This is a genomic window from Paenibacillus sp. AN1007 (assembly GCF_040702995.1).
Taxonomy (GTDB): domain Bacteria; phylum Bacillota; class Bacilli; order Paenibacillales; family Paenibacillaceae; genus Paenibacillus.
Window position 1 is genome coordinate 6,371,716 of record NZ_CP159992.1, and the last position, 57,671, is coordinate 6,429,386.

The 57,671-nt window shown below is 50.2% G+C and carries 41 protein-coding genes (1 of these 41 running past the window's edge); 34 read left to right on the forward strand and 7 right to left on the reverse strand.

From position 1 onward, the window contains the following. Positions 1-110: 110 nt before the first annotated feature. The 12 genes from ABXS70_RS28595 to ABXS70_RS28650 all read left to right on the forward strand — a co-directional run bounded on the left by ABXS70_RS28595 (position 111) and on the right by ABXS70_RS28650 (position 14,868). Positions 111-1,265 (forward strand): cobalt-precorrin-5B (C(1))-methyltransferase, encoded by a 1,155-nt coding sequence (locus ABXS70_RS28595; protein WP_342553161.1) that lies wholly within the window; start codon positions 111-113, stop codon positions 1,263-1,265. Beyond that, positions 1,228-2,511: a precorrin-6y C5,15-methyltransferase (decarboxylating) subunit CbiE gene (cbiE, locus tag ABXS70_RS28600; RefSeq protein WP_342553160.1), complete on the forward strand. Its 1,284-nt coding sequence runs from the start codon at positions 1,228-1,230 to the stop codon at positions 2,509-2,511. Before ABXS70_RS28595 ends, cbiE begins: the two co-directional genes overlap by 38 nt. A 233-nt stretch (positions 2,512-2,744) precedes the next feature. After that, a complete protein-coding gene (gene cobI / locus ABXS70_RS28605; RefSeq protein WP_342556464.1) occupies positions 2,745-3,446 on the forward strand; it encodes a precorrin-2 C(20)-methyltransferase in 702 nt (233 codons plus the stop codon). Beyond that, positions 3,443-4,240, forward strand: a complete 798-nt coding sequence (gene cobM, locus ABXS70_RS28610) for a precorrin-4 C(11)-methyltransferase (protein ID WP_145404502.1) — start codon at positions 3,443-3,445, stop codon at positions 4,238-4,240. Before cobI ends, cobM begins: the two co-directional genes overlap by 4 nt. After that, positions 4,233-5,321 (forward strand): cobalamin biosynthesis protein, encoded by a 1,089-nt coding sequence (locus tag ABXS70_RS28615; RefSeq protein ID WP_342553159.1) that lies wholly within the window; start codon positions 4,233-4,235, stop codon positions 5,319-5,321. Before cobM ends, ABXS70_RS28615 begins: the two co-directional genes overlap by 8 nt. 178 nt (positions 5,322-5,499) lie before the next feature. Then, complete coding sequence (locus ABXS70_RS28620) at positions 5,500-7,101, forward strand: cobyrinate a,c-diamide synthase (RefSeq protein WP_366296808.1); 1,602 nt, start codon at positions 5,500-5,502, stop codon at positions 7,099-7,101. 715 nt (positions 7,102-7,816) lie between these two features. Beyond that, positions 7,817-8,455, forward strand: coding sequence for a ThuA domain-containing protein (locus ABXS70_RS28625; RefSeq protein ID WP_342556463.1), 639 nt, complete (start codon positions 7,817-7,819; stop codon positions 8,453-8,455). Between the two features lie 72 nt (positions 8,456-8,527). After that, positions 8,528-8,908 (forward strand): phasin family protein, encoded by a 381-nt coding sequence (locus tag ABXS70_RS28630; protein ID WP_342553157.1) that lies wholly within the window; start codon positions 8,528-8,530, stop codon positions 8,906-8,908. Then, on the forward strand, positions 8,909-10,579 hold the full coding sequence (locus ABXS70_RS28635; RefSeq protein ID WP_342553156.1) for an AarF/ABC1/UbiB kinase family protein: 1,671 nt from the start codon (positions 8,909-8,911) through the stop codon (positions 10,577-10,579). A gap of 559 nt (positions 10,580-11,138) precedes the next feature. Further along, positions 11,139-11,306 (forward strand): hypothetical protein, encoded by a 168-nt coding sequence (locus ABXS70_RS28640; RefSeq protein ID WP_342553155.1) that lies wholly within the window; start codon positions 11,139-11,141, stop codon positions 11,304-11,306. 79 nt (positions 11,307-11,385) lie between these two features. Next, on the forward strand, positions 11,386-12,843 hold the full coding sequence (locus ABXS70_RS28645) for a SulP family inorganic anion transporter (RefSeq protein WP_342553154.1): 1,458 nt from the start codon (positions 11,386-11,388) through the stop codon (positions 12,841-12,843). Positions 12,844-13,320: 477 nt separating this feature from the next. Next, entirely contained in the window at positions 13,321-14,868 is a 1,548-nt protein-coding gene (locus ABXS70_RS28650; protein WP_366292799.1) for a DEAD/DEAH box helicase, read from the forward strand. 456 nt (positions 14,869-15,324) lie between these two features. On the opposite strand, the gene ABXS70_RS28655 is transcribed toward ABXS70_RS28650, so the two are convergent. Beyond that, complete coding sequence (locus ABXS70_RS28655) at positions 15,325-16,257, reverse strand: hypothetical protein (RefSeq protein ID WP_342553152.1); 933 nt, start codon at positions 16,255-16,257, stop codon at positions 15,325-15,327. 408 nt (positions 16,258-16,665) lie between these two features. Here ABXS70_RS28655 and ABXS70_RS28660 point away from each other — a divergent pair, with 408 nt between their 5' ends. The 16 genes from ABXS70_RS28660 (at position 16,666) to ABXS70_RS28735 (ending at position 42,201) form a co-directional block, all read left to right on the forward strand. Next, positions 16,666-18,459: a vWA domain-containing protein gene (locus ABXS70_RS28660; RefSeq protein ID WP_366292802.1), complete on the forward strand. Its 1,794-nt coding sequence runs from the start codon at positions 16,666-16,668 to the stop codon at positions 18,457-18,459. Positions 18,460-18,747: 288 nt separating this feature from the next. Next, complete coding sequence (locus tag ABXS70_RS28665) at positions 18,748-22,137, forward strand: tubulin-like doman-containing protein (RefSeq protein ID WP_366292804.1); 3,390 nt, start codon at positions 18,748-18,750, stop codon at positions 22,135-22,137. A 13-nt stretch (positions 22,138-22,150) separates the two neighbouring features. Then, positions 22,151-24,673: a transcription initiation factor TFIID gene (locus tag ABXS70_RS28670; RefSeq protein ID WP_366292807.1), complete on the forward strand. Its 2,523-nt coding sequence runs from the start codon at positions 22,151-22,153 to the stop codon at positions 24,671-24,673. 96 nt (positions 24,674-24,769) lie between these two features. Continuing rightward, a complete protein-coding gene (locus tag ABXS70_RS28675) occupies positions 24,770-25,276 on the forward strand; it encodes a VWA domain-containing protein (RefSeq protein WP_366292809.1) in 507 nt (168 codons plus the stop codon). Positions 25,277-25,299: 23 nt separating this feature from the next. Then, a complete protein-coding gene (locus tag ABXS70_RS28680) occupies positions 25,300-26,052 on the forward strand; it encodes a vWA domain-containing protein (RefSeq protein ID WP_366292812.1) in 753 nt (250 codons plus the stop codon). Between the two features lie 21 nt (positions 26,053-26,073). After that, a complete protein-coding gene (locus ABXS70_RS28685; protein WP_342553147.1) occupies positions 26,074-26,766 on the forward strand; it encodes a beta-mannanase in 693 nt (230 codons plus the stop codon). Between the two features lie 60 nt (positions 26,767-26,826). Then, positions 26,827-28,086, forward strand: a complete 1,260-nt coding sequence (locus tag ABXS70_RS28690; RefSeq protein ID WP_342553146.1) for a hypothetical protein — start codon at positions 26,827-26,829, stop codon at positions 28,084-28,086. Further along, positions 28,083-31,316 carry a hypothetical protein gene (locus ABXS70_RS28695; RefSeq protein WP_342553145.1) on the forward strand — a complete coding sequence of 1,078 codons (3,234 nt, stop codon included), beginning with the start codon at positions 28,083-28,085 and terminating at the stop codon, positions 31,314-31,316. The genes ABXS70_RS28690 and ABXS70_RS28695 overlap by 4 nt, the downstream gene beginning before the upstream one ends. A 518-nt stretch (positions 31,317-31,834) precedes the next feature. Next, positions 31,835-32,716, forward strand: coding sequence for an ABC transporter ATP-binding protein (locus ABXS70_RS28700; RefSeq protein ID WP_342553144.1), 882 nt, complete (start codon positions 31,835-31,837; stop codon positions 32,714-32,716). A 101-nt stretch (positions 32,717-32,817) separates the two neighbouring features. After that, entirely contained in the window at positions 32,818-33,633 is an 816-nt protein-coding gene (locus ABXS70_RS28705) for a (2Fe-2S)-binding protein (RefSeq protein WP_366292817.1), read from the forward strand. 77 nt (positions 33,634-33,710) lie between these two features. After that, entirely contained in the window at positions 33,711-34,190 is a 480-nt protein-coding gene (locus ABXS70_RS28710) for a glutathione peroxidase (protein WP_342553142.1), read from the forward strand. A gap of 359 nt (positions 34,191-34,549) precedes the next feature. Continuing rightward, a complete protein-coding gene (locus ABXS70_RS28715; protein ID WP_366292821.1) occupies positions 34,550-35,911 on the forward strand; it encodes an FAD-dependent oxidoreductase in 1,362 nt (453 codons plus the stop codon). Positions 35,912-36,252: 341 nt separating this feature from the next. After that, complete coding sequence (locus ABXS70_RS28720; RefSeq protein ID WP_366292824.1) at positions 36,253-37,110, forward strand: formate/nitrite transporter family protein; 858 nt, start codon at positions 36,253-36,255, stop codon at positions 37,108-37,110. Positions 37,111-37,556: 446 nt separating this feature from the next. Next, positions 37,557-39,620: a molybdopterin oxidoreductase family protein gene (locus ABXS70_RS28725; protein WP_342553139.1), complete on the forward strand. Its 2,064-nt coding sequence runs from the start codon at positions 37,557-37,559 to the stop codon at positions 39,618-39,620. Between the two features lie 218 nt (positions 39,621-39,838). Continuing rightward, on the forward strand, positions 39,839-41,062 hold the full coding sequence (locus ABXS70_RS28730; protein ID WP_342556462.1) for an MFS transporter: 1,224 nt from the start codon (positions 39,839-39,841) through the stop codon (positions 41,060-41,062). A 221-nt stretch (positions 41,063-41,283) separates the two neighbouring features. Next, positions 41,284-42,201 (forward strand): SAM-dependent methyltransferase, encoded by a 918-nt coding sequence (locus ABXS70_RS28735; protein ID WP_366292827.1) that lies wholly within the window; start codon positions 41,284-41,286, stop codon positions 42,199-42,201. 133 nt (positions 42,202-42,334) lie between these two features. Here the strand turns inward: ABXS70_RS28735 and ABXS70_RS28740 are convergent, their stop codons facing one another. Further along, on the reverse strand, positions 42,335-43,330 hold the full coding sequence (locus ABXS70_RS28740) for an ABC transporter substrate-binding protein (protein WP_342553137.1): 996 nt from the start codon (positions 43,328-43,330) through the stop codon (positions 42,335-42,337). A gap of 103 nt (positions 43,331-43,433) precedes the next feature. Continuing rightward, entirely contained in the window at positions 43,434-45,086 is a 1,653-nt protein-coding gene (locus tag ABXS70_RS28745; protein ID WP_342553136.1) for an AraC family transcriptional regulator, read from the reverse strand. Between the two features lie 574 nt (positions 45,087-45,660). Between ABXS70_RS28745 and ABXS70_RS28750 the strand changes: the two genes are divergently transcribed. The 3 genes from ABXS70_RS28750 to ABXS70_RS28760 all read left to right on the forward strand — a co-directional run bounded on the left by ABXS70_RS28750 (position 45,661) and on the right by ABXS70_RS28760 (position 51,125). Then, positions 45,661-46,671 (forward strand): LacI family DNA-binding transcriptional regulator, encoded by a 1,011-nt coding sequence (locus ABXS70_RS28750; protein ID WP_366292830.1) that lies wholly within the window; start codon positions 45,661-45,663, stop codon positions 46,669-46,671. Positions 46,672-46,887: 216 nt separating this feature from the next. After that, a complete protein-coding gene (locus ABXS70_RS28755) occupies positions 46,888-50,283 on the forward strand; it encodes a cellobiose phosphorylase (RefSeq protein ID WP_366292833.1) in 3,396 nt (1,131 codons plus the stop codon). A 218-nt stretch (positions 50,284-50,501) separates the two neighbouring features. Beyond that, complete coding sequence (locus ABXS70_RS28760) at positions 50,502-51,125, forward strand: class I SAM-dependent methyltransferase (RefSeq protein ID WP_366292836.1); 624 nt, start codon at positions 50,502-50,504, stop codon at positions 51,123-51,125. Between the two features lie 35 nt (positions 51,126-51,160). On the opposite strand, the gene ABXS70_RS28765 is transcribed toward ABXS70_RS28760, so the two are convergent. Next, positions 51,161-52,234, reverse strand: coding sequence for a methyltransferase domain-containing protein (locus tag ABXS70_RS28765; RefSeq protein WP_342553132.1), 1,074 nt, complete (start codon positions 52,232-52,234; stop codon positions 51,161-51,163). A 333-nt stretch (positions 52,235-52,567) separates the two neighbouring features. On the opposite strand from ABXS70_RS28765, the gene ABXS70_RS28770 reads away from it, so the two are divergent. Both ABXS70_RS28770 and ABXS70_RS28775 read left to right on the forward strand, forming a co-directional pair. Then, on the forward strand, positions 52,568-53,065 hold the full coding sequence (locus tag ABXS70_RS28770) for a GNAT family N-acetyltransferase (RefSeq protein ID WP_342553131.1): 498 nt from the start codon (positions 52,568-52,570) through the stop codon (positions 53,063-53,065). A 64-nt stretch (positions 53,066-53,129) separates the two neighbouring features. Further along, positions 53,130-53,918 carry an SDR family oxidoreductase gene (locus tag ABXS70_RS28775; RefSeq protein WP_342553130.1) on the forward strand — a complete coding sequence of 263 codons (789 nt, stop codon included), beginning with the start codon at positions 53,130-53,132 and terminating at the stop codon, positions 53,916-53,918. A 262-nt stretch (positions 53,919-54,180) separates the two neighbouring features. On the opposite strand, the gene ABXS70_RS28780 is transcribed toward ABXS70_RS28775, so the two are convergent. From ABXS70_RS28780 to ABXS70_RS28790, 3 genes are all read right to left on the reverse strand, one after another. After that, a complete protein-coding gene (locus ABXS70_RS28780) occupies positions 54,181-55,149 on the reverse strand; it encodes a hypothetical protein (RefSeq protein ID WP_366292839.1) in 969 nt (322 codons plus the stop codon). Between the two features lie 317 nt (positions 55,150-55,466). Next, positions 55,467-56,015 (reverse strand): GNAT family protein, encoded by a 549-nt coding sequence (locus ABXS70_RS28785; RefSeq protein ID WP_342553128.1) that lies wholly within the window; start codon positions 56,013-56,015, stop codon positions 55,467-55,469. A gap of 34 nt (positions 56,016-56,049) precedes the next feature. Beyond that, a complete protein-coding gene (locus tag ABXS70_RS28790; RefSeq protein WP_342553127.1) occupies positions 56,050-56,307 on the reverse strand; it encodes a DUF2164 domain-containing protein in 258 nt (85 codons plus the stop codon). Between the two features lie 275 nt (positions 56,308-56,582). On the opposite strand from ABXS70_RS28790, the gene ABXS70_RS28795 reads away from it, so the two are divergent. Then, positions 56,583-57,671, forward strand: partial view of a glutamine--tRNA ligase/YqeY domain fusion protein gene (locus tag ABXS70_RS28795; RefSeq protein WP_342553126.1) — the 5' portion only. 678 nt of this gene lie beyond the right edge of the window; only the first 1,089 of its 1,767 coding nucleotides appear in the window; it begins with the start codon at positions 56,583-56,585; the stop codon falls past the right edge of the window.

The following is a 57,671-nucleotide window of genomic DNA, read 5'->3' on the forward strand; positions in this document are numbered from 1 at the left end:
CAATTCATACAAGACTAACCATCAATCCATAATCAACAATCAACATGAACCATCAGTAAATATAAGCGCACGAACAAACAAGCAAATCAAAGGACGGGAGGTTCAAAGCCATGGAAAAGAAGCGCATGAAAAGCGGAGAAGTACCAGACCCCGACAAACCGATGCGTTCCGGCTTTACGACGGGGGCGTGTGCGACAGCGGTTGCTAAAGGAGCAACGCAGCTCCTGTTAACGGGACATATCCCTGTGCAAGCCGTGGTTTCCTTGCCCGCCGGCTTTGACCACTCGTTCGAGCTGATCGAGCAGGGACTGATGGCGGACGGCACGGCAACCTGTGCCACGATCAAAGATGCCGGGGACGACCCGGACGCTACCCATTTGGCGAAGATCATCGCACATGTGTCCTGGAAGGACGAGCCGGGGGTGGAGCTGGATGGAGGCATCGGTGTGGGTCGCGTCACGAAGCCCGGTCTTCCCGTGCCTGTAGGCGAAGCGGCGATCAATCCCGTGCCGCGCCGTATGATTACCGAAGCGGTGACTCAGGTCCTGACTGAACATGGTACTGCCAGAGGGGTGCGGGTGGTGATCAGCGTACCGGACGGCGAAGAGATTGCGAAGAAAACGCTCAATGCACGGCTTGGCATTCTTGGAGGCATCTCCATTTTGGGCACACGAGGCGTGGTCGTTCCGTTCTCTACTTCGGCATACAAAGCCAGTGTGGTGCAGGCCATTTCCGTTGCGCAGGCTTCGGGGTGTCAGCACATTGTGCTGACAACAGGCGGCAGCAGTGAGAAGTATGCCATGAAAATGATGCCTGAACTGCCGGAGGAAGCCTTTATTCAAATGGGTGACTTTGTTGGCTTTGCGATCAAACACGGGAAACGGCTCGGCATGAAACGCATCAGTCTGGTCGGGATGCCGGGTAAATTTGCCAAAGTCGCGCAAGGGGTCATGATGGTGCATTCCAAAAGTGCGCCGGTGGATTTTGGATTTCTTGCGTCCGTGGCTCGCGAGACCGGGGCTGGCGATGAACTGGCGCAAGCGATCGAGGAAGCCAACACGGCGACTCAGGTGGCGGATATGATGACCGAAGCGGGATACTTGCCTTATTTTGAGAAGTTATGCCTGTACGCCTGTCAGCACTGTTTGGAACATGCGGGCGGCGGCGTAACGGTGGAAGTGGTGCTTGTCACTATGAAAGGAATGGAACTGGGGAGGGCGGAAATCAGTGAACTCGAACACAACAACTGGAGCAAAGAATCGTAACATCCGCATTATTGGCGTGGGCGAAGAGGGTGCAGCCGGACTTACGGCAGACAGCCTGAATCTCATTCAGGAGGCAGATGTGCTGGTAGGAGGCGAGCGCCTGCTGCAATTTTTCCCGGCGTTTGCGGGAGAGAAGCTGGTGATTAAGAGCAGTTTGAACGACCTCGTTATGAAAATAAAAGCGCTGCGGGACTCGCACAACATCGTTGTGCTTGCCTCGGGAGACCCGCTGTTTTACGGCATCGCCGGGTATTTCGCACGTAAACTCGGCCCGGATCAGCTGGACATCCGGCCTAATCTCAGTTCGCTGCAGCTGGCGTTCGCAAGGCTTGGCGAGAGCTGGCATGACGCCGTGCTCGAAAGCGTGCACGGCCGCCCGCTCAAAGGCCTCGCCCAGCGCATCGATGGCAAAGCCAAAATCGCGCTGCTCACGGACGAGCATAACAGCCCCGCTGCGATCGGGGCATACCTGCAGCAGTTCGGCATGACCGAGTATGATGCCTACGCTGCAGAAAACCTGGGCGCGGCAGATGAGCGTGCCCGCCATTACACCCTGGACGAGCTGGCAGCGGCTGAGTGCAGCCCGCTGAACGTCGTCATTTTGCTGCGCCGCAAGGATGCACCGGCGCCGCGCAAAGGCTTCGGGTTTGCCGATGAGGAATTCCATCAGCGCAAACCCGAAAAGGGCCTCATCACCAAGCGTGAAGTCCGCGCGTTCAGCTTATCCGAGCTGAACCTGGGCGAGGACAGCATCGTGTGGGATATCGGCGCAGGCTCAGGTTCGGTGGCGGTGGAGTGCACCCGGCTGGCGCCGCGGGGGCAGGTCTTCGCCATCGAAAAGAACGAAGGTGACCTCGTGAACATCGAGGCCAACCGCATCAAATTCCGGACGGATTTTACCGTCCTTCATGCCAAAGCACCAGCGGGGCTGGACGAACTGCCGGATCCCGATGCGGTGTTCATTGGCGGCAGCGGCGGTGAACTCGCGCAGCTGATCGCCCTATGTGCGTCCCGCCTGCGCCCTGAGGGACGCATCGTGGTGAATGCAGCGACCATCGAAACGCTGCATGACAGCATGAAGGCGATGCGCGATGCAGGCATGGACGCCTCCGTGACCTTGCTGCAGACGGCGCGGAGCAAGCCGATCCTGAACATGACCCGTTTTGACGGACTGAATCCAATCTATGTTATTACAGGACAATATACAGCTGCAGGAGAAGCGGAAACGGTAAACGGAGCAGAGTAGCTCGACAGGGAAAGAAAAAGGGGGAGAACCGCATTAGCACAACAACAGGAAATATCACAAGTGACGCATCAAGTTTCACAGGAACCGATTCGGAAAGTGCTGCAGCAAGTGCAGCAGCAGGCGAGACGGTGACTGCAGCCGGAGGGGACGCAGCTGTAAGCACAACTGTGAAAACGACTGCCGGAGAGGTGTCACCATCGGCTTTGCCAGAACCATCGCAAGCGGGCAAAACGATTGGCACACTGTATGGCGTTGGCGTCGGGCCGGGAGACCCGGAGCTGATTACGGTCAAAGCATACCGGATGATTCGCGAATGCCCGGTGGTCGCCTACCCGAAGAAACGCAAAGGCGGTAAATCCTATGCCCACGAGATCGTGGAATTATATGTGAATCCAGAGGAGAAAGAGATGCTGGGGCTGATCTTTCCGATGACCAAAGACCCGGTTGTGCTTGAACGGGAATGGGGCAAAACCGTGGAAGCATGCTGGGAAGCTTTAAAGGAAGGCAAAGATGTAGCGTTTGTGACAGAAGGTGATCCGAACTTATACAGTACATTTATCCACCTTGCACGCCTCATGCGTGAACTGCATCCTGAAGTTCCGATCAGCTCGATTCCGGGCATATCCTCCGTTCTTGGTGCGGCGGCTGCACTCGATATTCATCTGGCAGATGGCGACGAGCAGGTCGGCATTATTCCGGCGACGGCGGACAAAGAAGCGATGCGGCAGGCGATTGAGCATCACGATACGATTGTGTTTATTAAAGTAGCGAAGGTATTGGACCCGATGCTGGAGCTGCTGGACGAGATGGGACTTGGGGGCAAAGCTTCGGTGGTTACCAAAGTCACTTCCCCTTATGAATTGGTCTGGCGTGACGCCCGTGAACTGAAAGGGCAGGAGCTGGAATATTTAAGCCTGATGGTGGTGAGCAAATGAAGACATTAGAACCGAAAGTGTACATTGTTGGTGCAGGCCCGGGAGACCCCGAGCTGATTACGGTAAAGGGCTCGAATATTCTGAAAAATGCCGACCTCGTCCTGTACACGGATTCCCTCGTGAATGATGAACTGATTGCGACAGCCAAACCCGAAGCCGAGGTGCTGCAAAGCTCGGGCATGGATTTGGAACAGCAGGTCGAGCTGATGTGCACCGCAGTCCGGGCAGGACGAAGCGTAGCACGTGTACATACGGGTGATCCGGCGATGTATGGTGCCATTTTGGAACAAATGGTGCTGCTCAAGCAGCAGGGTGTGGATTACGAGATTATTCCGGGCGTTAGCTCTGTATTTGCTTCGGCAGCGGCGCTGGGAGCGGAACTGACTGTACCTGAACTGACACAGACCGTTATCCTGACACGTGCGGAAGGACGCACACCTGTGCCTGAACGGGAAAAGCTTCGCGATTTGGCATCCCATCACTGTACGGTTGCACTCTTCTTGAGTGCGACATTGGCGAAGAAAGTCGTCGTGGAATTCCTTGCCGCAGGCTGGAGCGAGGATACACCGGTGGCAGTAGTGCAGCGGGCAACATGGCCGGACCAGAAAATTGTGCGCACCACGCTGGCTAATCTGGCTGCTGATCTGCGTGCCGCAGGCATCACGATGCATGCCATGATTCTGGCAGGCTGGGCACTTGATCCTGATCTGGTGAACCGGGATGCTCACCGTTCGAAACTGTATGACAAATCCTTCACCCACGGCTATCGCAAGGGAGTGAAGTCCGGTGAGTAATCCGTTTGCTGCTGTAGCGATTACGAAGCATGGCGTGGAGATGGTGCGTAACCTGGAAGGACAGTTTCAGGGTACGGACGTTTATTATATGAGCAAATTCGCCCGTGGCGACGAGGAGCAGCTTGGATATACGCTGTTTGAAGGCTCGGTGAAGCTGATTCTGCCCGACCTGTTCAAACGTTATAACGGCATCATTCTGTTTATCTCTTTGGGCGCCGTTGTACGCATGATTGCTCCGCTGCTGGTGGACAAAAAAGTGGATCCTGCCGTTCTGGTCATCGATGACCGCGGCGAGAACGTCATTAGCGTGCTGTCCGGTCACCTTGGCGGTGCCAACGAACTCACGCGACAAGTGGCGGAAGTTCTTGGTGCGCGTGCTGTTATTACAACAGCTTCGGACGTGCAGGGTACAATTCCGGTGGATATGTTTGGCCGTGAGCTGGGCTGGATCGTGGACAGCTTTGATAAAGCAACTCCTGTAAGTGCGGCGGTGGTCAATGAAGAGCCGGTGGCACTGATTCAGGAGACAGGCGAACGCAATTGGTGGCGTTATAACAAACCTGTACCTGATCATATTCGGGTCTTCCGCAGTATGGAGGAGACGGAATCGTTTGCGTTTAACGCTGCACTGGTAGTCAGTGACCGTTTGCTTTCGGCGGCGGAAGAGGAACGTTTTCTAACCAACGGTGTGCTGTACCGTCCGAAGAGCCTCGTGCTCGGCATGGGATGTAATCGCGGTACGGCGATGGAAGAGTTGGAGCAGGAAGTGCTTGCCACATTGGAAGAGCTGTCCCTGTCTGTGAAGAGCGTGCGCAACGTGGCTACGATTGATCTAAAAAAAGATGAGGAAGGCCTGCTGGCCTTATGCGCTAAGCACGGCTGGGAACTCGTAACCTATACTCCGGCGGAACTGAATACGGTGCAGCTTGCCAATCCGTCCGAGACAGTATTTAAATACACCGGAGCCTATGGCGTAAGTGAACCGGCGGCGCTGCTTTCTTCGGGAGCCGATCATTGGCTGCTGGAAAAGAAAAAGAGCGGCAATCTGACGATCTCTGTCGCCCGGGCTGCGTTTGATTAAGCTCGATTTGTGTGATTGAAAAACATTTCGTGTGACTGCTATCACCTCATGAACATGACCGTCCCAGCCGTTGGAATCGATATGGGATGGTCTATTTGTTATATGTAAAGCAAAGGCGGGATGTATGATGAACTCAAAAAATGTAAAGAGCACCGTATCCAACAATGAAGCCTTACCAATGAAATCCAATAATGAAGCCATAACAGCGACGTCCAATAACCAAAGTGCACCTCGGCTGATTATCGCGGGCACAGGTAGTGGTGCAGGCAAAACAACTGTAACGCTAGGTTTAATGAAGGCATTTGCCCAGCGCGGATTGAGCGTTCAGGGGTTCAAATGCGGTCCGGATTATATTGATCCAACGTATCATACGGCAGTGACCGGTCGAGCTTCACGTAATCTGGACGCATGGATGACTTCACCTGCATATGTGAGGGAGACGTTTGAGAAAAGGGCAGCTGGACATGATATCTCCATTATTGAAGGTGTGATGGGTCTGTATGATGGCAAAGACCCGCTCAGCAGCACAGGTTCTACCGCAGAGATCGCAATGGTTACGCAAACACCTGTAATTCTGGTGGTCGATGTACGCAGTATGGCGCGCAGTGCGGCGGCGATCGTGCTGGGATTTCAGCAGCTGGAGCCGGAATTGAACATTGCTGCTGTGATTGTTAACCGGTGCGGAAGCGCGGGGCATTATACGATTGTGAAAAAAGCCATTGAGCAAATGTGCGGCATTCCGGTTGCTGGCTGGCTAAAGCGGGATGAAGACTTGTTTATCCCCGAGAGACATCTCGGACTCGTCCCCGCGATCGAACGCGGAGAACTGGAGCCTTTATTCCAGCGGGCAGCCGAGATGATGCTGGAAGGAACGAATCTGGATCTTCTGCTGGAACTGGCAGCAAGTGCTCCCCCGCTCCCGCTGCAGTGCAGCAGCACAGCTGGCACAACTCATGCAGCCTCCAACGATCCAGCCATTACTGCTGAGACTGCTCGTAATAGCGTTATTACCCAAGCAGTTATTGCAGCCAATGCTGCCGATATCGGCAGCACTGCCCACACAGCCAGTGTGAACGACACCGAGCATGTGTCCCACCCGACAGTTCCCCACATTCACGGCAAGCCAGATACGTATCAGCCTGTTATTGCTGTAGCTCGTGATGCGGCATTTAACTTCTATTATCCCGACAATCTGGAACTGCTCGAAGCGGCGGGAGCAAGGCTGCACTTCTTCAGCCCGCTCGCTGGCGAAGGTATTCCGATGGAGGCAGACAGCATATATCTCGGTGGTGGTTTTCCTGAGGAGTTTGCGGCGGTGATTGCCGAAAATGAACATTTCTTGAATGGGCTGCGCGAAGCAGCCCGTTCCCGGATGCCGCTGTTTGCGGAGTGCGGCGGCTACATGGTGCTTGGCGAAACGCTGACTGACCGTGAAGGGAAAACGTATACTATGGCAGGGATTATTCCTGCGCAGGTACAGATGCAGAAAAAACGAGCCGCACTGGGATATCGGGAGGCGAGTGCGGTTCAGGATTCCTTTTTGCTGAAACAGGGTGAAGTGCTTCGGGGGCATGAATTTCATTACTCCACGATGACGTATCGCGAAGAAGAACGGATTCAATATGCTTACGAAACGAATGGGCTTCGAGGGGTGAAGCAGGAAGGGTATGCGGCGGGCAGTATTGTGGCTGGATACACACATGTGCACCTTGGTTCATATCCTGCTGCCGCACAGAGATGGGTGGAGCACTGCAGACTTTATCGTCAACAGCGGGTTTAAATCAAGTGAAGCACCTATCTTAGGTGACAGTATGGAGCAGAACCAGCGATAGTTATGTTGTGCTGCTCCTTTACAATGAGAGCAGTGATGCGAACAAAGCTTGGAGAAACTTTGCTGCAAGTATGAAAAATGTAATAGGACTCCAGTCAGAATACTGAGTTGAGTCATCTTGTGAAAATGCGGTATAAATGTCTTGCATGTATTCGTATATCTTCATAGGTCTTCGTGTGCTTGTTCATGCCTCATATGTTTTTTTAGGCCCCTCGTATGGATATTTTGGCAATACGCAGTAGGCTCTAATCCAGCTTGGACCTCCTGAGACTTTGGTCGTGAAGTTGGGTATTCGACGGAGAGATTAAAGGTTTTTAGTGAAGCGTGTGGAATGTGTAGGGATGGAGCATCCTGCGCGAAAAGAGACTGGTGAATACAATACTGGATACAGATGACGTGGATATGCCAAACAATAATGAGGCTATACTAGGGAGTATTCGGATCCAATTCATATCCCGCTGAACAGGGTAGAACAGCTAAGGTGTTTTGATTTCAATATATATTCGTAGAATCCCTGTATAAGAAGCTGAGAAGAGGTATTACAGGTAGTCGATTTGACGATGCATGGTTAATTTATTAGATGATGATGTATGATTAATTTATTCGATAATGAAGCATGCAGACGAATGACGACAACAGGACGACATGAAAGGAGATGATGATGATGGATCATCGCAAAAAAGCATTATTAATTGGAGATTACACACATCCGGATTGGCACCCGCTTCAGGGCGTGGATGCGGAGATCAGCCGGATCTTTCAAGATACGATTACCGTTCAGTGCAGTGAAAATCGCAATATGCTGCTTCATGAGAATATTTCCGGATTTGATGTATGTATCTCATACGTGGACGATTGGAGAGGGAAAGTCTCCCCTCAGCAGACAGCAGGTCTGCTGTCTTATGTGAGCAACGGTGGTGGATTGGTCATCTTACATAACGGAATCTCGCTTCAGAATCGAAATGAGATCAAACAGATGATCGGGGCTAAATTTCTTCACCATCCGCCGTATGCATCGCTAGAGTTTACGGTGACGGAAGAAAATCATCCGGTAACGGAAGGCATTACAGGTTTTACAATGGAGGACGAGCCCTATGAATTTGAATTCGGATCGTTTACCGAGACTAAAATTCTGCTGGAATACCAGTCCAAAGAAGGACCGAAGCCGGCAGCATGGGCACATAAATATGGACTGGGCAGAATCGTATACTTGATGCCTGGGCATTCTGTACCATCCTTTGCGAATGAAACGTATCGTCGATTGGTGCTGCAGGCAGGTAAATGGGCAGCGCGATACGTGTAAGGATGCTCTCCTTTTTGCATGTCGAGGCTTAAGGGGTGTAATATATAGACAACAAAGAGGAGGATGAATAAGATGAGCGATTTGTTCAAGAAGGCGTTCTCGTTAGGGCTTGGTCTTACGGTAGTCAGCAAGGAAAAGATTGAGAAAACCGTGGATGATCTGGTGGAACGCGGAAAGCTTGCGCCCGGAGAATCCAAAGCGTTTGTTGAACGATTGCTGGAGCGTGGTGAGGAGGAGCAGGGCCAGCTGAAACGTATTATTCAGGAGCAGGTCAAGCGTGTGCTTCAGGAAGCCGGTGTGGCCTCCGAAAGTGACGTGACTGGTCTGGAGCAGCGTGTGGCTGTTTTGGAAAAAAAGCTGGCCGAGCTGAATCAGACACCGCAGCTTCAACTTGATGAATCCCCGGCTCCATCTGAAGATTCCCCTCCTCTCAAAGGAAACGAGATCGAATAGATGGCTTTGCGGATCAAACATGTCGGCAGATACCGGGAGATTGCCATGGCGCTGGTGCGTCATGGCTTCGGGTATATGGTCGAGGAGCTGGGATTATTCCAGATGCTCGCTCTTCCCAGACGGTGGATGTCGCGTGAAGCGCAGCCAACCAAGACGCTGAGTGAACGGATCAGACTGGTGCTGCAGGAGCTGGGGCCGGCTTTTGTGAAGCTGGGGCAACTTGCAAGCACAAGGGCAGATCTGTTACCTGAATCGGTTATTCGTGAGTTGGTGAAACTGCAGGATCAGGTTCCGCCGTTTTCGTCCGAGACAGCGCGGGGTATTTTGGAACAGGAATTGGATACACCGCTGGAGGAGATCTTTTCCCGGTTCGAGGATACCCCGGTGGCCGCGGCCAGTATTGGCCAAGTGCATCTGGGCAAACTTCAGAGCGGAGAGGCGGTGGCGGTCAAGATCCAGCGTCCGGGTATATCGCGGATTGTGCAGCGCGACCTGGATATCCTGCGGGAACTGACTGCTATGGCAGAGAAGCGCTGGGAATGGGTGAAGCAGTACCAGATTCCGCAGATGGTGGAAGAGTATGCTCAGGCCCTGATGGCAGAACTGGATTATACCGTAGAAGGCCGTAATACGGAGAAGATTGCACAGCAGTACCAGCAGGACAGCAAAGTGAAGATTCCGGTGATCTATTGGGATCAGACTTCATCACGTGTACTGACTATGGAATATATCGAAGGCATCAAGCTGAACGATCGGGATGAACTTGTAAAGCGCGGCCATGATTTGAACAATATCGCCGAGCGGCTCGTGGATGCCCTGCTGAATCAGATTTTTATGCATGGCTTTTTTCACGCCGACCCGCATCCGGGTAATCTGATGGTGCTCAAGGACGGACGACTGGCGTTCATTGACTTCGGCATGGTGGGCAGCCTGAGTGATGAGATGAGGCAGCAGCTTGCGTCACTTATTATCGGGTTGATGCGTAAGGATACGGACAGCATGATTCGCGCCATTGAGAAGCTGGGCATGATGCCGGATGACATGGATGCGCGTGCGCTTCATGTGGATTTGGACAAACTTCGAACGAAGTATTACGATATTCCTTTTTCCAAAATCAGTGTAGGGCAGGCGCTCAATGATCTGTTTGGCATTGCGCAGAAACATAGAGTTGTCATGCCCGCAGATATTTTGCTGATGGGCAAATCACTGCTGACGATGGAGGGGGTCATCGAACATCTCGATCCGACCTTGAGTATTGTCGATATGGCGGAGCCATTCGGAAGGAAGCTGTTGAAGGAGCGTTTTAGCGCGGGCCGCATCAAAAATCGGCTGTTTCGCAGTGCGGCAGACATGGCAGAAAGTGTTATCGGGCTGCCCGGGCAGCTGCGGCAGCTGTCCTCGATCATCAGCAAAGGCAAACTGCGGCTGGAGATCAGCGTACCCGAATTAGAGTCGCTTATGCGCAGACTGGACCAAATCAGCAATCGTTTGTCGTTCAGCATTGTGCTGCTCGCATTCTGTATCATCATGGTTGGACTTATTATCGGATCATCTATTAGTCATCAATCCACGATGCTGTGGGATATTCCGGTGATTGAGATTGGTTTTCTCGTGGCGATCCTCATGGTGGCGTTCCTGCTGTATTCCATATTCAAGTCTGGCAGGTTTTAAATCTGGCAGGTTCACAGAAGACGTGCAGTTGTACGATCTAACGTCATAGATTATAAATATTCAACGCGAGGATCTTTCCATGAAAGACTCCCTGCGTTTTTTTTGCGCTTAAATCCTTAAAGAGCCGGAAAAGGACTCTAACACTTTCTGCAGCTGGCAGCCTGCTTTATTTTGAAGTATCAGGATAAGGCGGAATGCTAATTTTATGTGCCGTAGAGATAAAGTGAGTTAAATATAGAAAGATGAAGATAATAGGAGATAAGCTTCTGTTTTTACGCTATTACCGTGTTCGTATATACGTATTTCTGTACTATAATAATAGGTCAGTAGATTAACGGACCCGGTTTTTCTGAGAGGGGAAAACCAATCAGACATCGATTCGTCAAGCTCGTCTCATCGAGAATTGAGACCAGATGATTGAGATGCTGTAAGCAGGAAAGACAACTGAATGCATAGCGGAACAGGTTGTACATACTGGAACGGCAATGACATGATGGTTTTGAAACGACGTTCGAGCCCTATTACTGAATTGAATCATCATGGACCCAGGATAAGTAGATTGGAAAAGCTTAAAGAAAAGCTTATGGCAGGATATGCCTCCGGGCATGTTCATATCGCAGGTGAATTGTCAGCACGCACAGCAGTATTTTCTACGGATACTTATCCGTTACTTTGTGTTATTTCTGGCCATCTGCTTCTCGCTAACTATGGATTTCAGGGGATTTGATCGGATAAGTACGTCTTCCGTTATTGCCTCAGTAGGATCGTTAATTGAGGGACACATCTAGGAGGCAAAGCAGGAATATATGAATACGTTAAAACAGCAGTGGTTTGGTAACATTCGAGGAGACGTGCTCGCAGGCATTACAGTAGCGCTGGCACTCATTCCGGAGGCTATTGCGTTCTCCATTATTGCCGGTGTTGATCCGATGGTCGGATTGTACGCGTCGATTACGATCGCCATCGTCATTTCGATTGCAGGCGGCAGACCGGGCATGATCTCGGCAGCAACAGGAGCTATGGCCGTATTAATGGTGGGGCTTGTCAAGGATTACGGCGTGGAGTATCTTTTTGCGGCGACCATTTTGACAGGCATTATTCAATTTATTTTAGGCATATTCAAAGTGGGGCGATTTATTACGTTTGTGCCTCATTCGGTATTAACCGGATTCGTGAATGCACTTGCGATTCTGATCTTTATGGCTCAGTTAACTCACTTTACGGGAGCAAACTGGATCATGTATGTGATGGTGGCGGGTACACTGGCAATCATCTATATTTTGCCGCGTTTTTTCAAAGGTGCTCCTGCTCCGCTTGTGGCGATTATCATCATGACCATTATTACAGCGGTCTTTCATCTGGATGTCAAAACGGTAGGTGAGATGGGTAATCTGACGAGTACGCTGCCGATGTTCCATCTGCCCAATATTGCGTGGACATGGGATACACTGATGATCCTGCTGCCGTATTCGTTTACGATGGCACTTGTCGGTTTGCTGGAATCCTTGTTGACCGCGACCATCGTTGATGAGATGACCGAGACCAAAAGCAGCAAAAACCGTGAGGTGCGTGGTCAGGGGATTGCAAACTTTGTGAACGGTCTTTTCGGAGGTATGGGTGGCTGTGCGATGATCGGACAGTCTGTCATTAATGTGAAGTCAGGCGGACGCGGCAGGCTGTCGACATTTACAGCAGGAGCGTTCCTTGCCATTTTGCTGCTGCTGCTGAGCGGGGTGGTAAAGCAGGTTCCGATGGGTGCGTTGGTCGGCGTGATGTTTATGGTGTGTATTGGTACGTTTGACTGGAGTTCTGTTAAAAATATCGCCCGCGTACCACGTGCAGAGGCGATTGTTATGGTCGTAACGGTAGCGATCGTGGTTTACACGCATGACCTGTCACTTGGTGTGATGGTGGGTGTCGTGCTCAGCATACTGCATTTCGGCTGGAAACAGACCAAGATTCGCGTAGAAACCAGCATAGAGCAGGGACAGAAAGTGTATCATGTACACGGACCGTTCTTCTTTGGTTCTTCTTCTCACTTCGTGGATAAATTCGATGCGGAAGCCGATCCGCAGGACATCACCATTGACTTTGGCGGCTCACATATCTGGGACAACACCGCGGTCGTGGCGATTGGCAAAGTAAAATTCAAATATGCGAAGTTCGGCAAAACCGTTCACCTGCGTGGGTTGAACGAAGAAAGCTCCCGTCTGTTGGAACGCAGCGGATATAAGGTTTCCGGTACGGGCGGGCATAGCGCGTAAATTAGTTAACGCTGGACATTTTCATATGGAGCGGTTTCTTTAAGGTGTATGCCGGGGGAGCCGCTTTTTTTTTGCATCTGTGAGCGCCAGCAATCATCAGAAGGCTGTTCATAGTTAGACGTATTTGAACCCTTAACGTTCTTAACGATTAGCATATTCATTTCCTAGATGTCTTATTATTACGATACATTTATGCTGTAAGTTGGCGTGACAGTTCAGTTTCGCTTTTGTTTTACTGGATGAACGTGTAAACTACAGGGTATGGAGAAGAAGAGCAAGGAATGATTGCTTTTTAAAAATTCATTTCATAATCAGAGTTGAATTCAGGAAAACTAGTGTGGACTTCCCTCGTATGCAGAACTCAAACACAGACATAGACTCATTCAAGTTCAGGCGGAGATGCTCATTTGCATTTTCCGGCAGCTGAGGTCTTCTATGAAATGAACTTATCTAAATGAATATACAGAGGTGTAACGATTGGCAAATTTCGAACAATTAGGTATTCGCCCGGAATGGTGCGAGGTGCTGAAACATCAGGGCATTGCCGTGCCGACTCCGGTACAGGAGCGTTCAATTCCGGTACTGCTGGGTGGACGTGATATCATTGCCGAGGCACAGACGGGCACAGGGAAAACGCTGGCTTTTTTGCTGCCGATTATTCAGAAAATTAACGTATCCGACCGCTCCCCGCAGGCACTGATCATCGCGCCCACGCGTGAGCTGGCGCTGCAGATTACGGAAGAAGCGAAGAAACTGACAGCAAATGATGATAAGCTGCATGTGCTTGCTGTCTACGGTGGACAGGATGTAGAGAAGCAGCTGCGCAAGCTGCAGAATGGAACACAGATCGTTGTAGGGACACCAGGCCGCCTGTTGGATCACCTGCGCCGCGGTACATTGAAGCTCGATAATGTGAAAAAACTGGTGCTGGACGAAGCGGACCAGATGCTGCACATGGGCTTCCTGGACGATGTAGAGACGATTCTGAAAGAACTGCCGCATAAACGTCAAACGATGCTGTTTTCCGCTACAATGCCTAAAGGCATTCGTATGCTGGCGAAGAACTATATGAAAGACCCGGAGGACGTAAAAGTTTCCTCCAAGTCCGTGATTCCGATTCATCAGATTCGCCAGCAGGTGCTGGAATGTACAGACCGCGGCAAGTTTGATGCACTTCGCGGCATGATTGATACGTATCGCCCGTATTTGGCGATTATTTTCTGCCGGACGAAGCGCCGGGCTTCGAAGCTGAACGAAGATCTGCGCGAAGCAGGGTATGAAAGTGACGAGCTTCACGGGGATTTGTCCCAATCCAAGCGGGAAAATGTTATGAAGGCATTCCGCGATGCGAAGCTGCAGATCCTTGTAGCTACAGACGTTGCAGCACGTGGACTGGATGTTGAAGGGGTTACTCACGTATTCAACTACGACATTCCGCATGATGCGGAAAGTTATATTCACCGTATCGGTCGTACAGGCCGAGCAGGTGGAACGGGTCTTGCTGTGACGTTTGCAACGCAGCACGATAGACCGGAACTTGCTCGGATCGAGGAAGGCACGAATCAGAAGCTTAACCGCATCCAATGGACAAGCGAAGGGCCAGTCGCTTCTACAGGAGCTGCTCGCCGCGTAATTAATAGCGAGGGCAATGATGAGCGCGGCGGTCGCACTGCCGGGACTGGCAGTGCCCGTCGCGGTGCAGGGCGTAACGACCGCCGGGAAGGTGGACGTGGCGGTCGTGGTTCACGCAGCGGCGAAGGCGGACGCAGCGGTGGGCGTAGTGGCGGCCGCAGCGGGGATGAGCGCAGCGCTGGCCGTGGATCGGCACGCAGCAGCAGCCGCGGCACAAGCCAAGGCGGCCGCGGGGGTGCAGGCCGCGGCGAAGAGCGCAGCAGCGGCGGCTGGGCTGGCCGCAGCGCAGACAAGCGCGCCGCTGGGCGCGGCGGTGCTGGTTCTGGCCGTTCGGACGCCGCAGGACGCGGTCCGAGCAGGGGCGACCGCCGCGATTCTCGCCGCGGACGGTAGTGCAATGGGCGCAGGCGGCGACGCAGCCGCATCTTGCGCCATGACACAACAACCATGCAGCTGCGAATGCCGCATGGGTCATACCGAGAGGATTCGGGTACGTCATTGTACCGAACCCTCGAACCAAGGGTCGCGACGGAACCACGTCGCGGCCCTTTTTACATCCAACTTCATATGGACTCATCTACACGATGAATTTCGCTCCAGCCTCACGGCGTGAATCCATACGACAAAACACCTCATCCTAGACCTAAGGACGGGGTGTTTTCTGAATAAAACTTATATGATTAAGGATGGCACGACATCACAAGCGGCTTGAGTAAGATGCAGGGGGGCACAGTGTAAGGTTCGTCTATATATAGGGAGCTGATTTGCATTATTTTACTTATCACTCTGTAAAGTGGGCAATCACGCTGAGATATCTCACATATCTCCGACTATCCCTGCTGCTCACGGTTATCTATGAACATCGGCGTACTGATCCCGATACTTCTCATTGTAGACCCGGCCGACAGACTCGGCGAGCCCTCCACGTGCTTTGGCTGGATAACGCTCGATCGTGTGATAGAGGCGCATGAACCGGTCTTTGGGCATGAAGCGGGCATAGCGGGTGATCAGACTGGGAAACAGTTGGATATATTTGCTTTTACGCACAGCAGCGGCGGCAACGGCAGTTAGGATCTGAATACCGTTATGCAGCTGTAAAATATGAACCTCATATGTTGCGATATAACGTATCGCGTCTTCGCGGATCAATTCCGGCTTCAGCCGGGCAACCTCACCGATATAATCGGCGAGCAGCCGCTCGAAGTTATCGAGCAGGAGTGGTTTCAGCTGCAGGTCCATGTCGCTCCGCAGGACAAAGGATTGCAGGAGCGCTACCTGCTGCAGTCGAATCCGGTCGTTATAGACCAGGGAGCCGATCTCACGCAGCATCTCATAGGCAGTCGCCTCGTCTTCTTTTCGCGCTTCAGCGACGAGGGCCCAGTTTCGATTGACGCCCTGGCGGATTGCTTCTTCGTCCAGCCGAAGCATACGTCTCATCTCGCGCCGCTGTTCGACCGGAAACGAACGCTGCTGCATGAAGGTCATACCGCCGAGCAGCAGCAGCGACACCGATGCTGCGATCATGGATTGATCCAGCGTTTCGCCGAAATATACAGCTGCTGCGCCGAGAAGCATAACGAAGAAAACATCACGCACCATCCGGCGTTTCACCCGGGAAGCAGCTTTCTCCTCTACAGAGACAAGTGTCCTGCGTCCGCAGGAGGTGCACTGATTTTCCCAGAGGCAGGTATACTGTCCACATCGCTTGCAAATGCGCAGCTTTTCGAAGGCATAGGTCGTTCGCTTAAACGGCCTTATGGATACCACTTTTTTGGTGCTCATGCTCCATCACGTCCGCCATTCAAAATATTGTACAAGGTGCGGTCTGTATCTTCTCGAGTAACCGGCTTTCGGCGATGCAGCTGAAATGAAATAACCTTGATGAAGACAAAAAGAAACAATATGGCGAGGCATACGTATGTAACCATAATCCGTCCCTTTCTAAGGCTTGGGAATCAAGCACTGTTATATTGCAGTTTGCTGGCAATAACTATATCATATTTCCATAGTTGGTATAATATTTGCGGCGGAAGCCCTAAAAACGTCGATTTTTGTCAAACATTACAAAATTGTAACTCAGAATAGGGGTGCTTTTCAGATTTTATTAGAAGACTGTTAAGATTTCCTTAAGGCTTGACGCCTATAATAAACTATTCGCATTTTAATCTCAAACGTGAAGGAGTACAGCCCATGCTGCGGATACACAAAAAACGCTGGCTCAGCGGAATCCTGGTTCTGCTGACCTTACTAACCCTGCTGCTGCCTTCGGCACTGCTTCCCCAAGCGGAGGCTGCTCAGGCACAGACAAGTGGAATTGACGCGGTGCTTGTAGCTGATGTCAGCAACTCGATGAATACAAGTGATCGTGACAAGATCAGTAACGAAGCCATGAAAATGTTTATAGATATGCTGCCGACGGTTGGCGATAAAGTAGGGATCGTTGCTTACACCGATCAGGTGGAACGCGAAAAGGCGATGCTGGAGATTCAGTCAGATGCAGACAAGAGCAATCTGAAAGACTTCATTGACCAGCTGGGCAGAGGCCCATACACTGATATTTCCGTGGGTGTCGCGGAGGCCATGAATATTTTGAGCCATGGTGCCGACCCATCCCACTCACCGATGATCGTGCTGCTTGCGGATGGCAACAATGATTTCAACAAAAGCAAAGGACGCACCCAGGCCGAGTCGGATGCTGATCTGGCGAAAGCCGTGAAGGATGCACAGGCCAAAGGCATTCCGGTCTACACGATTGGACTGAACGCCGACGGCAAACTGAATAAAAGTGCACTTGCAGACCTCGCCAAACAAACAGCAGGCAAGTCGTTTATTACCGACACACCGGATGATCTGCCGCAGATTCTAAGTGAAATCTTCGCCGATCATGCCAAGCTCAATGTGGTGAAACTGCCTTCTGTAACCGGAAACGGCAGTTATCAGGAAGTTACCGTGAACGTACCGAATGACAGCGTGCTGGAAGCTAATATTTCCATCATGTCCTCGAAGCCGGTCCAGCTGCAGTTAACCGACCCTTCGGGCAAAGACGTGAATCTGAATTCCAATGCAGCCAAGCTGTCCACATCCAAAAGTTACTCCCTCGTGAAGCTGCTGAAACCGCAGGAGGGCGACTGGAAGCTTCGGGTCAAAGGAGCTCCAAAGGACAGCATTGATATCAACCTGCTGTTTAACTATGATCTTCAACTCGTTGCGGACCCAATTAAGACCAAGTCCTATACGAAAGGCGATAAAATCGATCTGACGGCGAGGCTGGAAAATGGCGGTAAGCCGCTCCAGGACAAAGACCTCTACGCTGATATGAAAGCGACGCTGGTTGTGAATGACAAGGACACCGGCAAAACCGAGGAACAGCCGCTTAACAATACCGGCTCCGGTTTTGCGGGAACGTTCGAAGTGCCAGACAATCACAATTACGAACTGGTCATTCGTGCGGAGGAAGACAGCTTCTACCGTGAAAGTGAACCCATCGTTATCAACGCAGGGGGAACAGGCGGAAGTCAGGCACAGCCGACAACACCGGCGAATGCCAATGACAAGCCATTCCCTTGGATGCCTGTCATTCTGGGTGTGATCGCCCTGATCGTGGTAGCGGCGTGCGGCTGGTTCCTCATGGGCTGGCTGAAACGTAAAAACCGCGGCTTTGTCGGTCAGATGATCGTGGAGATTCGTGATGAGAATACCGGAGACAAGTCCTATCCGCAATACAAAAAGCTGGCATCCTTCCGGGGCAAGTTCCACCTGCATCAACTGCTGCAGCTTGACCCTGAATTGAAGGAAACCGAGAAATATATATTTACTCCTGGCAGTGGAGACCGATTGATCATCCGCAATACGGCAGGAGGTACGCTGGAGAAATCCGGTCGTGCGGTGGATGCAGGCTCAGGCGTTGAACTGAAGAATGGTGATCGACTGAGCATCCCGCTGCAGCAGGCGGACAAGACGATTTTGATTGAGTATTTGGTGTAAATTGATAGTTCGGTTTATTGATTTAAAATGGATGATTTGATTTAAATGTATGATTTTGGTTTTTCAAGGAATGCAAATTTAGGTGGGACATAATTGTTTACACGTGAACGGAGAGGACAGAGAAAACCTGAAGAAGCGAAGCGTTCGCCTTTATCACCGGATATCATCCTTGAAAACATTTCAAAGATATCCGGGGATAACAGCGATCGGAAGGTTCCTCTGTCATCGGAGTGGCAAGTGTAAATGAGGTTTCTAGTCTTTTTAATTGAAATACAGGGAGGATATTGAATGAAACCGATCGTGAGAGAACATATTCAGCAGCTGGATGTATCACTGGGCGGAGGCATCGTCAGCGAGAAAATCAGAGTCGATACGATTGATAACCCGATTCTGATTATCGGTCTGGGAGGCACGGGAATTGACGCACTTTTGCGTCTGAAATATCAGATTAACCGCCGTTTCAAGCTGCCGCAGGACCCGGTGTCCAAGAAAAAGATGGAGAAGCCGGACAACGTTGAATTTCTGGCGTTCGAGACGAACGAACAGGATCGCGCGAAGAAATACAGAGGCATCGGCCTTGATCCGATCAACGAATTTGTACTGCTTTCCAATGCAGAGATTGGCGGTCTCTTGCAGAATCGCAGCGTGCTGGAGCCGTATATCACGGACTGGCTGTCCCCTGAACTGAGCATCACGGATGGCATGAACGGAGCGGCAGGTGTGCGTCAGGCAGGGCGTCTGCTTCTGTTTACGAAGATCAATCAAGTCGTGCAGGCGATCGATAAAAAAATCAAAACGTTATCCGTGGGCACGAACAAAAAACTGATGGTATTCCTGCTCACCGGATTGTCCGGCGGTACAGGAAGCGGCTGCTTCCTCGATATTTCCTATATCGTGCGCGGCATCATCGAGCGGGATCACGGCTCTGCCGGGATTGACCGTGTCAACACGCTCGGTTACCTGTTCACGCCAGACGTGAATCTGTCCAACAAAAGCCTGAGCGAGCACACGCGCGAATATATTCGCAAGAACGGATATGCAGCGCTCAAAGAGCTGGATTATTGGATGAACGTGGACAGCCGCGGCGAGCGGTTTACACAGAAGTACGGCAACATATTGACCGTAAACTCGCCGCTGCCGCCATTTAACTTGTGTCATCTGATCTCGGCGACGAACACAGAGGGTAAATTGCTCGAGAATGCCTATGACTACTGCATGAACGTTACCGCGGAGAATATCACCAACTTTATCTCCAGTGAAGAGAAGCAGTCGGGTGAGGAATTTGCGATACATGACTATATCAGCAACATTCGCACCAACATCGCACAGATGAACAAAGTGTACCCGGCCAACTATGACTACAATATTATTGGCGCATCATCGGCTGTACTGCCGATTGAAGAGATGACGACATATCTGGCCTACCGGATGTTTGACAAAATGAGCACCATGTTCTCCAAAGCACCGAATCAGGAGGATACCGAGAAGTTTGCCCGCAAACTGGGCATCGATCTCGAAAGTGTAGTTAAAGCCTTCGAATCACGCGTACCTGAACCGCTGCCCGGTTACCAGAACAGCGAACGTCTGTCTTATGGCAACGTGGTGAAGTCCCAGGTCGTGAACATGGATACGGAGCTGGAGCAGAACTTCCTGGCGCGTGCTCGTGAGGAATATATCAAGGCGAAGAAGCAGCTTCCGGGCGAGATTGCGGGTCAGTTCACTGAGCAGATCCGGCGTATGTTTCTGCATCCTGAACAGGGGCCGTTCTATGTCTCTCGCTTGATTTATACGGAAAAAGGATTCTGTGTATTGAAAATGATTCAGTCGTACATTGAAACGCTGCGCGAAAATGCCTTCCGCATCCCTCGTGATATTGAGGCGGCTCAGGAGCAGTCCGAAGAGAAACTTGGCGATGCGAAGAGTGCCTTTGTCTCCAAAGACAAGAAAAAGAATGCTTATATTGAAGCAAAAATTCATGAATACTGGCTGCACGCCGATGTGGAACGCAACGACCAGATGATTGAGTTCTATGAAGACCTGTATGAACTGCTGAACCAAGAGAACAGCCGCATTTATAACGTATTTTCCGAGACGCTGAATGCGCTCAGTTCTATCTTTGCCAAGAACGGTGATCTGCTGACACGCGGCGAAGAGCAAACCGATCACAAAGGCAACAAGACCTATTATTGGAATGTGGTAAGTGTGCCGGATATCGTGAGTGTGGTAGACGGGCTGCTGGACAAACGAGATACGGATGATCTGATCCGCGACTTCTCGCGTGAGCTGCTGGAGAATTCGAGCCAGTGGGTGAAGGAAAACGAGATTGATATCGTCAGCTCCATCTCTGACTTCCTGAGTGAGAAGTTTGGTGATCTCATTACCCGTTCCATGGAGGATTTCCTGGTGATTAAATACGGGAAAGACGAGTCCGTGGAGAAATTCGTGGAACGTTTCATCGCAGGCAAGCTGGACGACGAGGCCGTTCCGGTATTTAATCTGAGCAACAGCACAGGCAGTTTGCACTTCCCTTCGTGGGGATTTGTATCCGTGCCGGCACAGGCTCCAGGAATTCTGAAAGGGATTCGGAACTACCAGAACAACGCCGTGGGCAAATCCCACTTTACCGTTAAGGAAAGCGAAGTACGGAACCGGATCTTCTGGCTGAATACGCGCAACGGAGTACCGCTCTTTGTGTATACGCCGCTTAAAGTCTATGAAGAGAGCTATGAACGCACGATTTTGGACAAAGAGGGTATTGGACGCCATCTGGTACAGACGGAGAAAAACAATTGGACGTACCTGCCGTCTCCTATTCCGGAAAAATCCTGGGGAGATGTGTACGAGAATGCACGTGTGAAACAGTATAACGCTAGGGTTCGCAGTGAATTTGAACAGGCGCTCGGCTATAAGATTGTTACAGCCAAATCGGCAGATGAAAATACAAGCAACCGCTATGCGATTGTCACAACGGAACCGTTTGATCTGTCTGCGAAGCTGGCCGCATATGACATGCGTCTCACTTCAAACGCTCCGAATCTCGGTGAAGTGAAACGTGCGGTTATTGAACTGAAGCGTCTGCAAGCCGAAGGTTTGCCGCGTGTCGATACGAAGGATATTTTCGGAAGCATTAATGAGGATATGGCGAAAGAGAACCTTGTACGCTCTCCGCAGCTCATCGCGCGAGTACGTGAGGAACTGGCCAAGATGAATGCGATCACTGCGAAAGTGGCTGAACTGGAAGGCATACTGGCTCAGTATCAGGATGAAGAACAGTGGTATGACCGCTTCATCGAAGCACTCTACACAGATACGATTGTTAAAAAGGGTGCGCTGTACGTCTACGACCGTGATCCGGAGGAAGACGCATGGGAGCCGTTCGCTAATCTGATGAAGAGCCGCAATTATGCCGAATATGAAGTCTTTGGCAATTTCCGGAGCCTGTCCGAGAAGGATCGCAGCACACTGCTGCGTAAAGCCTCCCGCCGCGATAACGATCTGACGGCATCAGAGGATATCGCCCCGCTTCTGACCAAGCTGGATGATCTCGCTGCGCTGTTTATGGAATCCCGTGATCGTCTGGAGTATGAGCGGGTAGAGCTGGCAAACGGGGAAGATATCTATCAGTTCTACAGAACAATGTCGTCGAAGCTGAACGACATTCGCAGAAGGCTGAAGTAAGGTGGCTGGCAGTATGGATTTCAGGTCAAATGAGAGACAAGCGGATCATCGGGATGCTGCCTATCTCACAGGCGCAGGGTCTCATGCATCGATGATCTTAAAACGAGAGCTGGAGCAGTATGCAGCTCGTTACGCTGCAGAGCAGGAACGTCAGGGCAGCCAGGGAGATGGACGCAGCAGCATCCATTATCCGGCCCTGTTCCTCTTTGTGGGTGATCTGGCGGCACCTGCAGTATCTGCTGTGCGTGACATTAACCAGTTGAAGTGGGATAACGAAGACGGAGTGGCCTACGTGCATATTGGGACAGACGAGGCAGGGCATGCTGAGAATGCAGCGAATGCTTCCCGTGATGCTGCTTCTGCTTCTCGGGAGCATGAAGACCATCAGGTGACGTACCACCGATTGCCGCTCTCGGCAAGGCAGACTCAGAGTCCACCTAAAACGCTGCGCAAAGATGTGCATCGGAGCTTCCATGAATCGGCTGAGGCGCTCTTTGGGCTGAATCGTACGATGCGGCGGGTCAGCAATCGAATTGCCGAGTATGGACGTCTGTATTCGTCATTTGACCGGATTTACGTGACGGTCATTACGCGAGCAGATGATCCGCTGAATGTGCTGCTGCCGGAAATCACGAAGCTCGCGGAGACGATTCTGGCACAGTCTTTCAAATCGGTACAGACCGATCTGCATGTGCTGGTCAGCGAGATGGAGCACGTGGATTCGTTCGGATATGCGAGCGCAGCAGGGCTGGCATTTCTGCGTGAGCTGGATTATATGCAGTCACTGGATTACAGGTTCAGCGGGAGATTGCTGGTGACAGAGGACGGGATATCCATTCCTGTGACCCATCCTGCAGCACCTTTATTCGATCTCGTTTATGTGCTTTCCGACAAAAATGAACGCGGTACCGGTGTTCCGGGCGGCTGGATTGAAAATGCGGAGATTATCTGCCGTATCTGTCTGCTGAAGAACCGGAAGCAGGAGGAAAGGTATGAAGACCGGGCTTCCGTCGCCAGCACGGGTGCGAATACCTACAATAATACTTCGTTCAAAAATAATATTCGTACCACCTCGGATCAGCACGGCTATGCCAGTGCAGGTTTTGCCGAGATCAGACGGCCGAACAAACCGATTGCGCTGACGGTGTTATATCACCTCTACCGTTATCTGCTCGCTAGAATGAAGCAGGAACCGGACTGGAGCATCAAGGAGAAGCTGGCCTTCTTCGGACTGGATGCATCTTCTGTGGAACGTAAAGTAGCGGGTCTGCTGCCAAGCGAAGATCTCGTTAGCGGCATGAGCGGCATTATGACGCACAGCCGCAGTTTCTCGGATCTCAAGCCGCTCTCCCTGCGAGAAGCAGAACGGGCACTGTATGGAGAAGGAGCAGAAGCTTATTTCCGGGAGAATGTCGTTCGTCCAATGCAAGAACGTGTGCGTGAGCGCAGTTCCAGCGGGTCGCTTCGCCGTCAAGCCGAGCGGTCCCATAGCGAGCATCCCGAAGCGGGATACTTTCAATGGGCCGCTTGGAGCGGCAGTGAGCCAGGCAGTGTGCGCGAGGCGCTGCTGGCGCTGATCCGCGACAAAGGTGTACAGCTTGAATCGGCACGAGCACTGCTGGAACAGCGTCAGCAGGAACGGGTGGAGGATCAGCCGATCAAACGGGCGCTTTTCCGTGACAAGCAGAATGTACGCAATCTGATTGACTGCCTGCTGGAGCGTGTATACGTGCCGAAGGTAGACCTGCTGCGGTTGGAAAATGAACTGCATCTGCTCCGCATCTATGATACGGAGATGGAGGAGCTGCATCGCTACAGCTGTCAGGTTACGGCCTCACTTGAAGCGCTGGAGCGCACATTACGCGGAGCGGCTGAGGAAAGCATCGCGGCTGCCGACGAATACATCGGGCAGAACGTGATGGAGTACTATGGCAGAGTGACAGAAGAGCTGATCACTGATCTGGAGGCAAGACGAGGGCGGGATGTATGGTTTGAGGAACGATACATGGGCGACATGAATGAGCTCGCCACCACGGGTGATGATCGTTTGCTCGCACGGTTGATAGAGGTCTGCCGTGCGCTGCTGCTCTCCGCGGAACCACTGCGATTACCGTTTGAGGAAGAATTGTTACAGCGGGCCAATGTGACCATTACTTACGGAGATCGGGATGTATTAACCCGGGATGATCTGTTCCGCAGACTATATCGTACATTGGAAGACCAGGCGGTTGTGCGGATACGGGTCTTCGACTATACACAGGAGCATCGGTATGAGGAGAAATATTTTTTTGGCGACCATCACAGTGCTTTTATGGATTACGCGGCACATGCCGAGGAAACCTCGCGAATTTACAAGCTGGGTGTCGTCTATGAGGAACGCAGCAGCGGGGTGGAGAAGCTGAATTTGATGGGTGGTTTCCATCTGGAGGATCTCATGGTCTACCGGAACGCCAAGGTGTACTACGATTCATATACAGAGAATGGATATGAACTCCATCCTGCTGACCTGGCAGATCATCTGCCCCCGCTTCGATAAAAAGACCTTTTATATTCGTGAAAGTAATAGTTGTAAAAATTCAGGGCACTAAGTCAGCCTGCTTCAGGCAGGCTCTGAGAAAGGATGCATGCAGACATGCAGCGAAAAATCAATTTTCTCCTGGTCCTGTTCAGCCTGATTGGCGGAGCAGTGGGATTTGCGGCAGGGGAAATCATGCTGCATCAGTGGCTTGGGGAGATGCCGCGCCTGCTGCTGATGGGTTTATATTTTGGTGTATTGGCTCTTAGTGTAGGATTGTTCTGTCTGCTGGCAGAGATGATCTCGCCGCGTCTGAACGGTGCCTCGTGGAAACTCAGATATCTGAGCTTGTCCTGGAAGCTGCTTGTTCCGGCTACACTGGCTCTGCTGCTGGTGGCTGGACTCGGATTGCAGCTGCTGTACCAGATCAATCCCGGCGGGGCGAAGCAGGTCAAAGATATCATTCTGATGATTGATAACTCAGGCAGCATGAACGACACCGATCCGAATAATGGACGGTTTGAAGCAGCCAAGACGCTCATCAATCAGATGGAGAGTGACAAACAGGTGGCGGTAATTACGTTCCATGACCAGCCGCAGCGCTGCAGCCGTTCATCGCAGTAGACAGCGAAGCCGCCAAAAATGAAGTGAACAGCAAAATTGACAGTATCGTGACGACAGCAGGCGGCACTAATTTTGATACCGTGCTGCGAGAAGGGATGGAACAGATCAAAGGCAAACAGGACCCGAAACGGGGCACCGTTGTTATTCTGTTGTCTGACGGTTTCAGTGATGCAGACATCTCGGACATTTTGCCGCAGTATGTACAGGAACAGGTTGCGATCCATACCGTTGGTCTAAGCCTGGTCGATCCGTCGGGTACGGATTTGCTCAAGAGCATCGCTCAGCAAACAGGCGGGATGTACTATGATGTGCCGGACGCAGGCGGCCTGAATGTCGCGTTCCAGAAGATTTACGATACGATTGATGAACGTACACTCGTGACAGAACGTACAGGTGCGATGGAACACAGCATGTATCTCGCTATTTTCCGCGTCGCGGCCTTATTGTTGATTGGGGTGGCACTTGGTGTATCGCTTGGACTTGTGTTTGATAACCGTCATCTTGCGCTCAGTTTTGGTGTAGGCGGTGCAGTTTCGGGCTTATTAGCCGGACTGTTGCTGGAGTGGGGATTGAACGGTTCTAATGTGGGCGATGCTTTCGTCCGTTTGGGAGCAATGCTGATCCTTTCGGGTGTGCTTACGCTCTTCTCCTGGATTGTTCCGATCAAAGAAAACACCCCGCGCAAGAGCAAAGGCCGCCGGGATGCCGGTCGTGGAACTTCTTCTGCGGAAGGATTCGGTCAGCGAGCAAGAGATACACGAAGCAAAGGATTCTAACATCGGGGAGGTCAATGAAATATGCGATTTATCAATGCAGATGCAGACCCTTCGGCTCCCCGGATTCGAAAACTGACTCTAGCGGTGGACGAAGGCCGCTGCACGCTTCGCTGGCTCTGGCCGGACCAGCTTGAAGCGGTTTACGTAGAACGGTTGGAACTGAGTCGAATGAACACCGATCACATCGGAGAAGAACATAGGAATGCAGGTCATTCTGAGGAACGTGAAGAAGGAAGGGCACCGAGCAAGCTGAAGCTGTACACAAGAGAGGAATACAAAGCGAACAACGGGTATACCGATCGGATCACAGGTTTTGGCGCCATCCAGTACAACGTATATGCATGCCAGATGTCAGAAGAAGGGCCTGTGCTGATTCGTCAGCAGGATAAGGACAACCAAGGGATCGCAAGCGCGGGCAGGGCGGATATCCGCTTTGCCATTCGCTACAAGAGCGGTTTTTTTCAGAAACGCAAGACCGTGCTGATCACGGTGACCGCCGAAGTGCCCGTTCCTAAGGAAGCACTCTGTTATGTTCGTAAGCAGGGCAGCGTTCCGCTGAACAAAGATGATGGCACGGTGTATCCGTTTGTAAGTGATTTTATGCCGGGAAAAAATGAGATGCCGCCTGTTGAAGTCGCCAAGGACGACTATGTAAGGTTATTCTTCACAGACGGCCGCCAGTATGGAGCTGCTTATCGGCTGATATCCGATTGATCACACATGACGACTGAAGTTGAATTTTTATTTACACAGGTATGGAAAGGGGGAATGGCTATGAGTTTTTTTAGTCGGTTTTTGAAGAGACAGCAGCCGGAGGAACGACCGCTGTTTTACGATATTGTATGTCCGTACTGCTTCAGCAAGTTCTCACCGGAAGAGGTCGTATTCCGCGCAGCACATCATCGTGACGACGACGAGGACTACGCGCTGGGGGAAGATGCCAAGCTTAACCGATACCGGGAACGTTTTGGCCTGGATACGGTATTTGATATGGAGGCCGTTCTGTCTCCTTATGACGTACCCGAGGAGCACCGCATCTATTCGGATAACATCGTCATGGGGCTGAATGATCGTTATGGTGTAGTTACACGTCGTCGTCTGTGCCCGCAGTGTCATAATGAGCTTCCTGTAACGGCCGGGAAGGCACCAAGCAACATCATTTCGATCATCGGTGCATCCCAGGTCGGGAAATCCGTCTACATGACATCGCTGATCCATACGCTGCAGCATTATACGGCAGATCATTTTGATGCTGCCTGTATGCCGCTGAATGCAGAGATCAGCCGCCGTTTCCGTGCAGATTACGAAGAGCCGCTGTTTGAGCGGGGCGACCTGCTGGACTCCACGCAGAAGGAAAAGCTGCAGGAGCCGTTTATTTTTCAGTTTGTGTTCAAGGATGAGGATAAAGCGCCGCTGACCCTGGTGTTTTTTGACGTTGCAGGTGAAGGAATGGTCGAGCAGGATTATCTGGGTCTGCACGGACAGCATATCAAAAACTCGGCAGGCATTCTGTTTATGGTCGACCCGCTCCAGATTCGTTCAATCCGGGACAAAATTCGCATTAACCTGGGCAGCGAGCCGGGAGAATGGACGCCGAAATACGATGAGCCGCGCGACGTGGTGCTGACGTTGTTCGGTGACTTTATCGCCTATCAGGAGAAGGCTAAGACCAATATCCCGACTGCGGTTGTGCTCACCAAAAGTGACATGCTGCATTCCCTCAAGGATGAGGAAGGGGATTATATCAAATCCAACAGCAATGTGTTCCGCAACATGGTGCATCGCGAGTGGTTTGATTTGACCGAATTCGAAAATATCGACGGGGAGATTCGCCGTTTTATCGAGAAAGTGGATCGTCCGTTCAAAGGCACGATGGATGTGTACTTCAAGGACACCGCTTATTTCGCCGTATCTGCGCTGGGCAGCAATCCGGTAGACATGAAAATTCAAGGTGTGGTTAGTCCAATCCGTGTGGATGAGCCTTTCCTATGGCTGCTGTACAAGCTGAAGTACATTGAGGGGAGAGTGGGATGATGCGTTCTTCCAACACTCCGCCCATTGAACAGCAGATGTACACAAGAGAACGGCGCGGGGTATTCCGGACCACAGAGGGGTTCGATACGGTGGCTGCATCGCCGGGACTGGACCTTTCTTTTATCAAAAAAGTACTTCATCCTTACTGCGTCTATGACGCTCCTGCGGAGCTGACAGGACGGAGCGAGAAGGACGAGAGCAAGTTCCCGGCTTCCATGCACCTGCTGCATCTCGAGAGCGGCGAGACCATTCTTGGGCAAAATGTGTATCAGGCTGCAGATTTCACCGGGCTGCGCAGTGCCTTTTTTGCCCACAATTATGTGCTGTCTCCGGCAAGCCTGGAACAATATATGAAAGGTGGCGAATGGCTGGATGCCGTGTTTGCTACCTCCTATGATATCGAGCAGGGTACGGAGCTGCCTGTGCTTGCAGAACTTCCTACGGCAGCAGGAGCCGGAGGTGGAGTTCAAGCTGGACAGCAGGATGGCAGGTTTGGAGCAGCCGCGTCACCAGACCAGATTCTAAGTGCCCTGAAAATGGACGAGACGCTGTTCAAGCGCTTGCTCTATGCTGTGATGCAGGCTGTGGCGGCACGCCGCAAAGTATATATAGCGCTTGATGTGCCAGCGGAGGAAGTAACGGCAGGAGCTAAGGCGCTGCTGCGTCTGCTGTACAAGGCACTGCCCTACGCGTTCCGGCGGCAGCTCGGTTTTATGACGTTTGCCAAGGAGCCACAGGCCAAGAAAGGCATACATGTGCAGTTTGTGGAGCGGGGTACACTTCGTCCCAAGGACAGGAACACAGAGAAAGATTTCACCTTTGATCTCGTCTCTGGTCGTGTCACCCATGTGGATGCGTCGGTGGCCAAGCTGCCTTATGCGGAATTTGCCTGGTTTTTGCTGAGGGACCCGGTAAGGTCAGCAGCATTCTACGAGTTCGCCGACGACATGCTGGCCGGTATGGAACCGGGAAGGGAGCTATCCATTGAAGCTTATGGAGAGCTGTCGGTATTTTACAGCCTTGAACAAGGTGTAGAAGATTTATATTTGAATAACAAAAGCGAGGTTCTGAAGGGTTTACTGACGTATCTGAAGCCTGAAGGTGGGCTGCAGCAGCGTGCACGTCTGAATGATCTGTTTCTGACGCTGCTTAGTCGGGAGCTGGACAGTGTCCGCCGGGAAAATGTACCGGAGGAAGCGGTTGCTGCCCGCTTCGGAGAATACTTCCGTGCTGCTGCGCCCGTAGTAAAGGGCCGGATCGTAGACTATTTTATCTATGCTGTAAACAATGCGCGTGCGCAGAAACGCATGCGTGCTGTACAGGATCTGTATGTCATTTTGGACCGCGATGCCCGTCTGAATCAAGCTTTTTTTGATAAGGTACTGGGTAATGATGCTTTGACCAAGCTGCTGTTTGAGCCGTATCTGGACAACCAATTGAAACGGACAGAGACGGCAGCGGGGGTCATCGATCTTGTTCAGCGCTGGGTTACGGCTCATCCGTCAGCGATTCAATCTGCGTTTCTTGTGGAACGTTCCTGTACCGAGCTTAGGGAAAGGTTGTGTTCGGCACCTGATCCGGTTGAATCGGCAAACGAGGCGCTTCAGCGAGTCAGCATGCTGGACCGAATAACCGGGAGTGACGAGTTCGAAACGGGTATAACAGGACATATCGGGCAATCCAAAGCCGCTGTCAGTCGAACTCCCCAAAGCGGTAGTCATTCTCCCGACGAACAGGCCGCCTATCAGGAAGCTTTAACCAAACTTGCGGATAAGCTTGCTTATGTGATTAACCTCTTCATGATTCAGGATCTGGATCTGGAACGGGTGAACCGGGAACAGCTGCTGCGTATCGATATTCTGCAGCATGAGAATGACGTTCGGGATTGGGCATCACGCCAAGGTTCGGATGTAGCGGCTAGAACAAATGTGATGCTGGCGGCGAGAAAATGGCTTAGAAGTGATCCTGACGCCGAAGAAGAGGTGGAATCACTCTCTCTGGCTGAGCGTGATGAGCTTCAGCGCTGGACTCGCCGCTGGCTGGCGGCAGAACTGCGGAATTATCCGGGAACCGCAGCGTATGAGGCATTACCACTCGCATTCTACCGTGGGGGAAGCGGCAGTAATCGGCTTGATTATTCGGGTCTGATTGAATTTCTACGCAGTCATACCAATCAAATTGAAGCGATCTATACCTTTTTCGAATGGTCCGGTGTACATCGGATGTTTGTTCGCGGTTCCAGTGCGCATAAAGGATATGCAGATGCCATTATTATGTATTTCAAATCCCATGACCGGGAAGCATTCCGGTCCAAGTCAGTGTTCAAGCCGTACTATGCCAAAGCAGGAAAAGCTCTGAAGCCGGTCTATGATCGGGCCAAGGCTGAACTGGCCTCGCCATTTATGCGTATTCTGACCGGGCGGAAGAAAAAGCGATGGATGGGCCTGCTGCTGCTGTTCCTTATTCTTGGTATTGCAGGTGGCACATATGCCTGGATGAACAATACCTCTGAACCTCAAGCAGCACAGCCGCCGGCAGAACAGGAACCAGCTGCCCCGGCTGAACCTGAAGAGAAGCCGGCAGCGTATATCGCTTATATCGCTGGTGCAGATGAGCAGGAAGGAACAGAATCCCCGGCCCGATTAGTCCTCCGCTTCCGGAGCGAAACGGGTGGTATTCCTTTTGAACAGGGCAGCCTGCAGCTGCGTTTGGATGATGGAAGCATGAAAGAGTTTAACGTTACAGACAAGTGGAAGAGCTTGAATTCCGGAGAAAAGTCTGATGCAGCCAATGACCCTTCATCGAATTCTGAAGGCGCAGCAGGTAAGGAAAATGGCTCTCAGACATCAGGTAAGAGTCAAGGTGCTGCTGATTCAGATGCTGATTCAGCAGCATCCGGTCAATCGGATGATCAACAAGGGATTGATACGGCAAGTAATGCTGACCAAGAGGATCAATCCACAGCTGGCAGTTTGTCGGCAGGCAAAGCGGATAAATCATCGACACAAGACCAAGGTAAAACAAGTGAGAACTTATCGGGGGATGTCTCGCAAGAAGGGCAGGCTGACACTGTTCCCAAACCTTTAACTGCGGCCGAAGCAGATCGCTTATACCCTTACGGCATGCAGATCACACTGCCGGACAATATTGATCCCAAGAATGTTGTGAGCATTCAGAAGGGTGCGAAGGGGTCAGAGATCGCTGTTGAGTTGATGCAGGAGCCAATCTGAATCTCATGATATAAGCACATAACGAATCATAACCGGCAGAGAAGCATATGTAGGTCAGGTTTGATTCGACTTGATTAGAGGGATGACCCTGAGACCAAGAGTTCAGGGTCATCTTTTTATATTCATAACCAAGCTTCTGAGATGATTGTACCGAAGCGTTTAATCAGTTCACAAAATAGACACATAAGGATTGATTCAAAATAAGGTAATTAGGCGAGCAGTGAAAAATAGCACGGAATCATTGAGAAATGCTCTCATATAATAGGTGTCACAGCGAGTGGTAAAAAGCAGAATTTAGATAAAAAAAGCCTTATATTATCAAAAGATTTTGTTATTTTCGGTTGACAAGTGATAATGATTATCAGTATCTTTAGTGTAGCGAATAAATCTGTTTCAATTTTTATGTCAATGCCAAGCGTCGGAAAATTCAGGAATACTGAATTAGAATATAATTTCAATTTCGTTGTCGTTATGATAGCCGGAATACATAACCGGATTAATGAGAGAGGGATGATCGCATGTTTCGTCTGGAGACGTCCAAGCTGGATATCGCTTATGAGGAAAGACTGATAGTTGAGGATCTGAACATTCAGATCCCCCAAGGCAAAATTACCGCACTTGTTGGAGCCAACGGTTCGGGGAAATCAACGATCCTGAAGACGATGGCACGCATTATGTCTCCGAAGGCAGGCAGCGTGCTGCTCGACGGCAAGTCTATTCATAAACAATCCACGCGTGAAGTTGCCAAGCAGCTTGCGATCCTGCCTCAGAACCCTACAGCACCGGAAGGTCTGACGGTTACAGAACTGGTTTCCTATGGCCGTTTTCCTTATCAAAAAGGATTTGGTTCCATGCGTGCAGAAGACAAACGCATGATTGAATGGGCGATCGAAGTAACGGGCATGACTGAATTCCATGACCGTCCGATCGATCAGTTGTCCGGTGGACAACGTCAGCGTGCCTGGATTGCTATGGCACTTGCTCAGGAAACAGACATTCTGTTCCTGGACGAGCCGACAACCTTCCTTGACATGGCACACCAGCTTGAAGTGCTGCAGCTGCTGGAACACCTGAATGCCACAGCTAACCGCACCATTGTAATGGTAGTCCATGATCTTAATCATGCTTCCCGGTATGCTCAGCACATGATTGGTATTAAGAAAGGTAAAGCCGTTGCACAGGGTTCACCCGTAGAAGTGATGACTTCAGATGTACTGCGTGAAGTGTTCAATATTGAAGCAGATATCGTAATGGACCCGCGTTCCAATGTACCGCTCTGCCTCCCATATGCACTCGCTGGCGAACGTCCGAAACCTGCAGCTCCTGAAACCAAGGTGATGAACAGTGCCATGGTTCATGCAGGCCGAACCGAACATCGTGTACAGGCAATGGGCAGTTAATTTAAACGAACTGGATCACATCTGTGATTCTGTATTATAGAAATGAAGCCGCTGTGCGCTGTTAGCACGCGGCTCATTCGCATTCACGGGAGGTTTCATTCATGGGCGCAATCAACTATACGTGGCTCGAGCAATATGGCCGAATCTCGACAAGTCCCGCTTCTAACCCGGTTTATGATATACTTCTGGCTTCGTTACGGGATACAGCGCAGGCAGAGGATATGCTGAAAGTATATAACGAACATTTGCGGGCAGATAGCTTGCGAACCGCGGCGGTGTATTTCATGCATTCTGTTCGTGGACTGCTGCTGGGCATTCATTATATGAATTCAATGTGTGACACAATGCTGGATATTTCTCTGGACAATATTCGGCTGCAGCTGGTTGTACAAGACGGCTATCCGGCATTTCACTTTCAACTGCTGGATGGTACCGAGCATGTACATCCTGCGCCTCCTGGTAAGAACGAACATGAATCTGCAGCAGCCGGATTGGCAAGAAAGGCGATGCTTACGGCTTACTATGGAGAACAGCTCCGGCCTCTAATCGAGGGTGCAGCCGAGGCTGGAGGGGCAAATACAGGCCAGATGTGGGCTCAATTGGCATCCATTCTGACATGGTTTAAGACGATGGCAGTGCAGATGGACATTACTGAGGATGAACGTAAAGCGGTCATTCAAGGGTATGAACATGTGATTACGATGCCGCCGGAAATTCTGGGATTGCGTAAAAATCTGCTGCACTTCAAACCGGTAGAAATCGATAGTCCGTATCAACCTGGAGAAAAAATGCTGATGAAGTCAACCTGCTGTCTGCATTATAAGGTATACGGTGGTCAAGATTACTGTTACAGCTGTCCCAAGTTGAGCAAAGCCGAGCGGCAAAATCGCTATGAGATACTTGCGGCTTCTCGGTGAATTTGAAGTATACCCCGAAACACGGCTATAATTGATTACAACCCCAAAATTAATCGATGTCATAGGAGGAATCAGCAATGTCCGTATATTCGTACAAAGCGGTAACCACCGCAAATCAGGAAGTGCCGCTGGATATGTATCAAGGTAAAGTGCTCGTTATTGCAAACACAGCCAGTAAATGTGGACTGACACCTCAATATGGTGAACTGCAGAAGCTCTATGACCGTTATCGTGATCAAGGTTTGGTGGTGCTTGGTTTTCCATGCAACCAATTTGGTGGACAGGAGCCAGGTACAAGTGAAGAAGCGGAATCCTTTTGCCAGATCAACTATGGCGTAAACTTTCCAGTGTTTGCAAAAGTAGATGTGAACGGAGAAGACGCACATCCTCTGTTTCAATATTTGAAAGAACAGCAGCCAGGTACAGGTGAAACCAGTGATATTCAGTGGAACTTTACCAAGTTCCTTGTGAATCGCGAAGGTGAAGTCGTGGGCCGGATCGAACCAAAAGAATCACCAGAGTCGATGAGTGCTGCGATCGAGCAGCTGCTCGGTTAATTCGCCGCACGTGAGATCAATATATGACGAGAAGCCTGCCCCATTTACGGGACAGGCTTCTTTTGGTTTTCTTTTTAGTAGAACGTCTCGGCTCGGTGTGATCTGATGATCCAGGTTTTCGGTAATGGAATTGAACTATTTGGAGGGCATAAGCAAAATGTAATTCGGGGAAAATGAAGTTAGTGAGAACATAGGAAAGAAGTGATTGTAGACGGGGGCAGGGGGCCTTCTTTTTCTGAAAGAACAAATTATTTTGCTTAACCTATTGCAATGTGAAAAATATCACATTATAATAGGTGTATAAAGTGAAATAAATCACATACACTTCATCGATCTAATACTCCAAGGAGGAACTACTCATGAAAATCGCAGTCATCGGATGTACACACGCAGGAACGGCAGCTATCGTAAATACCGCTAAATTATACCCGGATGCCACCATTACCGTATATGAACGCAATGACAACATTTCATTCCTCTCCTGCGGGATTGCGCTCTATGTTGGGGGCGTGGTGAAAGATCCTGACGGCCTGTTCTATTCTTCGCCGAATCAGTTGGCGGACCTTGGTGTTGAAACCAAGATGCTCCATGAAGTGACAGCAGTTGATGCCAAAGGTCATACCTTACGGGCTAAAAACCTGCAAACTGGGGAAGAATTTGAAGATACGTTTGACAAGCTAATTGTGACTACAGGTTCATGGCCTGTCGTTCCGAAGCTGGAAGGCATCGAGATGGACAACATCCTGCTCTGCAAAAACTACAATCACTCCAACACCATTATTGAAAGAGCGAAGGATACCAAACGCGTAACGGTTGTCGGCGCTGGTTACATCGGCGTTGAACTGGTGGAAGCCTTCCAGATGAACGGCAAAGAAGTGACACTTATTGATAGCGTGGATCGTATTTTGAATAAATACCTTGACCCTGAATTTACAGATGCCATCGAAGATACATTGACTGGAAAAGGAATTAAATTGGCTCTTGGGCAGACGGTACAGAAGTTTACGGGCGAGAATGGTAAAGTCACCAAAGTCATCACATCCAAAGGGGAATTCGAGACTGATCTGGTCATTCTCTGCATCGGGTTCCGCCCGAATACGGAGCTGCTCAAAGGTCAGGTGGATATGCTTCCAAACGGCGCGATCATCGTGGACAAATATATGCAGACCAGCCAGGAAGATGTCTTTGCCGCGGGTGACAGCTGCGCGATTCACTACAATCCTACCGGCAAAGCGGCTTACATTCCACTGGCAACAAACGCCGTGCGGATGGGTACACTCGTAGCGCGAAACCTGGTTCGTCCAACGACACCTTATATGGGAACACAGGGCACATCGGGTATCAAAATTTACGAGCAAAATATTGCAGGAACCGGCATGACCGAAATGTCTGCCGCCGAAGAAGGACTTGTTGTAGAATCGGTTGTTCTGGAAGACAGCTATCGTCCGGAGTTTATGCCAACCGCCGAGAAACTGCTGCTGAAAGTTGTATACGAGCAGGCCACTCGCCGGATTGTTGGTGCACAGGTTATGTCCCAGGTCGATCTGACACAGTCGATCAATACGATCTCGGTCTTCATTCAGAATAACATGACAGTGGATGATCTGGCTTTTATCGACTTCTTCTTCCAGCCGCACTATAACAAACCGTGGAACTTCTTGAACACTGCAGGGCTGCAAGCTCTGCCTCCAGTAGAAGTTAAAGCACCAGCCCTGGTCTAGGTTAATGGCATAATCGACAGCTTAAGTTAAAAGCAGATTAAGCGCAAGAAACTAGACAGAATCCGGGTACATCATACAACAAAGAGAAGGAAGAACGGCGATCATATCGTCAGTCTTCCTTTTTTTCGTCTGTGCCAACTATGTCAGTTTGCTGTTTACTTATTTATTTGTTTATCTTGATCCTCCGGATTTTGGAGAGAGGCATTGGAAAATGGGATCATCTTCTTGGATCACTTTGTGATTATTTGCACAAAGTTTTCCGGGAGGTCGATATACAATGAATTCATGGATAGATTTGCTTGGCATACGAACGGATAGAAGATAAAAGGAGAGGATGACATATGGCGGCCAAAACACCTCTGGAGGTTGCACAATATACGGTACAGTCCGGTGTGAAAAAAGCACAAAACCCTATTTCCTCCGTGCTGATTCTCGGTTTTCTGGCAGGAGCTTTCATTGCGCTTGGTTTCCTGCTGGATATTCGCGTGATTGCGTCTGCACCAGCGGAGTGGGGAAGCATTGCGACATTCATCGGAGCGGCTGTGTTCCCGGTGGGACTGATTCTGGTTTTGATCGGTGGTGGGGAACTGCTGACAGGCAATATGATGGCTGTGCCGCTTGCTGCAATCACACGTAAAATTTCACCAGCCAGCATGTTGAAGAACCTGCTGCTTGTGACATTGGGCAACCTGCTGGGCGCGCTGTTTGTCGCTTTTTTCTTTGGTCATGTGCTGGGCTTGACGGCTGATGGTGCATATTTGGCCAAGGTGGTTGATATGGCGGGACACAAGCTTCATGACAGCTTTTTGCAAGCATTTATCTCCGGGATCGGCTGTAACTGGCTCGTGGCCCTTGCGGTCTGGCTGTCATATGCTGCCGATACGATGAGCGGTAAAATTCTGGGCATTTGGTTTCCAACGATGGCGTTTGTGGCCATCGGCTTTCAGCACGTTGTGGCGAACATGTTTCTCATTCCGGCAGCGATCTTTGAGGGTCATTATTCCTGGGGGCAGTATGTTATGAATTTTATTCCGGTCTGGTTGGGTAATCTGACAGGCGGCGCTTTGTTTGTAGCGGCTGCGTACTGGATGGTGTACTTACGGAAGGTTGAGCCGGCAGCGAAGCCGGAAGCCGTGGTTCCTGTTCCGGCACCTCCCGTGGAAGCAGAAGGCAGAGTAATGTGGGGCAAACAGGCGTAACGGATCATATAAGAGATTTATCAATAAGAGTTAAAGCTTAGTAGAAACGAAGATGATACATCCTGCCGTTTCACGATAGTTCGTCGTGGCGTTGGAGATGCAGTCATCTTTTTTTTTGCACAAAATTAAATTCGCCATGACAAGGTTCGGGGGAACGAAACCTGAGCATGGCGAATTTCGGGAGTGGTCCATGATATGGCATGAGGAGGAAGTGGGGAAACACCAACCTAATGCCTTGTTTTTAATTTACCCCTGGATTCAGAGAATGAATCAAAGGGGTAAAAATTTTTTTGAAAAGTTGGAATATATCATGGAATATAGATTGGTGCAGCAGCAGCCTGCCCGGCAATCATGAAGATTTAACCGATTCACTCTTGTTCTCTTTACGTTTCAGCCTCAGACGGGATATGATATAGGGATAGCTGTTGAATGAGGAGGGCCAGAAGATGATCGATCAGGAGAATGGTGTATTTCCAGCGGTATGCCCGCTCGATTGTCCAGACACATGCGGTCTGCTGTTACATAAAGAGAATGGTAAAATTGTTAAGGTAACCGGTAATCCGGACCATCCGATCACAAAGGGTGCGATCTGTAATAAAGTTCGAAATATGACGGAGCGGGTGTATCATCCCGAACGTCTTCAATATCCGATGAAACGAGTCGGAGCCAAAGGTGAAGGCAGGTTCGAGCGCATAAGCTGGGACGAAGCAATTCAGGAAATTACGGGAAAGTTTAAAGATTTGTCTGATACGTATGGACCTGAGAGTATTCTGCCGTACAGTTTCTATGGAAATATGGGTGTGCTTGGTGTGGATGGCATGGATCGGCGTTTCTTTAATGCGCTGGGGGCAAGTGTGCTGGAGCAGACGATCTGTAATGCTGCAGGCAACACCGGCTGGAAATATACGATGGGCGCCAATCACGGAACGCTGCCGGAGGATACGGAGCATGCTGATTTGATCGTGGTCTGGGGCGGTAACATCGTCAGTACCAATATGCATCAGGTGGTACTGGCGGAGAAGGCTCGTAAAAAGGGTGCCAAAATCGTTGTCATTGACGTTCACCGCAACCGGACAGCACAATGGGCAGATTGGTTCATTCCAATCTATCCGGGCACAGACAGTGCGCTGGCACTGGGTTTGATGCATGTGCTCTTTGAGCAGGGACTAACGAATGAAGAATTTATGCAAAAATATACCATAGGACATGAAGCGCTGCGCGAGCATGTACGCAGCTGTACACCGGAACGCACGGCACGTATTACAGGCGTGCCAGAAGAAACCATTGTGGAGCTGGCCCGGCTCTATGGGGCTGCTCATGCCGCTCATATTCACATTGGCAATGGCCTGCAGCACCATGACAACGGGGGCATGAACGTACGCAGCATCGCCTGCCTGCCTGCGATTACAGGGCAGTGGCTCAAGCGCGGCGGGGGTGCGGTACGTACGAACAGCTATGCAAGTACGAACAGTGATGCGCTGGAGCGGCCTGACCTAAGGCAGCATGCCGAGCCGCGGGTTGTGAACATGAACCGGATTGGCGAAGCGCTGCTGGAAGCGGAGCAGCCGATCCGGGCCATGCTGGTTTACTGCAGCAATCCACTGGTTGTGGCACCAGATACGGAACGAGTGGAGCGAGGTTTTGCACGAGAGGACCTGTTCACGGTGGTTCATGATCTGTTCATGACCGATACAGCGAAGTATGCCGATATTGTGCTGCCGGCGGCGTCTTCTTTTGAAGCGACCGATCTGTACATCTCCTATTGGCATCAGTATGTGCAGCTGCAGGAGCCGGTCATTGCACCGATTGGAGAGAGCAAAAGCAATGTGGAGCTGTTCTCGCTGCTCGGACAAGCGATGGGGTTTGATGCAGACATCTTCGGTGAACAGCCGGAGCAGATGATTGATAGCGCACTGCAGGGCACAGAAAATCCGTATATGAACGGAGTTACGCTGGACAGGCTGAAGCAGCATCGCTTTGTGAAGCTGGATATGTCAGCACACGCCTCTTTCCTCGACCATCTGCCTACACCATCAGGCAGAATTGAATTATATTCCGAGCAGATGCAGCAGAAGGGGCTTCCGCCGCTGCCAACCTATGCTGCACTGGTTGAAGGATACGACGGCGAGAATCCGGCAGGGCCGAACGATGCATATCCGCTGATGTTTGTATCCCCGCCGAATCACAATTTCTTGAACTCCAGCTTTGGCAATTCGGCCAAACATCAACGTCTGGAAAAGATGCCTATACTGCAGATTCATCCGGAGGACGCGGCTCGCCGCGAAGTACAGGATGGCGATGCGGTTGTAGTATGGAATGAGCGCGGACGCATCGAATTAACGGCCAAGGTGACAGATGCAATGCTTCCGGGTACGGTAATCAGTCAAGGACTATGGTGGGATGGCGATGGCAAAAAGCAGCGCTCCAACACGCTGACCTCCAACCGGCTGTCGGATATGGGCAATGGCGCAACCTTTTTCTCCGCCACTGTTGAAGTGAAGCGGCAGTGAGTGTGCTTGCGGTCAGATTGTTTTGATGTAATATAGATTGTGTACTGTAAAATATTTCAACTACAGGCTTCCACCGCGGCTGGTCAATGCCAACCGGGTGGGAGCCTTTTGTGCGGAAACAGGCTGGCGGATGCCCGGTTTGGGTGTGTCTGAAAACGCTGATGGAAGCAGATTTCAAGACACGCCTTAGTCAGATGTAAGGAGTTTTGGTGAAAATGATGAGATGGCTGCATAACTATCCAAAAGAAGTGAAGGTGTTTTTGCTTGCAAGTCTGGTGAATGCGACGGGCAGTGCCCTGATGTGGCCGCTGACAACGATGTATGTGTTTGATGAGCTTGGGCGCACGATGGCGAACGCGGGTTTTGTCATTTTGATTCAATCCCTGGGCGGTATTTTTGGACAGCTGCTTGGCGGCTCATTGTACCATCGTGTAGGGGTGAAAAAGCTGATTATCGGTTCGCTGGCACTGAATGCAGCTGGATTGTTTGCCCTGCCGTGGATCAGTGCGTACTGGGTTATCTTTATCTGCGCGATGGGCTGGATTGGCCTGTTCAGTTCGTTATCGCTGCCAGCGATACAGGCGTTTATCGGCTTTCGGTTTGCAGAACGTCGCGGAGAACTGTTTAACATTATTTATGTTGCAAACAATATCGGAGTAGCCATTGGTACGGCGCTTAGCGGATTTCTCGCTGATTTTTCATATCACTTGAGTTTTGTATTAAACGGGGTGACCTCAGCAGGCTTTGCTGTATTCTTCTGGTACTATCTGTCCCGGGCCGAACCGGAGCAGGGCGAAGTGCATCTGACGAAACGCAAAACCGTACCCGAAGGTCCGGGCATCTGGTCGCTGCTCAGCAACACCCGACTGTATCTGTTTATGAGCCTTGGTGTGCTGTTCCTCTTGTTTGGCAACTCCATCTGGAATACGGGCGTGTCACCCTATATCATCTCTGAAGGCCTGGAGAAAAGAATGTATGGTCTGCTTTGGACACTTAACGGTGTGCTGATCTTTGTCGGACAGCCGTTCACCAGTTGGGTGAAACGTACGATGGCCCGCACCTCCAGCGCGCAGATGATGGCAAGTGCCGTATTTTACGGTTTGGCTTATATTGTTATGATCACCATATACAGTTATCCGGGCATGGTGCTTGCGATGGTGTTGGCTACCTTTGGAGAGATGTTAATCTCACCTGCAGCGCCGGCTTATATATCGGAGCATGCCGGAAGAGCTGCCCCTTTCTATATAGGTATCTCGGGTGGAATTGGAGCAGTTGGACGTGTTATAGGGCCGTATGTCATGGGGGTTATGTTTGATAAACAAGGTCTCATCCCGGTGGCGTGGCTGGCAGCCGGAATGGCTGTGATTGCTCTGCTTGGATTTGTACTGCATGCTGCGCTGAACCGCAGCCGGGAGATGAAGGAGTATGGCATGGATGCATAGGAATGCGTTCTATACGAATGGACGAAATGGGTGAATTGAACGTAGTGAACCTAATCAACCTGGTCGACTCGAAAAATATAGATTCCAATGATCTCATCTCAAAATGAGATTGACAAAAAAAATTATTTATGCTATAATTTACATATATAAATCTTCCGTATATACTAAGGTTCTCCTGGCCAGGGGGAACCTTATTTTTGTTGATACGGGAGGTACATGTGATGAGCCAGAAGAAGGAATCCAGTATAACGTCTCTGATTTTAGCGTTTGCCCGAGCCTACCATGTAGAGCATGATGAACCAATCATCTTTAATGATTTTGCAGCCCGAAAGCTGATCACTCCAGAGGAGTTTGCAGCTATTGGCGAAAATATGATTCGGGGCATCGATTTCTTCCGCCCGGATGCGGACCAACAGTTCAGGGGTGACCCAGATCAAATATTAAAATGGATCACCCAAGTCCAGCTGTCACCGATCACACTGGCTCGCGCTGCCTATAGTGAACAGGTGATGCTCCAGGAAGCTGAGCTGGGCGCGAAGCAGCTGATTATTCTTGGAGCCGGTATGGACACATTTGCGATTAGACACCCGGAAATGGAGGATACGTTGGATGTATTTGAGGTGGATCTTCCGTCTGCACAGCAGTTAAAGAAAGAGCGTTTGAGGCAGGCAGAGCTGGTTATTCCACGCAATCTTCATTTTGTGCCCATGGACTTTACCCGCGATATGATTCAACCCGATGGTTGGGGCAGCCTATTCGGCAATGTGAAAACTTCGTTTACACTGCTTGGTGTTTCGTACTATTTGTCCAAAGAAGATCTCTTCCGTTTAATTCATCACGCTTTTGCAGCTCTTCCGGCTGGAAGTTCAATCGTGTTTGATTATGCAGATGAACATCTCTTCCAGGAGAAGGGCAGGTATAACCGGGTCGAAAATATGGTCAAAATGGCTGCGATGGGGGGCGAACCGATGCTGTCCTGCTTCACGTATGAGGATATGGAGCATCGGTTGGAGGAAGCAGGGCTTCTCATCTATGAGCACCTATCCCCTCAAGAGCTGCAGGAGCGGTATTTCAGTCAGCGGACAGATGATTTGGCTGCGTTCGAGACGATTCATTTTATACATGCAGTAAAAAAGTAAGATTCGACTATACATTAAAGGGGAAAAACTATATATGAGCCAACAAATGTAATATATGTTGCGGTTCTCTTCATGCTAAAAAACGCCTGGAAAGCTAGCTAGTCTCTCCAGGCGTTTGGCACTCATGATTGCTTTATTTGCGATTCTGGGCAGCACGCTCTACGATCATATCTGCCAATTCTTCAGCCTGACCCTGAATTGCAATCGGGTCAAAGTACCAATACCGATCCTCCTGCAATTCATACACCTGATTGTTTTTTACTGCGGGAAGGGACCTCCAGACGGAATCACCCTGAACATTTTTATTGTTCTCACCAACGGTCAGGAAAATATGATCACCTGCATAATCACCAACAATCTCACGTGAAATCTCTTTCCATTGGGTATCGCCCATCAGCTCTTTTCTGGTACGTTCTAGCGGGGCAAGTTCCAAAGCACGGTAAACTGCTTGTCCTCCTCGACCAAAGTTGTCTCCGTATCCATAATAACTCTTGTCCGATACTTCAAGGATCGAGAAGGTTTCCTCTGGACGGATGACCGCCTTCACCTTGGTGCGAGCGGCTTGTATCCGTTCGTCGTATGTCTTCAGCCAAGCTTCGGCTTCTTCGGATTTGTTCATGAGCTCTCCGAAGCCACGGATCTCATCTGGTACGTTTGTAAATGTACCGTAAGGAATAACTACGGTAGGTGCAATTTTTTGATAATTCTCAATCTCCTGAGCTTGGTTAGAGTAGGTAATAATCAGATCCGGATTCAAGGCAGCAACCTTTTCCATGGATACAGCATTCCGATCACCAATACTTTCTATGCCTGCTACCTGGTCCGAATAGAACGGGTTCTCGAGGTAATGTTGTACAGCACCAACGGGCTTGATACCCAGTACAAGCAGATTACTTACGTACATATCTGTAACAATACGTTGGGGTTCAGCCGGAATTTCAACATCCCCGCTTAAGGACTTGTAGATTCGTTTAGCATCCGAAGGAACCGAACCGGATGACGGATCTGTGTTGGCTTCGGAAGTTCCAGATGTGACTTCTGTTCCCGCTCCGCTACCGCAAGCGGCCAGGATCATAAGCATGGCAAGCATAAGCAGCAAGCCAGAGAATTTGTTTCTAAAAGCATACATGTACTGATTCCTCCCTATGTATAGTCCATAAATAATAATGATTATTATTCTCATTAATAACATAGAGGAAGATGTCTGATTTGTACATGGACAACGATGATCACTAAGGCATGGATAGATGTGATGTGAAATGATGCATTATGTTTTTTAGTTGCTTTACCATGGATAGAGGGTCAAAACCGTAGAACATGTCTGCATCAATTTCGTATACACAACCGTTACGAATGGCCGCAAGGCTGCTCCATGATGTTGAATTCATCTGTAAATGGACGGCTTGTTGTTCTGCAGCTTCCTCAGGATAGGCTGCAAATATGTGATCTGCTGCATACAAATGAATATCGGACAGAGGCACATGGATGTATCCGTTTGGCAGCCGCCCATCCTTGAGCATACGTGTCGGTGGTTGAAATCCAAGAGACTCATACAGAATATGAGAAGCTCTGCCCCAACTATGACCAAAGACGTATGCACCTTGTTCCCCATACAGGAATAAACATACCGCTGAACCGCGATTTTTGCCCATCAGATTGTCCAAGGTCTGATTGGCCTCCTGCACCAACTGGTGATAATGTTGAATGACAGCTTGGGCCCTGGACTCCAGTCCTGTAATTCGACCGATCTGTATAAACTGCTGCTTCCAGTCCAGTTCTTCAAACGGCATCAGAATTGTTGGCGCAATCATTCGCATTTTATCCAGAGCTGGATGAGGTGCGTAGCCGATGATTATGTCGGGATTGGCCTCCGCGATCAACTGCGGATGAGCTAACAGTTCATGCTCCGCATACTGCCTCATCTGCTGTTGTACTTGCTCATCAAGACCGGATTCCATCCAGCTCGCAACAGCTCCTATGTGGGGAATACAGCCCAGTGCCAGCAGGGAAGCCGTGTAGTTGAAGGTCAGAGAGACGATTTTCTTCGGAGTATGCCGGTAATGGGTTGGTGCTGCACCAACGATTTGTTTGAACTTGCGGCTTAGATAGAACGAATCTTTATATCCGGTCAGTCTAGCCACTTCCTGTAATGTAGGACTTCCCAACAGCAGATGTTCTTGAGACATCCTGATCCTTAAACGGGATACATACTCGACAAAGGTAAGGCCGGTATAGCGTTTAAATTCCCGCGAAAAATGTTCTGGGCTGATGTTCGAGGCTTTAGCCAGTTGCTCACGGGTCAACGGATGTGCATACATCTTATGAATATGGCGGAGTACACCATCCAGCCAAGAGTGATCTGGTTGAGAAACAAGAGCGGCTTGCTCCTGCAGCATATCCAGAAGTTGATAGAAAAGAATATGCGGTCTGAACGGATTTGCATTTTGCTCTGTCATGCATACCTGGGCCAGTTCTACTGCCTTGTCAACAATCAAGCGGCTGGATGTTGGAGCTGGGGCACCAAACGGCCAGAAGCGCTGTTGTTGATCGGTAAAATCGAAGGCGATGGCAATGCCCTGGACTGGCGATAGAGTACCTCGATAACAGTCATGCTGCAGCAGGTGGCCTGCCCGGCGAATGAATGCGGAGCCGGGAGTGAGTGTCAGTTTACCATCTGCTCCGATGAGTCTGGCCTGACCTGCGGTTATGACATATAATACATGGAGCTTGCTCCAGGATTTCTCGATATGGGCGAATGCTTCACGGTCATGAAGCTGAACGAGATGTATCAGCTTGAATGGAGCGCCAGGAATAGACTTCATGTATGGTAAGGAAACGAGCGAGGAATCTTCGTTGACTTGATCAGCAGGCTGTTTGTTTTTCATGACGTAACCTTCTCCTTATTATGATTTGGAAGAGCTGTAACACTGCATCGCACTTCTTGTACTGGTCAAATTGATAAATTTGAACTATTATGCAGTATATAATAAACAAAACTTCGTGGACAAACGATCGAAAATTGGACTTATTTCTACGAAAATTAGATAAAATGGTTGAAATCGCTATCACCAGCGACTATAATGATAATGTCGAAACGTTTCAATCTAGTATTTACGGCAGATTGACTGAAGTTTGTGCATCGAGTGATGCAGAGTTCCCATCTAAGAAGGACCGAGTTACGGGCATTGCTCCGTCTTTTCACAAGGAAAAATAAGCCTGAATTATTTTTTTGGAAACACCTCGAAACGTTTCGATTGTGCTGTAACGAGGAAGATGGCGAAGTGCAATTAACAATCTAAGCTAGAAGTGCCATAAGCGGCACGGTATATGCATCATAATGAATGATAACCATGACTGGAGCAGTGAACGGGGCTGCATGGTGTTGGTTTTTATTTAATACATGCTGTCTGATGAGATAATAAGTAATGAATGAGCTAAGCAAGAAGGGGCGAACGAGGAATGGCAACGATCAAGGATGTGGCAAAGCTGGCGGGTGTGGCGCTCTCAACTGCTTCCTATGCACTGAACGGGGACAGCAAAGTTAGTGCGAAGACCAAAGCGAAGGTGCTTGAGGCAGCACGAGAACTGAATTACCGTAAAAACGGCTTTGCCATGGATTTGAAACGGAGTCGGACCAATACCATCGCGCTGATTCTGACAGACCTGTCGGGACCATATTACTCAGAGCTGATTCGCAGTGTGCAGGATGTAGCACTGGCGAACGGGTATGATCTGATTGCCTGCAGCTCAATGGGAGGACGGGATTCAACAGCAGTTCGTTTTTTGCGTGAAAAGAGGGTGGACGGAGCCATTATACTGGCTCACAACATCCATGATGACATTCTGGTTGAGTCCGCCGGATCACGCTTCCCGATTATTGTCATGGATCGTCAGCTGTCCGGTGATCATCTGGTCAATGTGCTGGTGGATGGCGAGCAGGGCGGATACCTTGCAACCCGCCGTTTGATCAGAGGTGGTCATGAGAACATCGCTTATATCAGCGGTCCATCCAACTCCTATGATAATGCACTGCGTTACCAAGGTTTCCTGCGTGCGATGCGGGAAGCTGGACTTGAAGAGAAGTCAAAATGGCGTCTGAACGGTAATTTCGTGCGCGAGGGCGGCTTTAATGCAACCAAGATGATGATTATGCAGGGAGAGCTTCCATCAGCCGTATTTTACGGAAACGACGAGATGGCCATTGGAGGGCTGAAAGCATTTGAAGAGAGCGGTATCTCGGTGCCGGGTGACATTTCGGTCATCGGCTTCGATGACATCCAGCTGTCCGAATATGTTCATCCTCCGCTGACAACGATTCGTCAGCCCAAGCACGAGGCTGGATCACTGGCGGGGCATCTGCTGTTCCAGATGCTGAATGGAGAGAGCGTTAATCCATCCTATACGCTAACGATTGATCTGGTGGAGCGTGGTTCTGTAAGTTCTCTGCATACTGACGAGTCAGGAAAATAACGGTTGATTTCTTTATCGAGCGGCTTGAGCGCGGATCGGCGTATCTGGATACATAACAGGTGAAGCACGGTCTGTATGTGAACGTGTTGTTTGACATGACAGGGTTATCGTTGGAACGGGTCTCGCTGGGCCGGTTCAAGGGAACCCTATTCTTTTTCAATAGTATCGAAACGTTTCGATATTGAGTGGTAAACTAATTTAAGGAGTGGTAGAGAGATGGCAGCAACGATGAATGAAACGATTCGGCTGAACGCCGGAGAAGTCACATTTACTTTTTTCAACAGTGGGGATCTGGTTCAGGCTGTTTCCGGCAATACGATGCTGAATCAATTGATCAGCAACCCGATAGATGGGTCTTTGAATAATCTATACCTGCGCGTACATGAGAATGGCGAGATTACTTCCTTCCCGCTGCTCGGCGTACACTCCAACAGCAAGGTATCCACAAGCAAATCGCATGGAGACCGTCAGCTGATCTGGACAGGCCATGTGCAGCCGAAGAACGCTGCGGAAGCGATCAACTATCAGGTCGTATTTACGCTTACGCCGCAAGGCATCTGGTTCTGGGATGTGAAGATTACCGGACAACAGCAGCGTGTTGATGTGGTCTATGGACAAGATGTAGGATTGGCTGATCCGGGTGCGGTACGCAGCAATGAAGCATATCTGTCCCAGTATATTGACCATACCGTGTTTGAGGATGATGCTAAGGGGTATGTGGTATGCTCACGTCAAAACCAGCCGCAGGGAGGAGCTTTCCCCTACATGCAGCAGGGTTCCCTGACCAAATCGGTCGGTTACTCCACGGACGGCTTCCAGTTCTTTGGGCTGTCTTATAAAGAAACCAATCAGCCTGAAAGTCTGACCCGCCCAACACTGGCAAACGAAACGTACCAGTACGAGTTTGCTTATACTGCACTGCAATCCGAGCTGCTGGAACTAAATGGTGAGGCGCAGGTTGTATTCTATGGATTGGCGAAGGCTAGCCATGCATCGGCTATTACCGCACTGGAGTTCGGGGATGAAGTTGCAGCGGCATGGAATGAAGTGAAGACTCTGAATGCAGAACCGGGTGAAGTATTCGAACAGGTGAAGCGTTCCTCATCTCTGGGTGGGCCGCTGGCCGCACTCGATCTGACGCAGGAAGAGATTAACCAGCTGTATCCCGACCGTCACCAGGAAGAACGCAGCGGGGATCAGCTCCTGTCCTTCTTCACGAATTCTTATGAGCATATCGTATTGAAAGCCAAAGAACTGCTGGTGGAGCGTCCACACGGACATATTCTGATGAGCGGCGGCAATGTCAAACTGGGCGCGCAGGTTATTACTACGACATCGTATATGTACGGAATGTTTAACTCGCAGCTTGTTATCGGCAACACTAATTTTAACAAAATGATCAGTAATGCCCGCAATGCTTTGAACGTACCAAAAACGGCTGGACAACGCATCTATGTAGAGATCGACGGGCAATATCGTCTGCTGACGATGCCTTCCCTGTTCGAGATTGGGTTTAACTATGCGCGCTGGATTTATAAAATGGAGTCCGATACACTCATCGTAACGAATTATACAACGACGCATTCTACGGAAGTACGCATGAATGTACGTTCTACAAGTGGAAAAGCCTATCGTTACCTGGTAACGAACCAGATTACGATGAATGTGAATGAGTACGAGTACCCGCTGCACATGACACAGGAAGGCAGCACGCTGACTTTCAAAGCTGACCCGCAATCTTTGAGTGCTGGAACATATCCAGAGCTGGAGTACCGCATGACGGTTGAAGGTGCTTCTGTACAAGCTGGGGACGAAACGCTGCTCGCCAGCGGTGTTCGCAGCGGCTCGGCCTCCCTTGTAACCCTTAGCTTGGAAGAAAGTGCGGCATGGACGCTGAAGGTTCAGGGTGTCCTGGAAGATCAGGCTGCTGCAGGTACTGAAGCTGCGGCTCCGAGCCTTTCTTTTGAAGAAGAAGTGCATGCGTATCGTGAGTTCTTTGCAGGGGTTATGAACGGGTTCCGTTTGTCCCGCGGCGAGAGCCAGGATGCGGAAGACTTGTTCAAAGTCAACGCGCTTGCTTGGTGGTATACGCACAACATGCTGGTGCATTACTCTGTACCTCACGGTCTGGAGCAGTACGGCGGCGCTGCATGGGGTACCCGTGATGTGTGTCAGGGTCCGGTGGAATACTTCATGGCGACTCAAAAATATGAGCAGGTTCGCGATATCATCAAAATGGTGTATACGCACCAATACAAGGATGACGGCAACTGGCCGCAGTGGTTTATGTTCGATAAATACTTTGCGATTCAGCAGGAAGAGAGCCATGGCGATATCATCGTATGGCCGCTGAAAGTACTGGCAGACTACCTGACTGCAACTCGCGACTATGCGATTCTGGAAGAGAAAGTGCCTTACACGGTTAAGCATAGCTTTGGATTCACAGAAGAGACAGCAACGGTACTGGATCATGCGAAAAAAGAGATCGAGTACATCCGTGCACACTTCCTGCACGATACGTTCCTGTCCTCCTATGGAGATGGAGACTGGGATGATACCCTTCAGCCAGCCAATGCACAGCTCAAGCAGTACATGGTGAGCAGCTGGACCGTAGCTTTGACGTATCAGTCCGTGAACGTGCTGTCACAGGCATTGAAATCCACGGATGGAGCTTTTGCACAGGAGCTTGCCCAACTCGCAGAGGGTATCCGCGAAGACTTCAATCGTTACATGCTGGGCACAGATGTGATTCCGGGCTTTGTGTACATGGAAGAGGCGGATCAGGCGAAGCTGATGCTGCATCCGACAGACACGGAGACAGGCATTCAATACCGCCTGCTGCCGATGACACGAAGCATGATCGGAGAACTGCTGAACGCAGAACAGGCCGAAGCACACTATGCACTCATTCGTGAGCAGTTCCTGTGCCCGGATGGCGTGCGTCTAATGAACCGTCCTGCACAATATGCGGGGGGTGTGAGCACTCACTTCAAACGTGCAGAGCAGGCATCCAACTTCGGACGGGAGATCGGTTTGCAGTATGTGCACGCCCACATTCGCTACGTGGAAGCGATGGCGAAGCTCGGTAAAACGGATCAAGTCTGGAATGGTCTGGCGATGATTAACCCGGTAGGAATCAGCGAGGTTGTGCCTAACGCAGAGATTCGCCAAGCGAATGCGTACTTCAGCAGTTCGGACGGCAAGTTCAACACCCGCTACGAAGCACAGGAACATTTTGACCAGCTCCGTAAAGGTACAGTACAGGTGAAAGGCGGATGGAGAATCTACTCCAGCGGCCCTGGAATCTACATGAACCAGCTGATCTCGAATGCACTGGGTATTCGTCAGGAAGGCGGCAATCTGGTCATCGACCCGGTACTGCCAGCTGAGCTGGACGGCATGCAGTTTGAATTCGAATATGCAGGCAAGCCGGTGACATTTATCTACCACCTGACTGAGGGGACTGTCAGCCGTGTAGCGGTGAACGGCAGCGATATTCAAGGCGAGCGCACAGCGAACCGTTATCGTCAAGGCGGGGTATGCATCACGCTGGATGCGTTCAAACAGGCAAGCAGCACCGCAGAGCGCACGATTGTTGATATTTATATGTAAGAGTTTTTCGCAAAAGGTTTACCAAGACCAGCACAGGAAGAACAGAATTAACTGTCTCTTGTGACATATTGAACTACAGCACCCCTTAGCATATTTAGGATATTTGTTATATCCAATTGCTGCTAAGGGGTGTATTTTTGTTTATATCAACTGCCTGAACGTTTAATATCTCACCTTAATGAATCGAAACTAACATATATAACTGAGGAGGTTAATCATTGGGATCGTACTGGGAAGATCGATTTCAGACAGAAGGGAAAGTTTGGGGAGAAACCCCCAGTGTAATTACAACCAAAGTCATTTCGTCTTTTCGGCAAAGAGGCGTGAAACAAGTGCTGGTCCTGGGGGCTGGATATGGGCGAAACACGAAGGAATTGGCAAAATATTTCAAGGTTGACGGCATAGAGGTATCTGGAGCTGCGGTTAAACTTGCAAGGGAATGGGATACCCATTCGAATGTTATCCATGCTTCTGTGCTGGATGTTAAACTGCCTCAGAAGTATGATGCTGTTTTCTGTTATAACCTTCTCCATTTGTTTAAGCGGCAGGAACGAAACGTGATTATAGACAAATGCAGCGAGTTTCTTCGGAAGGGCGGATCTGGATTTTTCACCGTATTCTCGGACGAAGACAGCAGCTGCGGAAAAGGAAGCCTGCTTGAGCCGAATACATACGAGTATAAACAAGGGAAGTTTGCTCATTTTTTTAATGAGCTGGACTTAAGCCACCACTTCGCAAACTACACCATCCTGGATACCGGTTCATTCCGAGAACAGCTTCACTATGCTCATGAGCATAGTACCTGGATTGATTTGAGATATGTTAGCTTTCTCAAGGACTAACAGCATATAGCCGATATATGCTGCTTGAATATCGCTTAACGCACTGGAACTGCAAGCAGTGTGTGCAGCAGCTCATTATGCCGCATATGCTTGATCTGGCAGCCTTGTTGAGTCAACCAGACGCACAGTTCGTCCAGCAATGGGAAATGACGCTCGCGCAGAGCCTGCAGCTGTTCCGCATTCCCGGCGGTTTCGGCAAGCTTTACATAGGTATCACGGTGCTCATGATTCGTAAACATCAGATCGGTAAGACAAATTCTGCCCATGGGCGTGGTCTTGAGAACGCGCTGCATTTCTTCCAATGCCAGCTGCTGCTGATCTGGACTCAGATGATGGAAGGCAAAGCTGGAAACGACAAAATCAAAAGATTGATCGGCAAACGGAAGTGCCAGGAAGTTACCAAGCTTTACGTGCATCTGTGGATATTTCCTGCGGCACGTGCGCAGCATCTCCCGTGACTGATCGATTCCGGTCATGACTGCACCCTTATCCAGCATTCTCCCGGCCAGATTGCCCGTCCCGGTTCCTATATCTAATCCGTATTCCCCAATTGCAGGAGAGGTCCATTGGACGGCCTGTTCCAGGGCTTCATCATAATTATGATATAGGTTGAAAGGCTTGTCCGCTTTTGTCCACGCTGTCTGCACCCGCTGATCATGGATGGCTGCTTGTCTATCATAATTCCAGCGATCATGCCAGTTCTGCCGTGCTTCTCGCAGACGGCGCGCACTGCCTGCCAGATTATGCAGATGGCTGACCTTCAGCGGTCCACCCTGACGATTCAGTTCAATCATACGCTGGGTCGTATCCATCATGCGTTTCAACTCTACCCACTGAGCATACATAACTGCCTGCTGCAGCTCGAGATATTCCTCCAGTCCCTGCTGGTTTCCCTGATCAATCTCGGCAAGTGCATGATGAATATCCTGCAGGGACATGCCGATCTCGCGCAGCGCTGCAATGGTCTGCAGTCGCCAAATATCATTTTCCGAATAGGTACGGTAGCCGTTACCCGTCTGTTTGGCAGGCTGGACCAACCCTTTTTCTTCATAAAAGCGAACAGCTCTTGCCGATATTCCGAGCCGGGACGCGGCCTCTTTGATATTCAATCCGGGTGCACCTCCTTGCTTCATGGAACCTGTATTATATACAATCACAATGAAATCAGTATAAACGATGACGTTACGGCAAGGTGAAGTGTTTTTTATGGGTCATTTCGATTTGGCTGATCTGGAGAACACCATGTATAAGTAACTTAGATGATCTCATTTTCATGGTTTGGTTATATGGGTGCGGAATTTAAGTCCATGCGTTGGCTATGCTACAATAGATAGCAGCATAAGGCACATCAAAAGATAGCGTAATGAGGTCAAGAAAAAGGATATTTCAATGAGGCAAAACAAAAAAAATATTGAATGAAATATACGAAAGGTTGAATCGGCATGCTCACCAGTCATACGTATGATATTCGTCCTTCCGAGCTTAAGGATGCGAGCCAGTTAATGGAGCTGGATATGCTGGTTTGGAACGCGTCCACTTCGCCTGCACCGATGCAGTGGCGTTCCAGACAGCAGTATTTACAGTACTGCCCGCCGGGAAACCAATTGATTGCGGTGCAGGAGGATCGGGTGTGCGGATATGTGGGCTTTCATCCCCCCACAGGAATGCCTGTGAACCGCCATGTTTATGAGATTCATATTGCAGTTCACCCCGAGTTCCGCCGCTCCGGCGTGGCGACAGCTTTGATGGAAGCGATGAAAGAGCACGCACTGGGGCAGGGAATACGCAAGCTCAGGCTGCGTGTACTGTCAAGCAATCCGGGAGCGGTCGCCTTCTATGAGCAGTGCGGTTTTATAACGGAGGGCAGACTCGTATCCGAATTTCGAATCGAAGGCAGAGATGTGGATGATATTTTAATGGCCTATTTTATTGGATCATAGACGGTCAGCCTGTTATAGGTGATGCATCAGATACAGCAAAGAATTGGCAAAGGGAGGAATTACGATGGATATGGGACTTCGCGGTAAAAAAGCACTGGTGCTGGCCTCCAGCCGGGGCCTGGGCAAAGCGGTGGCAGCACAGCTGGCACTCGAGGGCGCCGATGTCATGCTGGCCAGCCGGAGCGAGGACAAGCTCGCCGCGGTAAAAGAAGAACTGCTCGCCCTTGGCGGCGGTGGACGTGTCGAATATGCCGCCACAGATGTAACCCGCAAAGAGGACATTGCAGCACTTATTCAGAAAACAGCTGAACAATTTGGACAGATCGACATTCTGGTCAACAATTCGGGCGGTCCGCCTTCCGGTACGTTTGAGTCTCTGACAGACGAAGACTGGGAGCATGCGTTTGAGCTGAATATGCTCAGCTATGTCAGACTGATTCGAGGTGTACTTCCGTATATGAAGAAAAATGGAGGTCATATCGTCAACATTGCTTCCACTTCGGTCAAGCAGCCGATCCCGGGTCTGATACTGTCGAATACGTTCCGTACCGGTGTGTTTGGCCTTGCCAAAACGCTCTCTCAGGAGCTTGCACCTTATGGCATTTTAATCAACACCGTTGCTCCTGGCCGCATCGCAACAGATCGGATTCGTGAGCTGGATACGGCGCGGGCTGAACAAAATGGGGTCAGTGAAGACGAGATTGCCGAGCAGTTCCGTAAGGAAATTCCGCTGGGGCGCTACGGTCAGCCGGAGGAATTTGCCAAAGCGGTAGTGTTCCTGTTATCCGGGGCTAATTCTTACATTACCGGAACTTCGCTGATTGTGGATGGCGGCATGGTGCGTGCTCTCTAAATGTTATACGGCTTAGTAATAATTAAAGGTCCCTCCTTCACCGCTGTAAACAGCGTGAGAAGGAGGGACTTGGCATGGATATGGAAACGATGGAAACGATCTTTTGGCGTTCCAAAGATAAATGGATATTTCTCTTATGCTCTGCTTGCATACGTTTATTGTTCCTGCTTGCCCGAAATCGAAGCAGGTGACGTGAGCTTATTTATACCGTTGTATCAGACGCCAATGGTCGGATGGGTGTTATGGGTGCTTCGTAGAGTGGTTAAGCAGGGTCTTTGCTGCTATCAGAGGTGCTCGTTTCTGCCTTATCTGTTGTACCCGCCTTGTCTATCTTGTCGTTCTCTGGTAAAGGTTTAGCTGGAGCACCGGACTCGTCTTTCAAACGAGAGCCATGGTGATGCTCGGGGCGAGCGGATGGTCGTGTGCCATTAACTAGGTCTGTGATGTGCTCCGTTAGGTCAGCAGCCCGCTCATCATACTGAGCCTGCGTAATTTTACCGTCCTTCAACTCTTGCTGCAGATCGGACGTTCTATCGGTGACGAGCTGCTGAATAAGGGTTTGCACGTCTACTTTCTGAGCAGATGCAATCTCAGCAAGAGTATCCCCATTTTTGAGTGATGAACTTAACTCATTAGTGGTCACTCCAAGAATGGAAGCGAGCTTGTCCAGGTTACGATCGACTTCAGGACCAAACCCCCGTCCATGCAGGCCAAGTTCAGGCGCACCATGTTCAGGTTTTTTCGCGCGTAATTCGGACGGTTTCTCGTTTACCATTGCACTGATGCGCTCTGTCAGAGCCGCGAGGCGCTCATTATACTGAGTTTGAGTAATCTTGGAGTCGGTAAGCTGCTGCTGCAGATCCTTTTTCTCCGCGGCAGCAAGTGTTTCGATAAGCGTCTGTGTCTCCACATTTTTCGCAGCAGCAATTTCCGCAAGCGATTGGTCTGCTTGAAGGGCCTCTTTTAACTCATCTTTCGTTATACCCAGCACAGATAGTACCTCGTCGGCGCGAGGACCAAACCAAGGTCCCAATCCTCTCTCGGCTTTGCCAGATGGCTTTAATGTATGGGAATCAATCGGGGCAGTGCGTTTGTTCTGGAGTGCATCGGATGCTTTCGCCGCAGGGTCTGCATGAACTGCAGTTGCTGCCACCAAGCCCCCGCTAAGTGCAAGTGTTAAAGCTAAAGCGCTGGTGACCTTTACTGCTCTTGATGTTGTGGTTTTCTTCATCCGTATCATCCTTCTTCCTGTCATAGAGATTGTGGTTGTAAAGCCACAATGCTATCTTAGGCACCGAGCATGAAGCAGAGATTAGTTCAACCTTAATGGGAAGTAAAAATTGGGGCTGTAACCACAATAACCCTTCATCTGTGGGACATGTGCTGTCACAGACGAAGGGCAGGCGGATATAAGGGATGCGTTAATGTATTTTCATAGTCATTCGATATACTCTAACGTACTCCGAGTGACTTTGATTCACTCTCACGTGCTTTTATTTATGAAAAGGTTATAACAAGTTCGATTCAGGTTCATTATGTAAGGCTGTTTTATCGCAAAAGTTCCCATTCATGCTGCAGCATGCCGTACACCGCATGGTTCACATATCCTTTAGGCAGTTTCTCTGCCTGGCGGATCACGCCTTCAAGCACGAAGCCAAGTCGTTCCGGAATGGCACGGCTGCGTTTGTTGTTTGTGGCACAGCGAATTTCGACCCGGTTCAGATCCAGTGTCACGAGGGCGTAATCCACTAGGACACGGCAGGCGCTGGTCATCAGGCCTTGTCCTTCGAATCCTTTGCCAAGCCAGTATCCGATGCTTACGGAGCGGCTCGTCCAGTTAATCTCGTGGAAACCGATGATGCCGGCCAGTTCTCCTTTTAACCAGATGCCAGCCGTGAAACCGCCGTTCTCCGCAGCTTGTTTTAACGCGCTTGTAATAAAGTTCGATGTATGTTCAATCTCGGTTACCTGGTCGACCCAAGGCAGCCAATGTCTAAGTTGATCCCTGGAACGGTCTGTCAGTTCAAACAGCGGTTTGGTGTGCTCCATCAAAAGCGGGCGAAGCTCCGTATATTCATCGAGTGAATAGGTAAACATGATTGCAACCTTCTTTCTTTATATAATAGGTAGATTAGCGGGGAGGCCGGGGCAATTTGCGCTCCAGAGCAAACAGATCTTCTTCTATGGAGGCCATGCGCTGGTTTACCGTTGTGCGTGCGTCACTGAGTGCCTGATTATATATGTAGGGAGCAAGCTGTGTCATAAACAGGTCGAGGACGCCCCATGCTGCCAGATCGCCCAATTCTTCGCCGCGTTCCTCTTCAAAATACGACTGGATCGTGCGAATGGCTTCATCCTGCTGTTCTTTGGTCAGTTTTAGCGCGTTCACTTGGGAAACCCTCCCTTAAATTTAGTTTTAATCATATGCTACATGATTCGTGCGAACTCGTCAAAATGGTATTAGGCCTAACTTGCAAGGATGCACATATAATGTCTGATCCTGACTTTGGTACTGTTATTTATTGAACTCCTCCCCCGTTAAAGGTATATTTAAATGAAACGCGTACGAAACTTTCCATGAAAGTGGATATTTTCAGGAAATGACTTCGTATTTAAGGAATTTAAACCGGAATTGCTGCAATTCCTGCAAGCTCCAATCCATTCATGAAAGGTTTGATACTCGTGGACAATCGATTCACAACCCCACCTAACTTTATTAAAAATATCATTACCGAAGACCTCCGGTCGGGCAAAGTCCAGGAAGTTATTACCCGTTTTCCTCCGGAACCGAACGGTTATCTGCATATTGGTCATGCGAAGGCGATCTGGATCAACTTTACGCTGGGCGGCGAGTTCGGCGGCAAAACCAATCTGCGCTTTGATGACACGAACCCGGTGAAGGAAGACGTGGAGTATGTAAACTCCATCCAGGAAGACGTGAAGTGGCTCGGATACGAGTGGAACGAGAAACGTTTTGCCTCGGATTATTTCGATGAGATGTACAGCCGTGCGGTCCTGCTGATTCAAAAAGGTAAAGCCTATGTCGACGACCAAAGTGCCGACGAAATTCGACAAATGCGCGGAACACTGACCGAGCCGGGCAAAAACAGCCCATACCGTGACCGTTCGGTGGAAGAGAATCTCGACCTGTTCACACGCATGCGCGCAGGCGAATTCAAGAACGGAGAAAAGGTGCTGCGGGCCAAGATTGATATGGCTTCGCCTAACATCAACCTGCGTGATCCGGTTATTTACCGTATCTCTCATGCACACCACCATAACACGGGCGACAAATGGTGCATCTACCCGATGTATGCATTTGCACACCCGCTTGAAGATGCGATTGAAGGTGTGACACACTCTCTGTGTTCCCTGGAGTTTGAAGATCAACGCCCGTTCTATGATTGGGTCATCGCCGAGTGCGAGATGGAGAGTCAGCCGCGTCAATACGAATTTGGCCGCCTGAACCTGTCCCAGATGGTAACGAGCAAACGTAAGCTGAAGCTGCTCGTGGATGAAGGCCATGTCGATGGCTGGGATGATCCACGGATGCCAACGATTTCAGGTCTGCGCCGCCGGGGGTACACACCGGAAGCGATTCGTGATTTTGTATTCGAAACAGGCATTTCCAAAAGCCAAGGCGTGATCGATCTGCAAACGCTGGAGCACTTTGTTCGTGAGGATCTGAAACTGAAAGCCCCGCGCACCATGGCTGTGCTGCACCCGCTCAAAGTGGTTATCACCAACTACCCT

Excerpts from the sequence above, each read along its gene's own strand:
- cobM (WP_145404502.1), top strand. The coding sequence starts at position 3,443 with ATGAAGACATTAGAACCGAAAGTGTACATTGTTGGTGCAGGCCCGGGA.
- ABXS70_RS28715 (WP_366292821.1), top strand. The coding sequence starts at position 34,550 with ATGAAAATCGCAGTCATCGGATGTACACACGCAGGAACGGCAGCTATC.
- ABXS70_RS28665 (WP_366292804.1), top strand. The coding sequence starts at position 18,748 with ATGAAACCGATCGTGAGAGAACATATTCAGCAGCTGGATGTATCACTG.
- ABXS70_RS28625 (WP_342556463.1), top strand. The coding sequence starts at position 7,817 with ATGGATCATCGCAAAAAAGCATTATTAATTGGAGATTACACACATCCG.
- ABXS70_RS28710 (WP_342553142.1), top strand. The coding sequence starts at position 33,711 with ATGTCCGTATATTCGTACAAAGCGGTAACCACCGCAAATCAGGAAGTG.
- ABXS70_RS28595 (WP_342553161.1), top strand. The coding sequence starts at position 111 with ATGGAAAAGAAGCGCATGAAAAGCGGAGAAGTACCAGACCCCGACAAA.
- ABXS70_RS28630 (WP_342553157.1), top strand. The coding sequence starts at position 8,528 with ATGAGCGATTTGTTCAAGAAGGCGTTCTCGTTAGGGCTTGGTCTTACG.
- ABXS70_RS28670 (WP_366292807.1), top strand. The coding sequence starts at position 22,151 with ATGGATTTCAGGTCAAATGAGAGACAAGCGGATCATCGGGATGCTGCC.
- ABXS70_RS28785 (WP_342553128.1), bottom strand. The coding sequence starts at position 56,015 with ATGTTTACCTATTCACTCGATGAATATACGGAGCTTCGCCCGCTTTTG.
- ABXS70_RS28750 (WP_366292830.1), top strand. The coding sequence starts at position 45,661 with ATGGCAACGATCAAGGATGTGGCAAAGCTGGCGGGTGTGGCGCTCTCA.
- ABXS70_RS28745 (WP_342553136.1), bottom strand. The coding sequence starts at position 45,086 with ATGAAAAACAAACAGCCTGCTGATCAAGTCAACGAAGATTCCTCGCTC.
- ABXS70_RS28730 (WP_342556462.1), top strand. The coding sequence starts at position 39,839 with ATGAGATGGCTGCATAACTATCCAAAAGAAGTGAAGGTGTTTTTGCTT.
- ABXS70_RS28700 (WP_342553144.1), top strand. The coding sequence starts at position 31,835 with ATGTTTCGTCTGGAGACGTCCAAGCTGGATATCGCTTATGAGGAAAGA.
- ABXS70_RS28695 (WP_342553145.1), top strand. The coding sequence starts at position 28,083 with ATGATGCGTTCTTCCAACACTCCGCCCATTGAACAGCAGATGTACACA.
- ABXS70_RS28775 (WP_342553130.1), top strand. The coding sequence starts at position 53,130 with ATGGATATGGGACTTCGCGGTAAAAAAGCACTGGTGCTGGCCTCCAGC.
- ABXS70_RS28705 (WP_366292817.1), top strand. The coding sequence starts at position 32,818 with ATGGGCGCAATCAACTATACGTGGCTCGAGCAATATGGCCGAATCTCG.
- ABXS70_RS28770 (WP_342553131.1), top strand. The coding sequence starts at position 52,568 with ATGCTCACCAGTCATACGTATGATATTCGTCCTTCCGAGCTTAAGGAT.
- ABXS70_RS28740 (WP_342553137.1), bottom strand. The coding sequence starts at position 43,330 with ATGTATGCTTTTAGAAACAAATTCTCTGGCTTGCTGCTTATGCTTGCC.
- ABXS70_RS28675 (WP_366292809.1), top strand. The coding sequence starts at position 24,770 with ATGCAGCGAAAAATCAATTTTCTCCTGGTCCTGTTCAGCCTGATTGGC.
- ABXS70_RS28635 (WP_342553156.1), top strand. The coding sequence starts at position 8,909 with ATGGCTTTGCGGATCAAACATGTCGGCAGATACCGGGAGATTGCCATG.
- ABXS70_RS28725 (WP_342553139.1), top strand. The coding sequence starts at position 37,557 with ATGATCGATCAGGAGAATGGTGTATTTCCAGCGGTATGCCCGCTCGAT.
- ABXS70_RS28655 (WP_342553152.1), bottom strand. The coding sequence starts at position 16,257 with ATGAGCACCAAAAAAGTGGTATCCATAAGGCCGTTTAAGCGAACGACC.
- ABXS70_RS28780 (WP_366292839.1), bottom strand. The coding sequence starts at position 55,149 with ATGAAGAAAACCACAACATCAAGAGCAGTAAAGGTCACCAGCGCTTTA.
- ABXS70_RS28735 (WP_366292827.1), top strand. The coding sequence starts at position 41,284 with ATGAGCCAGAAGAAGGAATCCAGTATAACGTCTCTGATTTTAGCGTTT.
- ABXS70_RS28685 (WP_342553147.1), top strand. The coding sequence starts at position 26,074 with ATGCGATTTATCAATGCAGATGCAGACCCTTCGGCTCCCCGGATTCGA.
- ABXS70_RS28755 (WP_366292833.1), top strand. The coding sequence starts at position 46,888 with ATGGCAGCAACGATGAATGAAACGATTCGGCTGAACGCCGGAGAAGTC.
- ABXS70_RS28720 (WP_366292824.1), top strand. The coding sequence starts at position 36,253 with ATGGCGGCCAAAACACCTCTGGAGGTTGCACAATATACGGTACAGTCC.
- ABXS70_RS28620 (WP_366296808.1), top strand. The coding sequence starts at position 5,500 with ATGAAATCCAATAATGAAGCCATAACAGCGACGTCCAATAACCAAAGT.
- ABXS70_RS28645 (WP_342553154.1), top strand. The coding sequence starts at position 11,386 with ATGAATACGTTAAAACAGCAGTGGTTTGGTAACATTCGAGGAGACGTG.
- ABXS70_RS28660 (WP_366292802.1), top strand. The coding sequence starts at position 16,666 with ATGCTGCGGATACACAAAAAACGCTGGCTCAGCGGAATCCTGGTTCTG.
- ABXS70_RS28690 (WP_342553146.1), top strand. The coding sequence starts at position 26,827 with ATGAGTTTTTTTAGTCGGTTTTTGAAGAGACAGCAGCCGGAGGAACGA.